44 protein-coding genes (1 of these 44 running past the window's edge) are annotated in these 42,805 nt (G+C 73.7%); 30 read left to right on the top strand and 14 right to left on the bottom strand.

What is annotated here, in order from left to right; translation table 11 throughout:
* Nucleotides 1-73 precede the first annotated feature (73 nt).
* Together HZS56_RS09625 and HZS56_RS09620 are read left to right on the top strand one after the other, a co-directional pair.
* On the top strand, nt 74-706 hold the full coding sequence (locus HZS56_RS09625; RefSeq protein ID WP_216720293.1) for a bifunctional 4-hydroxy-2-oxoglutarate aldolase/2-dehydro-3-deoxy-phosphogluconate aldolase: 633 nt from the start codon (nt 74-76) through the stop codon (nt 704-706).
* A gap of 139 nt (nt 707-845) precedes the next feature.
* Nucleotides 846-1,850 (top strand): sugar kinase, encoded by a 1,005-nt coding sequence (locus HZS56_RS09620; protein ID WP_216720292.1) that lies wholly within the window; start codon nt 846-848, stop codon nt 1,848-1,850.
* A 41-nt stretch (nt 1,851-1,891) separates the two neighbouring features.
* Here HZS56_RS09620 and HZS56_RS09615 read toward each other — a convergent pair whose 3' ends face one another.
* On the bottom strand, nt 1,892-2,317 hold the full coding sequence (locus HZS56_RS09615; protein WP_216720291.1) for a hypothetical protein: 426 nt from the start codon (nt 2,315-2,317) through the stop codon (nt 1,892-1,894).
* A gap of 303 nt (nt 2,318-2,620) precedes the next feature.
* Here HZS56_RS09615 and HZS56_RS09610 point away from each other — a divergent pair, with 303 nt between their 5' ends.
* Both HZS56_RS09610 and HZS56_RS09605 read left to right on the top strand, forming a co-directional pair.
* The gene (locus HZS56_RS09610; RefSeq protein WP_216720299.1) at nt 2,621-3,130 is read left to right on the top strand and encodes a DUF2269 domain-containing protein; all 510 of its coding nucleotides are present in this window, start codon (nt 2,621-2,623) and stop codon (nt 3,128-3,130) included.
* A 146-nt stretch (nt 3,131-3,276) separates the two neighbouring features.
* Nucleotides 3,277-4,293 (top strand): zinc-binding dehydrogenase, encoded by a 1,017-nt coding sequence (locus tag HZS56_RS09605; protein ID WP_216720290.1) that lies wholly within the window; start codon nt 3,277-3,279, stop codon nt 4,291-4,293.
* On the opposite strand, the gene HZS56_RS09600 is transcribed toward HZS56_RS09605, so the two are convergent.
* Nucleotides 4,265-5,083: a thioesterase family protein gene (locus HZS56_RS09600; RefSeq protein ID WP_216720289.1), complete on the bottom strand. Its 819-nt coding sequence runs from the start codon at nt 5,081-5,083 to the stop codon at nt 4,265-4,267. The genes HZS56_RS09605 and HZS56_RS09600 overlap by 29 nt on opposite strands.
* Nucleotides 5,084-5,314: 231 nt before the next feature.
* Between HZS56_RS09600 and HZS56_RS09595 the strand changes: the two genes are divergently transcribed.
* The 4 genes from HZS56_RS09595 (at nt 5,315) to HZS56_RS09580 (ending at nt 8,661) form a co-directional block, all read left to right on the top strand.
* Nucleotides 5,315-5,542: a hypervirulence associated TUDOR domain-containing protein gene (locus HZS56_RS09595; protein WP_216720288.1), complete on the top strand. Its 228-nt coding sequence runs from the start codon at nt 5,315-5,317 to the stop codon at nt 5,540-5,542.
* A 22-nt stretch (nt 5,543-5,564) separates the two neighbouring features.
* Nucleotides 5,565-5,906, top strand: a complete 342-nt coding sequence (locus tag HZS56_RS09590) for a DUF3140 domain-containing protein (RefSeq protein ID WP_216720287.1) — start codon at nt 5,565-5,567, stop codon at nt 5,904-5,906.
* Nucleotides 5,899-6,366, top strand: a complete 468-nt coding sequence (locus HZS56_RS09585) for a hypothetical protein (protein WP_216720286.1) — start codon at nt 5,899-5,901, stop codon at nt 6,364-6,366. The genes HZS56_RS09590 and HZS56_RS09585 overlap by 8 nt, the downstream gene beginning before the upstream one ends.
* A gap of 174 nt (nt 6,367-6,540) precedes the next feature.
* Entirely contained in the window at nt 6,541-8,661 is a 2,121-nt protein-coding gene (locus HZS56_RS09580) for an MMPL family transporter (RefSeq protein ID WP_308408036.1), read from the top strand.
* Between the two features lie 19 nt (nt 8,662-8,680).
* On the opposite strand, the gene HZS56_RS09575 is transcribed toward HZS56_RS09580, so the two are convergent.
* Nucleotides 8,681-9,121: a TIGR03618 family F420-dependent PPOX class oxidoreductase gene (locus HZS56_RS09575; RefSeq protein ID WP_216720285.1), complete on the bottom strand. Its 441-nt coding sequence runs from the start codon at nt 9,119-9,121 to the stop codon at nt 8,681-8,683.
* 151 nt (nt 9,122-9,272) lie between these two features.
* On the bottom strand, nt 9,273-9,518 hold the full coding sequence (locus tag HZS56_RS09570; protein ID WP_216720284.1) for a hypothetical protein: 246 nt from the start codon (nt 9,516-9,518) through the stop codon (nt 9,273-9,275).
* A gap of 237 nt (nt 9,519-9,755) precedes the next feature.
* On the opposite strand from HZS56_RS09570, the gene HZS56_RS09565 reads away from it, so the two are divergent.
* From HZS56_RS09565 to HZS56_RS09535, 7 genes are all read left to right on the top strand, one after another.
* Nucleotides 9,756-10,757, top strand: a complete 1,002-nt coding sequence (locus HZS56_RS09565) for a mechanosensitive ion channel family protein (protein ID WP_216720283.1) — start codon at nt 9,756-9,758, stop codon at nt 10,755-10,757.
* A gap of 183 nt (nt 10,758-10,940) precedes the next feature.
* Complete coding sequence (locus HZS56_RS09560) at nt 10,941-11,588, top strand: class I SAM-dependent methyltransferase (protein ID WP_216720282.1); 648 nt, start codon at nt 10,941-10,943, stop codon at nt 11,586-11,588.
* A gap of 134 nt (nt 11,589-11,722) precedes the next feature.
* Nucleotides 11,723-11,911, top strand: a complete 189-nt coding sequence (locus tag HZS56_RS09555; RefSeq protein WP_216720281.1) for a hypothetical protein — start codon at nt 11,723-11,725, stop codon at nt 11,909-11,911.
* A 20-nt stretch (nt 11,912-11,931) separates the two neighbouring features.
* On the top strand, nt 11,932-12,639 hold the full coding sequence (locus HZS56_RS09550; RefSeq protein ID WP_216720280.1) for a hypothetical protein: 708 nt from the start codon (nt 11,932-11,934) through the stop codon (nt 12,637-12,639).
* Entirely contained in the window at nt 12,636-13,628 is a 993-nt protein-coding gene (locus tag HZS56_RS09545) for a DUF6895 family protein (RefSeq protein WP_308408035.1), read from the top strand. Before HZS56_RS09550 ends, HZS56_RS09545 begins: the two co-directional genes overlap by 4 nt.
* Nucleotides 13,625-14,545 carry a DUF6895 family protein gene (locus HZS56_RS09540; protein WP_216720279.1) on the top strand — a complete coding sequence of 307 codons (921 nt, stop codon included), beginning with the start codon at nt 13,625-13,627 and terminating at the stop codon, nt 14,543-14,545. Before HZS56_RS09545 ends, HZS56_RS09540 begins: the two co-directional genes overlap by 4 nt.
* Before the next feature lie 17 nt (nt 14,546-14,562).
* Nucleotides 14,563-15,645 (top strand): serine hydrolase domain-containing protein, encoded by a 1,083-nt coding sequence (locus tag HZS56_RS09535; protein ID WP_216720297.1) that lies wholly within the window; start codon nt 14,563-14,565, stop codon nt 15,643-15,645.
* A gap of 142 nt (nt 15,646-15,787) precedes the next feature.
* On the opposite strand, the gene HZS56_RS09530 is transcribed toward HZS56_RS09535, so the two are convergent.
* Complete coding sequence (locus tag HZS56_RS09530) at nt 15,788-17,167, bottom strand: alpha-lytic protease prodomain-containing protein (protein ID WP_216720278.1); 1,380 nt, start codon at nt 17,165-17,167, stop codon at nt 15,788-15,790.
* 207 nt (nt 17,168-17,374) lie between these two features.
* Nucleotides 17,375-19,039: an alkaline phosphatase D family protein gene (locus HZS56_RS09525; protein ID WP_216720277.1), complete on the bottom strand. Its 1,665-nt coding sequence runs from the start codon at nt 19,037-19,039 to the stop codon at nt 17,375-17,377.
* A gap of 244 nt (nt 19,040-19,283) precedes the next feature.
* On the opposite strand from HZS56_RS09525, the gene HZS56_RS09520 reads away from it, so the two are divergent.
* Nucleotides 19,284-19,589 (top strand): hypothetical protein, encoded by a 306-nt coding sequence (locus HZS56_RS09520; RefSeq protein WP_216720276.1) that lies wholly within the window; start codon nt 19,284-19,286, stop codon nt 19,587-19,589.
* Here HZS56_RS09520 and HZS56_RS39210 read toward each other — a convergent pair.
* The gene (locus tag HZS56_RS39210) at nt 19,573-19,758 is read right to left on the bottom strand and encodes a hypothetical protein (protein WP_308408034.1); all 186 of its coding nucleotides are present in this window, start codon (nt 19,756-19,758) and stop codon (nt 19,573-19,575) included. The two genes, HZS56_RS09520 and HZS56_RS39210, sit on opposite strands and share 17 nt — an antisense overlap.
* 324 nt (nt 19,759-20,082) lie before the next feature.
* Between HZS56_RS39210 and HZS56_RS09510 the strand changes: the two genes are divergently transcribed.
* The 3 genes from HZS56_RS09510 (at nt 20,083) to HZS56_RS09500 (ending at nt 22,278) form a co-directional block, all read left to right on the top strand.
* On the top strand, nt 20,083-20,853 hold the full coding sequence (locus HZS56_RS09510; protein WP_216720275.1) for a helix-turn-helix transcriptional regulator: 771 nt from the start codon (nt 20,083-20,085) through the stop codon (nt 20,851-20,853).
* A gap of 8 nt (nt 20,854-20,861) precedes the next feature.
* Nucleotides 20,862-21,839 carry a pyridoxal-phosphate dependent enzyme gene (locus HZS56_RS09505; RefSeq protein ID WP_216720274.1) on the top strand — a complete coding sequence of 326 codons (978 nt, stop codon included), beginning with the start codon at nt 20,862-20,864 and terminating at the stop codon, nt 21,837-21,839.
* Nucleotides 21,840-21,918: 79 nt separating this feature from the next.
* Nucleotides 21,919-22,278, top strand: a complete 360-nt coding sequence (locus HZS56_RS09500) for a cupin domain-containing protein (RefSeq protein ID WP_216720273.1) — start codon at nt 21,919-21,921, stop codon at nt 22,276-22,278.
* A 61-nt stretch (nt 22,279-22,339) separates the two neighbouring features.
* Here the strand turns inward: HZS56_RS09500 and HZS56_RS09495 are convergent, their stop codons facing one another.
* From HZS56_RS09495 to rhaI, 6 genes are all read right to left on the bottom strand, one after another.
* Complete coding sequence (locus HZS56_RS09495) at nt 22,340-23,008, bottom strand: LutC/YkgG family protein (RefSeq protein ID WP_216720272.1); 669 nt, start codon at nt 23,006-23,008, stop codon at nt 22,340-22,342.
* Nucleotides 23,005-24,513 carry a lactate utilization protein B gene (locus HZS56_RS09490; protein WP_216720271.1) on the bottom strand — a complete coding sequence of 503 codons (1,509 nt, stop codon included), beginning with the start codon at nt 24,511-24,513 and terminating at the stop codon, nt 23,005-23,007. The genes HZS56_RS09495 and HZS56_RS09490 overlap by 4 nt, the downstream gene beginning before the upstream one ends.
* Complete coding sequence (locus HZS56_RS09485; RefSeq protein ID WP_216720270.1) at nt 24,510-25,268, bottom strand: (Fe-S)-binding protein; 759 nt, start codon at nt 25,266-25,268, stop codon at nt 24,510-24,512. The genes HZS56_RS09490 and HZS56_RS09485 overlap by 4 nt, the downstream gene beginning before the upstream one ends.
* A gap of 89 nt (nt 25,269-25,357) precedes the next feature.
* Complete coding sequence (locus HZS56_RS09480) at nt 25,358-26,830, bottom strand: rhamnulokinase (RefSeq protein WP_216720269.1); 1,473 nt, start codon at nt 26,828-26,830, stop codon at nt 25,358-25,360.
* The gene (locus HZS56_RS09475) at nt 26,827-28,866 is read right to left on the bottom strand and encodes a bifunctional aldolase/short-chain dehydrogenase (RefSeq protein WP_216720268.1); all 2,040 of its coding nucleotides are present in this window, start codon (nt 28,864-28,866) and stop codon (nt 26,827-26,829) included. The genes HZS56_RS09480 and HZS56_RS09475 overlap by 4 nt, the downstream gene beginning before the upstream one ends.
* A gap of 164 nt (nt 28,867-29,030) precedes the next feature.
* Nucleotides 29,031-30,191 (bottom strand): L-rhamnose isomerase, encoded by a 1,161-nt coding sequence (gene rhaI / locus HZS56_RS09470; protein WP_216720267.1) that lies wholly within the window; start codon nt 30,189-30,191, stop codon nt 29,031-29,033.
* 276 nt (nt 30,192-30,467) lie between these two features.
* On the opposite strand from rhaI, the gene HZS56_RS09465 reads away from it, so the two are divergent.
* The 9 genes from HZS56_RS09465 to HZS56_RS09425 all read left to right on the top strand — a co-directional run bounded on the left by HZS56_RS09465 (nt 30,468) and on the right by HZS56_RS09425 (nt 40,030).
* Entirely contained in the window at nt 30,468-31,985 is a 1,518-nt protein-coding gene (locus HZS56_RS09465) for a sugar ABC transporter ATP-binding protein (protein ID WP_216720266.1), read from the top strand.
* Nucleotides 31,982-33,022 (top strand): ABC transporter permease, encoded by a 1,041-nt coding sequence (locus HZS56_RS09460; protein WP_216720265.1) that lies wholly within the window; start codon nt 31,982-31,984, stop codon nt 33,020-33,022. The genes HZS56_RS09465 and HZS56_RS09460 overlap by 4 nt, the downstream gene beginning before the upstream one ends.
* The gene (locus HZS56_RS09455) at nt 33,015-34,028 is read left to right on the top strand and encodes an ABC transporter permease (protein ID WP_216720264.1); all 1,014 of its coding nucleotides are present in this window, start codon (nt 33,015-33,017) and stop codon (nt 34,026-34,028) included. The genes HZS56_RS09460 and HZS56_RS09455 overlap by 8 nt, the downstream gene beginning before the upstream one ends.
* 58 nt (nt 34,029-34,086) lie before the next feature.
* Nucleotides 34,087-35,169, top strand: a complete 1,083-nt coding sequence (gene rhaS / locus HZS56_RS09450) for a rhamnose ABC transporter substrate-binding protein (RefSeq protein WP_216720263.1) — start codon at nt 34,087-34,089, stop codon at nt 35,167-35,169.
* Between the two features lie 95 nt (nt 35,170-35,264).
* Complete coding sequence (locus HZS56_RS09445) at nt 35,265-35,585, top strand: L-rhamnose mutarotase (RefSeq protein ID WP_030185674.1); 321 nt, start codon at nt 35,265-35,267, stop codon at nt 35,583-35,585.
* A gap of 140 nt (nt 35,586-35,725) precedes the next feature.
* Nucleotides 35,726-36,751, top strand: a complete 1,026-nt coding sequence (locus HZS56_RS09440; RefSeq protein WP_216720262.1) for a LacI family DNA-binding transcriptional regulator — start codon at nt 35,726-35,728, stop codon at nt 36,749-36,751.
* 262 nt (nt 36,752-37,013) lie between these two features.
* A complete protein-coding gene (locus HZS56_RS09435) occupies nt 37,014-38,315 on the top strand; it encodes an alpha/beta fold hydrolase (protein WP_216720261.1) in 1,302 nt (433 codons plus the stop codon).
* 55 nt (nt 38,316-38,370) lie between these two features.
* Entirely contained in the window at nt 38,371-39,114 is a 744-nt protein-coding gene (locus tag HZS56_RS09430) for a PIG-L deacetylase family protein (RefSeq protein ID WP_216720260.1), read from the top strand.
* 76 nt (nt 39,115-39,190) lie between these two features.
* Nucleotides 39,191-40,030, top strand: a complete 840-nt coding sequence (locus tag HZS56_RS09425; protein ID WP_216720259.1) for a pentapeptide repeat-containing protein — start codon at nt 39,191-39,193, stop codon at nt 40,028-40,030.
* Here the strand turns inward: HZS56_RS09425 and HZS56_RS09420 are convergent.
* Entirely contained in the window at nt 39,992-41,557 is a 1,566-nt protein-coding gene (locus tag HZS56_RS09420; protein ID WP_216720258.1) for a cytochrome P450, read from the bottom strand. The two genes, HZS56_RS09425 and HZS56_RS09420, sit on opposite strands and share 39 nt — an antisense overlap.
* A 123-nt stretch (nt 41,558-41,680) precedes the next feature.
* Here HZS56_RS09420 and HZS56_RS09415 point away from each other — a divergent pair, with 123 nt between their 5' ends.
* Together HZS56_RS09415 and HZS56_RS09410 are read left to right on the top strand one after the other, a co-directional pair.
* Entirely contained in the window at nt 41,681-42,289 is a 609-nt protein-coding gene (locus HZS56_RS09415) for a TetR/AcrR family transcriptional regulator (protein WP_216720257.1), read from the top strand.
* 148 nt (nt 42,290-42,437) lie between these two features.
* Nucleotides 42,438-42,805: the 5' portion of a DUF2470 domain-containing protein gene (locus tag HZS56_RS09410; RefSeq protein ID WP_216720256.1), read on the top strand. 358 nt of this gene lie beyond the right edge of the window; the window shows 368 of its 726 coding nt (coding positions 1-368); it begins with the start codon at nt 42,438-42,440; its stop codon lies off the right edge, out of view.

Below are 42,805 nucleotides of genomic sequence, written 5' to 3'. Positions count from 1 at the left end.
GCCCCGACCCGGGAGACCGCCCCCCCGACCTGAGCAACCCGACCCGCACCGACCCGAGAAGGAGACTCACCCCGTGGATCTGCGAGCCGCCCTGGCCGCGCACCGCCTCGTCGCCATCGTGCGCGGGACCGACCCCGACGCCGCGCTGCGCACCGTACTCACCCTGGCCGACGAGGGCGTGGAACTCGTCGAGGTGTCACTGACCGGCGCCGACGCCCTCGAAGTCGTCGCCCGGGCCAGGGCCGCCCTCGGACCGGGACGGCCACTGGGCGCCGGCACGATCCTCACCGCCGACGACGCCCGGGCCGCCCACCGGGCGGGCGCCGACTTCGCCGTCACCCCGGGCCTCGGCGAGGGCGTCCGGGAGGCACGCGCACTCGGCATGCCCGTCCTGGCGGGGGTCATGACCCCCACCGACGTCATCGCGGCACGCACGCTCGGCGCCACCGCCCTCAAGATCTTCCCGGCGGCACAGGCCGGTGGGCCCGCCTACGTGAAGGCCCTGCGCGGACCGTTCCCCGACGAACCCCTCGTGCCGGTGGGCGGTGTCGACGAGGCGGCGGCCCGCGCCCACCTGGCGGCCGGCGCCACCGCGGTCGGCGTCGGCTCCCCGCTCGTCGGCGACGCCGCCGACGGCGGCGACCTCGACGCCCTGCGCACCCGTGCCCGCGCCTTCCGCGCCGCCGTAAGGGAGGCCCGGTCATGAGCCGGCCGCACGGCGGCCGGTACCCCGCCGCCCCCGCCCTCGCCTCCGTGCGCGCCTCCACCTCCGTGCCCGCCCTCGCCCCCGTGCCCGCGGTCGCAGCACGCCCCGGCCCTTCGGCCGGGCCTACGGGAGGGCGGGCATGAGCGCGGAGCGCGGGTGGCGCCCGCCGCGCGGCCCGGTGGTCTGCGTGGGGGAGACCATGGCCGCGATGTCACCGTTTCCGCCCGACGAGCTCGACTCCGCGGAGTCGTTGCGGCTGTCGGTGGCGGGCGCCGAGTCGAACGTCGCCATGTACCTCGCCGACCTGGGACTGCCCGTCTCCTGGCTCTCGGCCGTCGGCGACGACGCGCTCGGCCGTCGGGTGCTGGCGGCCGTCGGCAGGGCCGGGGTGGACGTGTCCGGCGTGCGCACCGACCCGCAACGGCCCACCGGCCTGCTGCTCAAGGACCCCGGACCCGACGGCACCCGTGTGCACTACTACCGGAAGGGCTCCGCGGCCTCGGCCCTCGGCCCCGGCGTCCTCGACGACGCACGGCTCGGCGCCGCCGCCCTGCTGCACCTGACCGGGGTGACCCCCGCCCTGTCCCCGTCCTGCGCGGCCCTGGTGGAACGGGCGCTGCACACGCCGCCGCACGAGCGCACCCACGCGGTCAGCTTCGACGTCAACCACCGTCCCGCGCTGTGGCCGCCGGACACGGCGCCCTCGGTCCTGCGGGACCTGGCCGACCGCGCCGACGTCACCTTCGTCGGCCTCGACGAGGCACAGGGCCTGTGGGGCGCCGGTCTGGCTCCCGCCGACGTCCGCCGGCTGCTGAGCGGACCGCGGGTCCTCGTCGTCAAGGACGGCGGGCGCAGCGCCACCGCCTTCACCGAGGAGAGCGTGTGCACGGTGCCCGCGCCGGCCGTCGACGTGGTGGAGCCCGTCGGCGCGGGCGACGCGTTCGCCGCCGGATTCCTCGCCGGACTGTGGCGGGGCCCCGGCCTGACCGGTGCGCTGCGCCTCGGCCACCTCACGGCGGCGTCCGCACTCGGAGTGGTGGGCGACCACGGGCCCCTGCCCGACGAGGACACGATCACGGCGCTGCTGGCCCGCACGGACGACGACTGGAACTCACTCGCCGGTGCTTCCCCAGGGCCTGTCTGAACCTGGCGCCGGCCGCCCGGCGCGGCCCGGACCGACGTCGGTCACCGGCACCGGCGCTGGATCCCGTCGACGACGAACCCGATCCCGATGCCCAGCATCCAGGTGTCCTTCGCGAGCGCGGTGCCCTCCTGCGTGGGACGCAGGCTGCCCTCCTCCCGCATACCGGGAGTGCGCAGGTACAGGCCCACGAGACCGGCCGAGAACGCCGTCAGACCCACGCCCGCGAGGGCCGTCGGAACCACCGGCAGCAGGAGCGCGGCTCCGAGTGCGATCTCACCCGCGGAGAGCAGCCGGATGAACTTCTGGGACTCGAGTTTCCCGAGGAAGGGATAGGTGTTCTTCGCCATCCCGTGCATGGCCGCGGCGGTCTGCTCGTCGGCCCCGCGCTTGGCGAGACCGGAGTTGAGGATGAAGGCCCCGGTGGCCAGTCGCGGGGCGACGTGCCTGAGTTCGACGGGCAGACGCATGGGGACTCCTAGCGGCGTTTCCTCGGATCACCGGTCGGTACCGGTCGGCACCGGTCACGCTAGGACGCACGGTGCCCGCCCGCCCGGTGGGCGGCCCCGCGCTGCTCCGACCGGGGCACGGCGTCACCCGCCGAGTACGCCCGGGCCGGTACGCGGGGTTACTCCCGCCGACGGACGTCTTCGCCGCCGTTTCCCGGCAGCGTGGTCCGGGTGAAGAAACTCAGCGGTCGACTCAGCGGTCAACTCAGTGGTGAACTCGGCGGTCGGCTCGGCCGTCAACTCAGCCGTCCCGCACGCCGGGGCCTGCTCGTCGTCCACGTCGTCGCCTCCGCCGGCTGGCTGGGGCTCACGCTCGGGCTGCTGGCGCTCGGCGTGACCGCGGCCTCCACGGCCTCCCCGGCGGCGGTGGAGGCCGCCGTCCGCTCCATGAAGCTGTTCGCCGACTGGCTGCTGCTCCCGCTCGCGCTGCTCACCCTGACGAGCGGTCTGGTGCTCGCCCTTGGCACGCACTGGGGTCTGGCCCGGCACCGCTGGGTGTTCACGAAGTTCTGGCTGACGCTGGCCACGACCGCCGCCACGGTCTTCGCGCTGCGCCCCGGCGTCAACTCCGCGGTCACGGCGGTGGCCGCGGGCGGGGCCCTGCCCGACGCCGGGGACGTACTGTTCGGGCCGGTCGTCTCGCTGTCCGCCTACGTCTTCATGACGGCGGTCTCGGTCCTCAAGCCCTGGGGGCCGACGCGCCGCGGACGCAGGGTGCGGGCCGCGCGTACGACGGGCGCCCGTCCCGGCCTGTCGCGCTCGGGCACAGGCTGAATGCGCGGCCCGGCGGCGAGGCTTCCCCCACGCACACTGCGGACGGCCAGTGCGCGCAGCCGCAGTGCGCCGCCCCACACTGCGCACGCCGGGATACGCACCGCCCGCGGCTGCGCCGGTACCGGCCGCTTCCTAGCATGAGGTCCATGACCGCCACAGTCCCCGACCTGATGCGAGCGGCGTACATCGACTCCGTCGGCCCCGCCGACCGCATCCGCCACGGCGAGCTGCCCGTACCGCCGGTCGGGCCCACGGACGTGCTGGTCCGGGTCGCGGCCGTGGCGGTCGACCCCGTCGACACCTTCGTGAGGTCCGGGGCCTACGCCACCCCGCTGCCCTTCCCCTTCGTCGTCGGCCGTGACCTGGTGGGCGAGGTCGCCGCGGCCGGGCCCGGCGCGGCGGGCTTCGCCCCGGGACAGCGGGTGTGGTGCAACAGTCTGGGCCACGCGGGCCGGCAGGGATCCTTCGCCGAGTACGCGACGGTCGCCGCCGAACGGCTCTACGCCGCACCGCCCGGTCTCGCCGACCACGACCTCGTGGCCGCCGCGCACCCGGCGGCCTCGGCCTGGCTGGCGCTGCTGCGCCACGGCCGGCTGCGGGCGGGGGAGACCGTGTACGTCGGCGGCGGCGCAGGCAACGTGGGCGGCGCCGCCGTCGCCCTCGCCTCCCGGGCCGGAGCCCGCGTCGTCACCACCGCCCGGCAGGAGGACGCCGACCGGCTGCTCGCCCTGGGCGCGGCCGAGGTGCTCGACTACAGGGCCTCCGACCTCGCGGAACAGCTGCGCCGGGCGGCCCCCGAGGGCTACGACGTGCACCTCGACACCTCCGGGCACGGCGTGCTCGCCGACGCCGTGGACCTGCTGGCCCACGGCGGGCGCCTGGTCGCGATGGTCGGACTCGGCAACGGGGCCGCCGAACTCCCGCTCGGTCTGCTCTACACCCGCGACGCGAGCATCGTGGGCTTCGCCATCAGCAACGCCACGACCGCCGACCTCGCGGCGGCGGCCGACGGCGTCGTCGGCGTGCTCCGGGACACGCCGTGGCGCCCGCGCATCGCCGGCCGGCTGCCCCTGTCGCTGACGGCCGAGGCCCACCGCAGGCTGGAGGCCGGCGGGGTACGCGGCCGCCTCGTCCTCACACCCGGGGCTGCGGACGCACCGTGAGCATCTGCTGGGCGTGACCCACGGGGCCGTCCACGTCGTGCAGCACGGTGCTGGTGATGCCCTGGCCGGTCGGCCCGAAGACGACGGTGGTGTCGAGGCCGGTCCAGCGGCCCCGCGGCGCGCGGTGCAGGTGCAGCGTCAGGTCGACGTTCGGGAACATCCACTCCCGCGGCGACTGCCGCACCGCGATGCCGTTGGCCGTGTCGACCAGCGCGACGTAGGAGGCCAGCGGGCTCGCGTCCTCCCCGGCGACCAGGTCGAGGCCGGTGGAGACCCAGGCGGTGGTGCGGCCGGGGGAGGGCGGCGCGAGCGGGCGTACGTCCAGGGAGGCGATGTATCCGCCCGGCCACTCGGTGTCCATCGGCCAGCGTCCGAGCGTGTCCGGTGCGGCGAGCCGGTCGGCGCCGCCGCCGGCGACGGCGCCCGTGTCGACGTCGGCCAGCAGCCAGGCCCTGGCCCGGGCCACCGACCGGTCCGCTATCAGCACGGTCGCCTCGACCAGCTCGATCGTGCGTCCCGGCCGGACGGTCTCCACCCGTATCTCGCACTCGTCCAGCGCCGGGCGGCCCAGGATGTCGAAGCTGACCCGGCTCAGCGACATGTCCGCACCCGCACGCCCCGCCAGGTGCCGGTCGACGGCGTGCACGATGAGGCCGCCGAGCGGACTGAAGTGCTGTTCGTCCGCGCTCCACGCCCCGCTCGCGTGCGGCGTGGGCTTGTAGCGGTGCTCGTCGATCCGCTCGTAGTAGCTGTCAGGGGTCGGGGCCGGGGTCGGTGTGCTGCTGCTCAACGGGCTGCTCCTGGGACGGCGACGGTGACGGCGATACGGACGGCGATAGGGACGGCGACGATGGCGGCGATACGGACGGCGGTGAGGACGGCGGCGGCCCGGGCGCGGCGGTGCCGGGGCCGCGACCAGGATAGTTCGGCGGTGTTTCGGCCCGCCGCCGAGTGGTGGGCGCCCGGCTGGGCACCCGGACGACGCCGGAAACCACGGGGACGCAGGTGAAGGAGTACGGCGATGGCGAAGAACCGCGACGGCGGCGAGAACCTGCGCAAGGGCGACAAGGTCACCTGGAGCAGCCACGGCTCCCGCACCGAGGGCGAGGTGGAGAAGAAGATCACCGAACGCACCGAGGCGGCCGGCCGCACCGTGGACGCCTCCCCGGACGATCCGCAGTACCAGGTCCGCAGCGACAGGTCCGGCAGGCCGGCGGTGCACAAGCCGTCCGCGCTGAAGAAGAAGTGAGCCGAAGAGGAAGCGGGGTGCCATGGACGGCGACGAGCAGAAGGAGACCCGGGACGAGTTCCGCGAGCTGGTGAACATGACACCGGCCGCACTGGAGACCTGGCTCGACAGCGACGAGTCGCGGGACGCCGGTCACCACAAGGACGGGGGCGAGTCCGTGGGTCACGCGTCCGGCCGGCGGATCGTCGGGATCCTGCGGAAGAAGAAGGCCGACCTCACGGACGACGACTACGAGCACATGCGCAAGGTCGTCGGCTACGTCCACCGGCACCTGGCCCAGCGCCCGGCGGGCGACGTCGGGGACACCCGGTGGCGGTACTCGCTGATGAACTGGGGCCACGACCCGCTGGGCCACCATGGATGACGACGGACACCGGCGCCCCGAGGGCGTCAGCGACGAGACGGTCGAGGCCCTCGGGTCCCTGTCCAAGGCGCTGGAGACGACGGAGTGCGCCCGCGGGCACCTCTTCGCCTTCCACCAGCTCACCGGCTCGGCGGACTTCGAACTCGACCGCGCCGTCGAACTGCTGCGGGCCGCCGGGCACCCGGAGTGGGCGGAGCGCGTCCGCACGGAGATCCTCGGCCGCAACGTCATCCCCGGCCACTGGACGTTCCAGATCGTCGAGGCCTACGACCGGACCTACTACCAGCCGTTCAGGGACCTGGAGCGCGCGGCCGTGGAAGGCCTGGCCGGAGGGCGCGACCACTTGTACGAGGCGGAGCTGAAGGAGGTCCGGCGGACCCGCGGCCACCCGGACCACACCTCCCGGCCCGGCCGTCCCGGCCGCACCGACACCCGCACGCCGGGCGGTCCCGCCGGCTGAAGCGCCCGAGCCGCGCGGCGTACCGGGCGCTTACCGGGCGTACGGCATGCCGACGGAGCGGCCGGAGCGGCCGGAGCGGCTGGTGTGGCTGGTGTGGCTGGTGTGGCCGGAGCGGCAGGATCGGCCGGTGCGGTCGCGCCCCGGCTCGGGCCGACCCTTCTATACGCTGATCGCGTGGCGACAGCGAACCAGGGCGAACAGCACGGGCACGAGCGCGGTAACCGGGCCCGCTGGCTGGTCCCCGTGCTCCTGCTCCTGGTGTGGCTCGGCATCGGCGGTGCGCTCGGCCCCTACGCCGGCAAGCTCGGCGACGTCGCCACCAACGACCGGGCCGCCTTCCTGCCCCGGAGCGCCGAGTCCACCCGCGTCACCGACGCCCAGCAGGCCTTCCAGCAGGACGAGACCCTGCCGGTGATCGTCGTGTGGACCTCCGACGGAGGCGGCTCCGTCACCGGTCACCGGGCCGAGGCCACCCGTTCCCTCGCCTCCCTGGCGGGCACGCCCGGCCTCGTGGGGCAGGCGTCGCCCGCACTGCCCTCCGGCGACGGCGAGGCCCTGCAGGCCGTCGTCCAGGTCGAACCCGGCCTCGGCGACGCCCTGCCCGCCACCCTGGAGCGGATCGGGGCCGCGGCCGACGAGGTCCCCGGCACCCGGGCGCAGCTGGCAGGACCCGCGGCGTCCCAGGCGGACCTCTCCGACGCCTTCTCGGGCATCGACGGACTGCTGCTGGGCGTCGCGCTGATCACCGTGCTGGTGATCCTGCTACTCGTCTACCGCAGCGTGCTGCTGCCCGTGGTCATCATCCTCGGCGCCGTCTTCGCCCTCGGTCTGGCCTGCGGGATCGTCTACGCGCTCGCCGAACGCGACGTCGTCCGCGTCGACGGCCAGGTCCAGGGCATCCTCTCCATCCTGGTCATCGGCGCCGCGACCGACTACGCGCTGCTGCTCACCGCCCGCTTCCGCGAGGAACTCGCCCGGCACCCCGACCGCTTCGGCGCCGTCCGCGCCGCACTGCACGCCTCCTGGGGTGCCGTCGTCGCCAGTGCGGCCACCGTCGCCCTCGGGCTGCTGGCGCTGCTGCTGAGCGACCTGACCAACAACCGGGCGCTCGGACCCGTCGGCGCCATCGGCATCGTCTGCGCCGTCCTGAGCACGCTCACCTTCCTGCCCGCAGTCCTGCTCCTGCTCGGCCGCGCCGCCTACTGGCCGGCCAGGCCGGTCCGCGCCGGCGATCCGGAGGCCGGGCATCCGCTGTGGCACCGCATCGCCGCACTCGTGGACCGGGCGCCGCGCCGCATCTGGGCCGTCTCGCTGGCCGCGCTCCTGGCCTGCGCCGCCTTCGCGTCGGGCCTCAGCTCCAAGGGCACCCCACTGGACGAGATCTTCGTGAACGACGCCCCGTCGGTCGCCGCCCAGCAGACCCTGGCCCGGCACTTCCCCGGCGGTTCCGGCAACCCGGTCGTGATCATCGCCGAGGCCGACCGGCTCGACCCGGTCCTCGCCGCCGCCCGCGGCACCCGGGGCGTCGACTCCGCCGCCGCGGTGACCGCGTCCGGCCGGCCCGGCGGCGGGGAACCCAAGGTGGTGGACGGGCGGGTACGGATCGACGCGACGCTCCGGGCGCCCGCGGACAGCGACGCCGCCAAGAGCGCGGTGGCCGACCTCAGGACGGCCGTCCACGACGTGCCCGGCGCGGACGCCCTCGTCGGGGGCTACACCGCCCAGCAGTACGACACCCAGCGCACCGCCGAACACGACCGCACGCTCATCGTGCCGGTCGTGCTGGCCATCATCCTGCTCGTCCTCGTCGCCCTGCTGCGCTCGCTGCTGATGCCCCTGCTGCTGGTGGCGACGGTGGCGCTGAACTTCCTGGCCACCCTGGGAGTCTCGGCGCTGGTCTTCACCCACGTCCTCGGCTTCAGCGGCACCGACGCCTCCGTGCCGCTGTACGGGTTCGTCTTCCTGGTCGCCCTCGGCGTGGACTACAACATCTTCCTCATGTCCCGGGTGCGGCAGGAGTCGCTGCACCACGGAGTCCGGGAGGGCATCCTGCGCGGTCTGACGGCGACCGGGGGCGTCATCACCTCGGCCGGTGTGGTCCTCGCCGCGACCTTCGCCGCCCTCGGGGTCATCCCGCTGGCCTTCCTGGTGCAGATCGCCTTCATCGTGGCGTTCGGCGTCCTGCTGGACACCCTGGTCGTACGGTCGCTGCTGGTCCCGGCCCTCGCACGGGACATCGGCGCCGTCGCCTGGTGGCCCGGGCGGCCGGACCGGCGGAGCCGGGCGGGGGAGTGATCCGCCCCCGGCGGCGACATCACGCGGGCGGGCGCCGGGTGCCGGGCCGTACGGTGCCGAGGAAACGCCGTACCTCGATCTCGATCACGACCCGCTCCGGGTTCGCCCGTGGCCGCCGGTAGCGGGCCGCGTACCGGGCCTCCGCGTCGCGGACCGCTTCGGCGTCCTCCCGTACCGTCGCGACGCCCTCCAGGGTGGACCAGTACCTGCCCTCCACCTGGCTCACGGCGACGACGGGGCGCCCGGCCCGCTTCACGTTGCGCACCTTCGCGGTGCCGCGGCTCGTGATGATCCGTGCCGTGCGGGTCGCGTGGTCGTACGTCACCCCGACCGGGACCAGGTGCGGGCTGCCGTCGGCCCGCGGTGTCGACAGGAAGCAGATGCGCCGCTCCCGCCAGAAGCCCACGAAACCGTCGTCCGCGTCCTGGTTCTCCGTGGTGTGCCGTGGCGCGTCGTCCATCCCGACCTCCTGATTTCGCCGCGTCCGAGCCGCATGGCGTTCTGGGGCTGCTCGGGCCTGCGCGGGTCTGCTCGGGACAGCATCGCCCGCGGGTGCGGGGGCCCGCGCGGCGGGGTGCCTGGACACACACGCCGGCGGCGTGGGAACGGCCTCAGGCCGCGTCCCTGCGGCCGGACGCGGAGGAGCGGGAGGCGGAGGGCTCGGGCGCGGTGGAGTCGGGCGCGGTGGAGTCGGGCGACGCGGCGGCGTGCGCCCTGCCGCCCGGCAGGAGGCGCAGATGTCCGCGCCGGGTGTGCCGGGGCGGCCCCGGATCACCGAACAGCCGGTCCTCCAGACACGTCATGCCGAGCAGCAGCAGACCCAGCCCGGGCAGTATCACGACGGCAACGGTAACCACGCCGCAGGTCCTCCTCAGCCGTGGACGACTCCCTGCGGGTACCCCGGCGTACGCCGGTGATGGCCGCCGATGCCCGGTGATGTGCCGGTACCGCGTGAAGAGGGCGCACCTGTCCGGCACGGGGCACGTGCGAAACGGTGTCGGCGGCACCGCGCCCGGCGTCATGTTCGGGCGGTGCCTGGGTAGGCGGCTCCGTCGTCAGACACGTCGTCCCCGAGGAACGGAGCAGCCGAGCCGATGTCGCACACCTCCCCACCCGCCGGCCCGGTCACCACGACACGGCTGGCGGCCTCCTGGTCGGACTGGGCCGGTGACCACACCGCGGCGCTGATCGGGATACCCCTGCGCATCGCGGTGATCGTCCTGATCCTGCTGGTGGTGCGCGCGGTGGCCAAACGGGCCATCACCCGGGTCGTCCAGCGGATCCTGGAACCGTCGGCGGGCGAGGCCGAACGGAGCCGGCCCCGCCGGCAGACGCGTGGCGCCGCCGTCCTGCACCGCGACCGTTCCCGGACACGGCAGCGCCGCGAGCAGCGGGCCCGCACCATCGGCTCGGTGCTCAGCAGCGCCGTGACCATCGTGCTGTTCATGGTCGGCGTGGCCATGGTGCTCGACCAGATCGGCATCGCCCTCGGCCCCCTGCTGGCCAGCGCCGGAGTGGTCGGTCTGGCCATCGGCTTCGGCGCGCAGAGCCTGGTCGCCGACTACCTGTCCGGGCTGCTCATCATGGTCGAGGACCAGTACGGCGTCGGCGACTCGGTCGACCTCGGGGAAGCCGTCGGCGAGGTCGAGCACGTCGGCCTGCGCCTCACCCACGTGCGCGACCTCAACGGCGGCCTGTGGCACATCCGCAACGGCGAGATCCTGCGGGTGCGCAACGACAGCCAGGAGTGGGCACGCGCCGTGCTGGACGTCGCCGTCGCCCACGACGCCGACCTCGACACCGTCTACCGCGTCCTCGAGGACACCGGCCGCGCCCTGCGCGAGGAGCCCGACTTCGCGGACGTACTGCTGGAGGACCCCGCGGTGTGGGGCGTGCAGGCCCTGGACGCCGACGGCGTGCTGGTCCGCCTCGCCGTCAAGACCGTGCCGCTCCAGCAGTGGGGCGTCACCCGCGAACTGCGCCGCCGGGTCAAGGAGGCACTGGACGAGGAGGGCATCGAGATCCCGTTCCCGCGGCGGACGGTGTGGGTGCGCACGGACGGCCGGGAGAACGAGCCGGACGCGCTGCCGGGCTGACGGAAACGCCGAGCCGAAGTACCCGGCCGCGCCCCGGCCGGGTACTTCGGCCGCTTCGACGCCGATATTGCCGGACCGGCAAAGATCTTTGCCGTCGCCCGCCCGGTCGGTACAGCCTGCTTGCGGGGCCGCCGAGCCGTGCGCCCCGCCGAGCGGCACCGTCCGACCACCTCAGGAGGCGTCATGACCGACCTGCCCGCCACGGCAACCGCCGCGGAGTTCTGGGAAGCCCGTTACCGCGACACCGGCCGGGTCTGGAGCGGCCGTCCCAACCCCCTCCTGGTGCGCGAGGCGAGCGACCTCGCGCCCGGGACCGCGCTCGACCTCGGCTGCGGCGAGGGCGCGGACGCCGTGTGGCTGGCCTCGCGCGGCTGGCGGGTCACCGGCGTGGACATCTCCGCCACCGCGCTGGACCGGGCCGCCGCGCACGCCGCCGAGGCCGGTGTGGGCGACCGCGTCGCCTGGGAGCGCCACGAGTTGGGGCACTCCTTCCCCGAGGGATCGTTCGACCTGGTGAGCGCCCAGTACCTGCAGTCCCCGGTCGCCCTCGACCAGCAGACGGTCCTGCGGGCCGCCGCGCGGGCCGTGGGGGAAGGCGGCACGCTGCTGCTCGTTCTGCACGCGGGCTGGCCGTCGTGGCAGACCGAGCCGCCCTTCGACGCGGTCTTCCCCACCCTGGACGGCGTCCTCGCCGAACTCGGCCTGCCGGCGGACGAGTGGACCGTCGGGGCCAAGGAGACGGTCCGCCGGCCGAGCTCCTCGCCCCAGGGCGTCGAGGGCTTCCGCGAGGACCACGTGTGGCGGCTGCGGCGCGACGACGCCTCCGTCTGACGGTCCGCGAAGCGATCTGTCCGAAAAGTTGAAGAAGTTATCTTCTGGGAATTTTGAGAAGAAAGGCATGTTTTGGGACTTCTCGGACACCCTTGGATGTGAAGGCCACTTGGCTACCAGAGGGAGATGGTGACATGCCTTCCAAGGACAAGGTGCTCGAGGAAGTCATCCACACCGAGAACATCGACATCGACGCGGTACTCGACCCCGCCGAGCCCGACGGAGTCTTCCGCGACAGCCGCGAGTGCGCCGCGCTCGCCCTGCAGGCCGGAGGTACCCAGCTCCTGCTCTCGCCGCCGACCCCGCGCCCGAAGAAGGGTTGACGGACCGACGGGAGAGTGACATGGAGCAGTCGAGCACGTCGGCCCTCCTGCAGGGCACGGTGCTGGACCTCGCTTCCGACGTGGTCTCCGCTCTTCGGAGCGGAGACCACGTGCGAGCGGGGAGCACCCTGACGGGAGGCGGCGCCGGCGAAGGCGTCGCCCGTGCGGCGGTACGCGTCCTGGGCGCCGACGCGCTGTTGCCCAGCGTCCTGCTGCGCGTTCCTCCCGACCCCGGCCAACTCGCCGTGTTCAAGGACGCCGTGGCGGCCCATCCGCCGCGCGACGACGCGGCCCCGGCCGTGGTGTGGAGCCACTGGGCGATGGCCCGCACCCTGCGCCGGGTCGAACACCCCCTGACCGGACCGGACGCCGCCGAGCCGGCTGCCGAACCCGGCGCCGCCTGGCTGGACGAGGCCGGCTGGCAGACCCTGACCCACCAGCTCGCCGTGCTCGCACCGCTCGCGCTGCCGGGCGAGGAGTGCGCGGTGACCCGCGCGGCACGGCGCCGGCCGGTCGACGTCGCCCGCGGCTTCGTACGGGCGGTGCGCCGCCGCGACTGGCAGCAGGCGGCCGGCGCTGGACGCTGGCTCACCCTGCTGGACGGGGTGCCCGACACCCTCGGCCTGGCGGCCGGTCTCGACTTCGTCCGCCTCATGGGCGGCTCCGACCCGCGGGTGGCCCTGCAGCTGGAGGCGGCGCGGCTGATGCCGGCCGCGGTCCTCCTGTGAGCGTCGCCGGCGTCGGGGAGGCCGCCCTCGACTGGGTGTGGGCGCACCGCGACGGCTTCGCGCTCGGCGACGACGCGCTCGCGGCCGACGGCCAGGTCAACCGCACCTGGAAGCCGCTCGGCGAACTGACCCGGGTCTGCGCCTCGGTGTCCCTGTGCACCCCGCCGACCGACGCGCTGCACGCCCGGGCGTCCGACCTGCTGGACTTCGCCTGGCAGCAGACCCACCGGGGTGAACTCTTCGGGCTGATGCAGTCCCTGGAGCCGTTCGCCACCTATCCGCTGGAGGTGTACGCCGCCTTCGCGTCGGCCGGGTTCCGCCACCCCGGCTACGAGGCGTCCGCCGCCGTGGTGGCCCGCACCCGGGGCTGGCGGCTGACGGAGCAGTACCCCACCCGGCGGCTCGGCGTACTGGAGGCCGAGCGGCACAGCGGCATCCAGCCGCACGCCCCCGTCCCGCAGGCGCTGGAGGGCACCTGGCTGGGCGGTCTGCCCGAGCCGTGGACCTTCGAACGCTCGGCCGGCTACGCCCTGACCCACGTCGTCTTCCACCTCACCGACTGGGGACGCGCGCCCCGGGGCGTACCGTCCGGCCTCGCGGACTACCTGCTGCACTGGCTGCCGCCGTGGCTGGACACCTGCCTGGACGCCCGGATGTGGGACCTGAGCTGCGAACTGCTGGCGGTGGCGGCGAGCCTGCCCCGACCGCCCGAGCCGTCGGTGCTCGACGACGCCTGGCGGCGCCTCGCGACAGCGCAGGACTCCTCCGGTGCCGTTCCCGAGGAGGGATCCGCCCAGGACGCGGCCGGACCGGACGCGGGGCCCGACCCCTACGCCTTCACCGACTGCTACCACTCCACGCTGATGGCCGTGTTCGCCGCGTCCCTCACGACCGCCCGGCCGCGGCACGCCGACCGGGCCGAGCACGCCGAGCACACCGAGCACGCCGACGACGCCGCACAGCACGCCGGACAAGGAGCGCCGGGATGACGGACACCCGCCTGATCCACCGTGTCGGAGCCGGCGCACTGGAGTGGCTGTGGGCCCACCGCGACGGCTTCGGCCTGGAGCCGGACGTGGACCCCGAGACCGGCTTCCTGGAACGCTTCAAGCCCATCGGCGAACTCGCCTCCATCTGCGCGGTGCTCTTCCGCGAGGGCGTCGCCGGCTCCCGGCAGGCCCAGCTCGCCCGCCAACTGCTCGACCACACCTGGCGCGAGACCCTGGACGGCGGCAGCATGCTGGCGCGCGGCCAGCGCATCGAACCCTTCTCGCCCGTCCCCTTCGAGGTGTATCTGCCGTTCAAGGAGCTGGGCTACAGCCAGCCCGAGGTGGAACGCGCCACGCTCCTCAACCACCGGCTGGACAGCTGGGCGCGGTTCCCGGTGACACCGACCCGGCGCCTTGGCCTGTCCGCCTTCCAGCGCCGCTTCGGCCTGACCGCCCGGCCGCCCGAGGCCGACCTGGTGGGCACCACCTGGCTGGCCGGCACCCCCGAGCCGTGGACGGTCGAGGGCCACACGGCGTACGACATCACGCACAACGTCTTCCACCTCACCGACTGGGGCCGGAACCCGGGCGGACTGCCGCCGGACACCGCGGACTACCTCGCCACCTGGCTGCCGGTCTGGATCGACGACTGGCTGGATCTCGAACGCTGGGACCTGCTCGGCGAACTCCTCGTCGTGGACGCCTGTCTGCCGCGGCCCACCCTGGACGAGGCCGCCTGGCGGGGTTTCGCCGCCGCGCAGCAGCCGGACGGCGCGATGCCCGCCGTCCGCACCATGCCCGAGGCCGATCCCGACACCCTGTTCGACCTGGTCCACCACCCGACCCTGGTCGCCGCCTTCGCATCCCTGCTGGCCACGTCCCGCGCCCTCACCGCGCTGGCGCACACCGCGTCATGACCGCCCGTCCCACGCCCATGGCGGCCCGTCCCACGCCCTGGCCCGGCGCCCCGGCCGACGGCGAGAGCGCCCCGGCGAGGCCCGTACCGGCGGCCGACGAGGGGGCACTGCGCGCGCGGCTGGCCGAGGCGGTGGAGGCCTGTGACGCCCCCGACGTCGTCCTCGCCGTCACCCGCGACGGCCGCCGCACCCTGCACAGCGGCGGCACCGCCAAGCCGCCCGACGTCCCCCGCGAGGATCTGCGTTACGAGATCGGCTCGGCGTCCAAGACGTTCGCCGCGCTGCTGCTGGCGCGGCTGATCCGGCGCGGTGTGCTCACCGGCGCCGAACCGGCCGCCGCCTGCCTGGACCCCGGCCGCCCCCCGGACCGGCACCCGGTGACGCTCGCCCACCTCATCACGCACACGTCGGGACTGCCCGCACTCCCGGCCGACTTCCTGCGCCTGGGCCTGCCCGCGTGGCGCACCAACCCCTACGCCCGCTACCCGGCCGAGCGGCTGACCGAGACCTTCCTGAACCACCGGCCCCGCCACCGCCCCGGAACCCGCTGGCACTACTCCAACTACGGAGTCTCCGTGCTCGGGAACGCGGTCGCCGCGGCCACCCGCACCTCCTGGGAGGACCTGGTCGACGGGCAGGTGCTGCGCGCGCTCGGTCTCAGCGGCACGGCACTGCGCGCGGAGGGCCCCGGGACCGACGCCGCCGGACACCGCAAGGACGGCCGCACACCGGTACCGGCCTTCGACGCGGGCGGCTTCCGGGCGGCCGGGGCCGTCCGGTCCACGCCGAACGACCTGCTCACCTTCCTCGAGGCCCACCTGGACCCGGCCCGCTCACCGGCCGCCGGAGCGCTGCGGGCGGTACGGGTGCCGGTGCTCCGGCGCGGTGCGGGCCACCGGCACGTGCACACGGTGGGCTGGTTCCGGCACCCGACGGAGGGCGGGCCGATGTACTTCCACAGCGGCGCCACCCTGGGCCAGCAGGCCTTCCTCGGCTTCAGGCCAGACACCGGCACGGCCCTGGCCGCGGTGTGCACCCGGCGCTTCCGCGCCCGGGACCCGTTCATCGCCACCGCCTACGCGCTCCTCGCCGGGGAGTAGCGCGGCCGGCACGGGGCTGCCGGGCGGCGGCCCCGAGCCGGGAGACCGGGCCCGAGGGCGGACGACGAGGTGTCGCACCCGTTGCCCCGGGCCCGTTGCCCCGGCCGCGTTGTCTCAGCCCCCTTGCCTCAGTCTCGTGGTCTCAGACCCGCTGCCACAGGGCAGGCGTGCTCGCCGGGGAACCGGCGCCCTGCGCCTGGTGGCCCTGCAGGCACCGGTACCGCGCGCCGTCGTAGGAGACCGTGGCGCCCACCTCGTAGACCCGGCCCGCGGTCCACGCGTCCGCCGCCGCGTTGTCCTGCGGCGCGGGGGTCTGCGCCGCGGCGGAGGTGGTCTTCAGGGTGAGGCCGAAGTCGCTGAGCAGCGGATTGACCGGCTGGTAGAAGGTGGTCCCGCCGTTCGTGCAGTCGCCGGAGCCGCCGGACGTGGTGCCCTGTGCCTCGGTTCCGGAGACGAAGGGGCCGCCGGAGTCGCCGCCCTCGGCGCACGCCGTCGTACGGGTCACGCCGTCGACCGTGCCGTCCGGGTAGGTGACACTCGTGTCGTGCTGCTCGACCGTTCCGCAGCGCCACCCCGTCGTCGATCCGGAACGGCAGACCGAGGCGCCCACGAGCGCCTCCACCGACCCGGTGACCTGGATCTTCTCGCCGCCCTCGGCCTTCACGTCCGGGGTGGCCGTCCAGTCGGAGTTGACGCCCACCCAGGCCATGTCCTTGCCGGGGAAGGTCGAGGCCTGGAAGGTCCCCTGAGGGGCCTCGTTGTACCCGGTGGTGGTGGCGCCCGGGTTGCCGCAGTGCCCGGCCGTGGCGAAGCCCTGCTGGTCGTCCTTGGTGACCGAGAAGCCGATGGAGCAGCGCGCCTCGTCGTTGATGTAGAAGGCGTCGCCGCCCACCAGGTCCTCCAGCACCCGCGGCTGGTCGGGGGAGATCCGCACGCTCACGTCCTGGCCGGAGAGACCGGCCGCCTCGACGAAGCGGGCCGCGGCGGACTCGCCGGTGGCCTGGACCGTCACGCGGTTGTTCGGCACGTCGACGTACCAGACGGGGCTCTGCCGGGTGGCGGTGCGCACCGCCGCGGCGTCCAGCTTCTCCTTGACCGCGCGCAGCTCGGCCAGGCCCCTGTCCACGACGGCCGCCTTGGCGCCCTGCGCCTCGATGGCGGCGGTGTCCGCGGCGTCGGTGGTGGCGACGGTCAGCTCGGCCGAGGTCGCCCCGCTCACCCAGGCACCGGCGAAGCGGTCGCCGAGGGTGTTGTGCAGCATGCCCGCGCGGGTGCCCGCCTCGGCCTCGTTCGCCAGCCGTACGGCCGCCTGACCGGGCGCCAGGTTCAGGTCGCGCTCCATCGCCCGGAGCATCCGCGCCGGCGCCGCCGCACCGGAGCCGGGCGTCTGGGCGGTGACGGGGCGGGGCGCGGGTGCGGGCGGCGGCGCGGCCGACGCGGCTGCGGGGAGTGCGGTCAGGACCAGGGCGCCGAGCGCGGCGAGGGCTGCGCTGCGGCTGCGCGCGGCGTGTCTGCCGACCATGCGATGTGCCTCCTTGGAGAGCTGTGCGGGACAGCGGTGTTCGGTGGGCGACCGCGGATCGCGGTGCGCCTGCGAGGAAGTGACAGGCCTTGCCGCAACGGTCCCGGGCGATGCCCCGCCCCGGCCTGTTTCGCGCGATGGGGGACGCGGTGGGTGCCATGTGCAGTACGCGGGCGTGTCCCTGCGGGCGGGAAGGGCCGGCCGGGGTCAGGCGGGCTTCAGCCCCGGTGCGCCCGCCTCGGTGACGAAGGACGCGACCGTGCTGATGGCGGCGCCGGGCGTGCTGATGGCGTCAACGGTGCGGAAGTCGAGGTGGGCCGCCGTGCGGCCGAGCTCGGCCCGGACGTAACCGCGCTTGCCGTTGTAGAACTTCATGTGCGGGTTGGCCTCCAGGTACAGGTCCCAGTTGGCGGGCTTCTCCACGCCGTCCCGGCCGCTGGCCACCGACGTGCAGGTGACCTCGGTGCCGACGGTCGCGGACGCCGGGTCGTCGAAGTCCTCCTTGACGTCGAGCGCGTAGCCCACGTGCACGTCGCCGGTGAGGATCAGCCAGTTGTCGACCCCGGCGGCCTTCGCCCCGGCGACGACGCGGTCGCGCGAGGCGCGGTAGCCGTCCCAGGCGTCCATCGACAGCGGGGCGTCGGCGGCGGTGCCGAACTTGCGCTGGGAGAAGCAGACCTGCTGGGGCATCACGTTCCACAGCGCGGTCGAGCCCTTCCAGCCGTCGAGCAGCCACTGCTCCTGCGCGGCTCCGGTCATGGTGCGCGCCGGGTCGTCGGACTCGGGCCCGGGGGCGTGCGGCCGGTCGTCGTAGGCCTGGTCGGAGCGGTACTGGCGGGTGTCGAGGATGTCGAACTGGGCGAGCGAGCCCCAGTGCAGCCGGCGGTACAGCCGCGCGTCCGGTCCCTGCGGCAACTGCGCCGCGCGCAGCGGCTGGTTCTCCCAGTACGCCCGGTAGGCGGCGGCCCGGCGCAGCAGGAACTCCTCGGGCGGGATGCCGTTCTCGGCGTTGGCGCCCGCGTAGTTGTTCTCGGTCTCGTGGTCGTCCCAGGTGACGACGAAGGGATGGGCGGCGTGCGCGGCCCGCAGGTCCGCGTCGCTCTTGTACAGGGCGTACCGCATCCGGTAGTCCGCGAGCGTCATCGTCTCCCGGTTGAACACGTCGGGCAGCGTGATGTCGGTGTAGCGGCGCTCCCCGCCCTCCGCGTTCACCGCGTACTCGTACAGGTAGTCGCCGAGGTGCAAGACCACGTCGACGTCGTCCTGGGCGACGTGCTTCAGCACCGTGTAGTAGCCGTCCTGGTAGGCCTGGCAGGCGACCGCGGCGAGCCTCAGGGCCGACGCCGCACTGCCGGCGGGCGGCGCGGTGCGGGTACGGCCCGTGGGGCTGAGCCAGGCACCGGCGCGGAAGCGGTAGTAGTAGACCGTGCCGGGGGTGAGGCCCTGGACGTCGACGTGCACGCTGTGGGCGTACTCGGCGTGGGCGTCGGCGGTGCCCCGGAACAGCACTCCGGCGAAGTGCTCGTCGAGGGCGACCTCCCACTCGACCGCGACCCGTTCCGTGCCCATCCCGCCGTCCTCGAGGAACGGTTCGGGCGCCAGGCGGGTCCACAGCAGCACCGACTCCGGCAGCGGGTCGCCCGAGGCGACACCGAGCGTGAAGGGGTCCTTGCTGATCCGGGCGGCGTCGCGCAGAGGTGCGGCGACCGCGCCGCGGGCCGGCAGGTTGGTGGTGAAGGCGAGTGCCGCGGCGGCCGCGGTCACGGTGAGGAAGCGCCGGCGGCCGAGGTGGCGGGCGGCGGCGCCGAGCACCGCGTCGTGCGGGGAGAAGGCGTGCTCGGCCAGTGCGCTGGGACGGCCCGTGGGCGCCATCTGCTGTCCTCTCGTACGGGGCGGGACGGTCCGTGCCGGGCCCCGTCGCGCGCGGACGCCGGCCCGCGAGGCGCGGACCCCGCATGCTAAGCAGACAAAACGCCCAAAACGGGCAGGACTTGCGGAGTGATCACACAGGAGGCGGTACGCGCGTGTGACGGCGCCCAGCCGGGGCACCCGGAACGGACGGACGCCGGACGCAGGGAGCCGGGCGCAGGGGGAGCGGAAGGCGGGCGAGGAGCCGATGGCCAGGACGCGGCGCTACGACGTGGCGGCTTCCGGCCGCTGGTGGGACGAGGACGACGGCCGCTGGCTTCCGGCGGGCGAGGTGCACGCGTGGGAGCAGGGCCGGAACGAGACCGTGTGCGGGCTCTCCCTCCACCGCTCGCGGCTGTCCCGGTTCGCTGCCGTCCCCTGGAGCGACGTGCTGCCCGAGTCGGGCGGTGCGGCCGACGCCGTCCGCCGGGTCTGCCCCCGCTGCGCCGCCGTGGCCGGCCGCCGGGGTGCGGACGCGCGACCTGCCTGGCGGCGCGTCAACCCGCGCCCGTAGCCCGCGCGTACGGTCCGCAACCGGCCGCGGCATCCCGCCGTTCCGCCCCACTCGCCGCCGGCCGCGATGCCCTGGACGCCCCCCGCAGCAGCACCAGCAGGATCGGTGCGGCGACGCCGATGCTCGCGTGGGTGGGCAGCAGGCCGGCGAGGGTGGTGGCGGTGCCCATCAGCAGCAGCGTGGGTCACCAGTACGTTCTTGCGTCCCACCCGGACCCCGGGTGACCGAAGACCGGGCCGCCGAGCGGCGCCGGGCGGCTGAGCGGGCGGACGTCCGCCGGAGCTCGTGATCCCCCGGCGACCCCGGGCGGCGCCGGTCGCGGGCGCCTCCGCCCGGGCGGCTGCCGGACCCGCTGCCGGCCGCCGCCCCGCGACTGCGGCGAGTGCCGTGGGCCGTCAGTCGGCCGCCGGTCGGGGCGGCGCAGACTGGACAGTGCGTCCAGGGGCTGGACGTGTAGTCTGAAGTCTCCTGGACGGACGACCGGGGAGCCCGGATGAGCGACGAAGCGGCGCCGGACGCCGAACGCGACGCGGTCCTCACCGCGCTGCGCCCCGTCGTCGACGGCATCGCCGCCACCTTCGGACCGGTCTGCGAGGTGGTCCTGCACGACTACCGGCGCCCGGAGCGGTCGGTCGTGGCCGTCGCGGGCTCGGTGACCGGGCGGACGGCGGGCGGGAGCGGCAGCGGGGCGGCGGACGAGTCCGTCATGCGTGTCCCGGCCCGCACCGGCACGGAGCACGGCGACACGAGCCGTGACGACACGAGCGGTGACGACACGAGCCACAGCGACACGGGCCGTGACGACACGGCGCACGACGCGCTGAACCACGTCACACGCACGGACGACGGCACCCTCGTCAAGTCCTCCACCATGGTGCTGCGCGACTCCACCGGCACCGTCTTCGGTGCCCTGTGCGTCCACCTGGACGTCACCGCCGTCGACCGGGCCCACGCCCTGCTCGGCGCCCTCGCCGGCACCGCGGGCCTGCCCGCCGACCCGCCGGCCGCCACCTTCGCCGACGACATCGACGCGGTCGTCGACGCCATCGTGGACACCCACCCGCTGCGCCGGGACGCCGGCTGGGCAGCGCTGGACCGGGACCAGCGCCTGGAACTCTTCCGCGACCTGGACGGACGCGGCGTGTTCGCCGTACGCCGCTCGGTCGAGCACGTCGCCAACCGGCTGGGCATCTCCCGCGCCTCGGCCTACCACTACCTCTCCCGGGCCCGCGCCGCGACCGGCCCGGCCGCCGACACCCCCTGAGGATCCCCGTGACGACCGCCACCCCGCCCCTCACCCTCGACGACGTCCGCGCCGCGGCCGCCCGCATCGAGGGCGTCGCGCACCGTACCCCCGTACTGCGCTCGCGCACCCTGGACGCCCTCGTCGGCGCCGAGGTCCACCTCAAGTGCGAGAACCAGCAGCGCGTCGGCGCCTTCAAGTTCCGCGGCGCCTACCACGCCGCCTCCCGGCTCACCCCCGCCCAACTCGCCCGGGGCATCGCCGCCTACTCCTCCGGCAACCACGCCCAGGCGGTCGCCCTCGCCGCCCGCGAGCTGGGCAGCACCGCCGTGATCGTCATGCCCGAGGACGCCCCGCCCGCCAAACGCGCGGCCACCGCCGGCTACGGCGCCGAGATCGTCACGTACGACCGCTACCGCGAGGACCGTGCGGCCATCGCCGAGGCCCTGGCCGCCGATCGGGGCCTGGCCCTGATCCCGCCCTACGACCACCCGCACGTCGTCGCCGGACAGGGCACCGCCGCCCTCGAACTCGTCGAGGAGACGGGACCGCTGGACGCGCTGGTCGCCCCGGTCGGCGGCGGCGGACTGATCGCCGGGTGTGCCACCGCCGTCAAGGGCCTGCACCCCGCGACCCGGGTCGTCGGCGTCGAACCGGAGGCCGGTGACGACACCAGACGCTCCCTGGAGGCGGGCCGGCGCGTCACCGTCCCGGTCCCGCGCACCATCGCGGACGGCCAGGCGGTGGCCACGCCCGGCGAGCTGACCTTCGCCCTCAACCGTCGGCTCCTGGACGGGATCGTGCTGGTCGGTGACGACGAGATCAGGGACGCGATGCGGTTCGCCTTCGAACGGCTGAAGACCGTCCTCGAACCGAGCGGCGCCACCGGTCTCGCCGCCCTCCTGAACGGCCGGATCGACCCCCTGCCCCGCCGGATCGGCGTCGTCCTGTCCGGCGGCAACGTCGACACCGCCCGCTTCGCCGACCTCTGCGGCACACACCGCTGACCGCGCCCGTCCCCCGGTTGGCGCCCCCGGCTTGACAGGCGGAGGATGGAAGGGTGGGGCCAGGGAAAGGAGGAGCGTCATGCTGGAGGCAAAGACGCTCGACAAGCCGGACGAGCGGCGCGATTTCCCCCGCGGGCACATCGAGGCCGTGCACCTGGAAGGACTCGACTTCGCCGTCGCGACCTTCGAGCCCGGCTGGCGCTGGTCGGAGTCCGTGGCACCGATCGCCGGCACCGACAGCTGCATGATCCACCACAACTGCTACGTGGTGGAGGGACGCATGCACGTCCGCATGGACGACGGAACCGAGAGCGAGATGGGCCCCGGGGACGTCTTCGTCTGCTCGCCCGGCCACGACGCCTGGGTCGTCGGCGACGGACCGTGCGTCGTGTACGACTTCGCGGGCAGCATGGCGAAGGAGTACGCCAAGGCCGACTGAACCCCGCGCCCGGCAACCGGCGGCACCGGCAACCGGCAGCCGTAGGACCGCCGGGCGCCCGTTACGGAGCCGTCCGGGCGTCCGGCGCCCCGTCGACCAGCACCACCTCAAGGGTGCGCGGCCCGTGCACACCCTCGACCCGGTCCAGTTCGATGTCACTGGTCGCAGAAGGGCCGGAGATCCACGTCAGGGGACGCGTGGGATCGAGACGTCCGAGGGCCTGCGGTACGCCGCCGACGACCTGGTCCGGAACCCGTACGACGCAGATGTGGTGGTCGGGGATCAGGGTGATGCGGCGGCGGCCCTGGTCGGGCGAACCGTCCAAAACAATGGTGCCCGTCTCGGCGACCGCTACCGCGCAGCCGGTGACCACGCTGTCGACCCGGTCCAGTTCCGGCGCGGTGCTCGCCGCGTCGTCCTGGACGAGACGCGCCCCGGTCCCGGTCAGCCAGCCCGCCGGCAGTCCGGGCGGGACCACCACGCTGCCCGAACCGTGCGCCGTCAGCAGACGTGCGATCAGGCCGGGCAGCTCGCCCTCCGCGCACCGGTGCACGAGCGCCCGGTAGTCCGCCAGGTTCTCGGCGAGCAGCTCCACCGTCGCCGCGACGCCCCGCCGGCCGTGCTCGCGCGTGTAGTCCCGCGCGACGGCCCGCTCGTACGGCGCCTCGTCGGCCGGAACGTCCGCCAGCGCACGCCGTACCCGTCCCAGGATGCGTTCCCTGCTGCTCACTTCGCCTCGTCCCTTCCGCCGTGCGTACGCTGCCACCAGTCGCGGAACGGTTCCGCGGGCACCGCAGGCAGGTCCCGGCTGCCGGTCCAGGCCCGGCCGGGTCCCGGCAGGGTCCGCGGATGCAGACGGCGGGTGCGCGAGGCCAGCCGCTGGCCGGCGCGCAGCGCGCCCGGGCGCGTGAACGCCCACTGCGCCGCCCGCATCGCCGCCCGCTCGGCGGCGTGCCCCTTGGCCGGCTTCAGCACGACCCGGTTCCCGTGCCGGACCGTGGGCCCGCCCTGCACCACCCGCTCCCGCAGGTGCACCAGCACCTCGGGGATGTCGATGGCGACCGGGCAGACCTCGTAGCAGGCGCCGCACAGCGACGACGCGTACGGCAGCGAGGCGTCGATCTCGCTGCCCGTGCCCCGCAGCTGAGGGCTGAGGATCGCCCCGATCGGGCCCGGGTACACCGAGCCGTAGGCGTGACCGCCGGCCCGCTCGTACACCGGGCAGACGTTCAGGCACGCGGAGCAGCGGATGCAGCGCAGCGCCTGGCGGCCGACCTCGTCGGCGAGCGTGTCGGTGCGGCCGTTGTCCAGCAGCACCAGGTGGAAGGTGCGCGGGCCGTCCCCCTCGCCGGCCCGGCCGTTCCTGGTGCCCGTCCACATGGACGTGTACGGGTTCATGCGCTCCGCCGTGGAGGAGCGGGGGAGGGTCTGCAGGAAGACCTCCAGGTCCTGCCACTTCGGCACGATCTTCTCGATGCCGACGACCGAGATCAGCGTCTCGGGCAGGGTCAGGCACATCCGCCCGTTGCCCTCCGACTCCACGACCACGAGCGTGCCGGTCTCCGCCACCACGAAGTTCGCGCCGGAGATGCCCACCCTGGCCCGCAGGAACTTCTCCCGCAGGTGCAGCCGGGTCGCCTCCGCCAGCTCGGCCGGCGTGTCCGTCAGGCCCTCGGGCGCCGGGCGGCCCCACTCGCCCATCTCGGAGCGGAAGATGTCCCGGATCTCACCCCGGTTGCGGTGGATGGCCGGCACCAGGATGTGCGACGGCCGGTCCCTGCCCAACTGCACGATCAGCTCGGCGAGGTCGGTCTCGTAGGCGTGGATGCCCTGGGCCTCCAGCGCCTCGTTCAGCGCGATCTCCTGCGTCGCCATCGACTTGACCTTGACGACCTCGTGCTCGTCCGTGTCACCGCCGCCCGCCTCCCGGACCAGCCGGGAGACGATCTCGTTGGCCTCGTCCGCGTCGGCGGCCCAGTGCACGGTCCCGCCGGCCGCCGTGACCGACTCCTCCACCTGCACCAGATACCGGTCGAGGTGGCGCAGCGTGTGGTCCTTGATCTGCTTCCCGGCCTCGCGCAGCGCCGCCCAGTCGTCCAGCTCCGCGACCGCGCGGGCGCGCTTGTCGCGGATGGTGTGCGTGGCGTGGCGCAGATTGCCGCGCAGCGTCGAGTTGCCCACGGCCTCCCGCGCCGCCTGCGGAAAGGCCGGCATTCCCAGATACGTCCCGCTCATACCGCCGCCGTCTCCTCCTCCGTGCTCGCCAGGATCTCCGCGATGTGCACCGGCCGCATGCCCGTGCGCAGCCGCCCCATGGTGCCGCCGATGTGCATCAGACAGGAGTTGTCGGCCGCGCACAGCACGTCCGCGCCCGTCGACTCGGCGTTGCGCACCTTGTCCGCGCCCATCGCCGCCGACACGTCGGAGTTCTTCACGGCGAAGGTGCCGCCGAACCCGCAGCACTCCTCGGCGCCCGGCAACTCCACCAGTTCCAGCCCCTTCACCGCCTCCAGCAGCCGCCGCGGCCGCTCTCCCAGGCCGAGGCTGCGCAGGCCGTGGCAGGTCGGGTGGTACGTCACCGTGTGCGGGTAGTACGCCCCCACGTCGGTCACCCCGAGCACGTCGACGAGGAACTCCGTCAGCTCGTACGTCTTCGGCACCACCGGCGCCAGCGTGGCCGCGAGGGTGTCGCCGCGTCCCTCGGCCCGCGCCCGCTCACCCATCCGCGGATACAGCTCCCGCACCATCGCGCCGCACGAGCCCGACGGCGTCACGACCGCGTCGTACGGGGCGAACACGTCGGCGAAGTGCCGGGCCAGCGGCTCCGCCTCGTGCCGGTACCCGGTGTTGTAGTGGGCCTGACCGCAACAGGTCTGGGCCGTCGGGAAGTCGACGTCGACGCCGAGTCTGCCGAGCAGCCGCACCACGGCACGGCCGGTTTCCGGATAGAGCGTGTCGTTGACGCAGGTCAGGAACAGAGCGACACGCATCGCGGCTCCTTGTGTTCGATCATTGTTCGATCATCGGACGAATGATGGGTGCAGGGTAGTCGGCGGGGCCGACCGGGGGGAGGCCCGGCTCACCGGTCGGCGAGTCGGGCCTCGGCGGCCTGCCAGGCCTCCGTGCCGCCGCGTGGTTCGTACCGGGTCAGTGACTGCGTACGCGCCAGCAGCCCGCGCATCCCGGCCAGGTCGCCGACCAGCCCGTGGGCCCGGGCCTGCACGAGCACGTTGCCGAGCGCGGCGGCCTCCGCGGGGCCCGCGACCACCGGCAGCCCGCAGGCGTCGGCGGTCAGCCGGCACAGCAGTGCGTTGCGGGCGCCGCCGCCGACGACGTGCACGACGTCGACGGGGTGCCCCGCGAGCCGCTGGGCGTCCCGGACGGCCCTGCGGTGGGCCAGCGCCAGCGAGTCGAGGATGCAGCGGGTGACCTCGGGGGGCGTCGCGGGCACCGGCTGGCCCGAGGCGCGGCACGCCTCGGCGATCCGCTCCGGCATCCGGCCCGGCGCCAGGAACGCCGGGTCGCCCGCGTCCACCACCGACCGCAGCGCCGGCACGTCGGCCGCCTGTGCCAGCAGCGGGCCCAGGTCCGGGTCGCCCCAGGCCCGTACGCACTCCTGGAGCAGCCACAGCCCCATGATGTTGCGCAGGTAGCGGACCGTGCCGTCCAGGCCCAGCTCGTTGGTGAAGTTGGCCGCGCGGCTCTCCTCGGTCAGCACCGGCGCGGTCAGCTCCAGACCGGCCAGCGACCAGGTGCCGGTGCAGATGTACGCGAACCGCTCGTCCGAGGCCGGTACGGCGGCCACCGCGGAGGCCGTGTCGTGCGAACCGACCGCCGTCACCGCTACCGGCCCGGTCAGTCCCGTCTCCCGGAGCACCTCGGGCCGCAGCAGCCCCGCCGGGTCGCCGGGCCGCCGCAGCGGCGGGAACAGGCCGAGGTCGATCCCCAGCCGGTCCGCGACCTCGTGCGACCAGTCGCGGGTGCGGGGGTCGATCAGCTGGGTGGTGGACGCGTTGGTCAGCTCCGTGCCCTGCTCGCCGGTCAGCCAGTGGGTCAGCAGGTCGGGCACCAGCAACAGCCGCCGGGCCGCGGCGAGCTGGGCGGTGCCCCGGGCGGCGACGAGCTGGTACAGGGTGTTGAAGGGCGCGTACTGCAACCCGGTCGCCGCATACAGCTCCGCGGCGGGCAGCGCGTCCCACACCCGCTCCGCGACGCCCTCGGTGCGGGCGTCGCGGTAGTGCACGGGGTTGCCCAGCAGGGCACCGTCCGCGTCGAGCAGGCCGTAGTCCACGGCCCAGCTGTCGACGCCGACCGAGTCCACCCGGCCCGCCGCCCGCAGCCCGTCCAGCACACCCGCGTACAGCGACAGGATGTCCCAGCGCAGCCCCTCGGGCGTACGGACCGGCCGGTTGCGGAAGCGGTGCGCCTCGGTCAGCTCCAGGCTGCCGGGGCCGACACGGCCGACCATGACGCGCCCGCTGGACGCGCCGAGGTCGACCGCGGCGTACGCCCCGGTGCCGCCGCCCGTGGCACCGCCCCTCGCTCCGCTCATCGCAGGAACGCCGCGGCGACGCCGGCGTCGACCGGGACGTGCAGGCCGGTGGTGTGGGTCAGGTCGCCGCCGGTCAGCGCGAACACCGCGTTCGCCACGTGCTCGGGCAGCACCTCGCGCTTGAGCAGCGTGCGCTGGGCGTAGAACTCGCCCAGCTTCTCCTCCGGCACCCCGTACACGGCGGCGCGCTCGGCGCCCCAGCCGCCCGCGAAGATCCCGGAACCGCGCACCACGCCGTCGGGGTTGACGCCGTTCACCCGGATGCCGTGCTCGCCCAGCTCGGCGGCGAGGAGGCGCACCTGGTGGGCCTGGTCCGCCTTGGTGGCGGAGTAGGCGATGTTGTTCGGCCCCGCGAACACGGCGTTCTTCGACGCGATGTACACGATGTCGCCGCCCAGCTCCTGCGCGGTCATCACCCGGGCCGCCTCGCGCGAGACGAGGAAGGACCCGCGGGCCATGATGTCGTGCTGGAGGTCCCAGTCCCGGGCGCTCGTCTCCAGCAGCGGCTTGGAGATCGAGATACCGGCGTTGTTGACCACCAGGTCGACCCCGCCGAAGGCGAGCACGGCGGCCTGGAAGGCGTCGGCGATCTGCTCCTCGGAGGTGACGTCGACGGTCACGGCGACCGCCTTGTCCGGCCCGCCCAGCTCCTCGGCGACCCCCGCGGCGTTCTCGGCGTCCAGGTCGGCCACGACCACGCAGGCGCCCTCGTCGACCAGCCGCCGCGCGATCGCCTTCCCGATCCCGCTGCCCGCGCCGGTGACGAGCGCGACGCGCGTCGCCAGCGGCTTGGGCTTCGGCATCCGCCGGAGCTTGGCCTCCTCCAGCGCCCAGTACTCGATGCGGAACTTCTCGGACTCCTCGATCGGCGCGTACGACGACACCGCCTCGGCACCGCGCATCACGTTGATCGCGTTGACGTAGAACTCGCCGGCCACCCGGGCGGTCTGCTTGTCCTTGCCGAAGCTGAACATGCCCACGCCCGGCACCAGCACGATCGCCGGGTCCGCGCCGCGCATGGCGGGGGAGTCGGGCCCGGCGTGCCGCTCGTAGTAGGCGGCGTACTCCTCGCGGTAGGCCGCGTGCAGCTCCCGCAGCCGCGCCACCGCCTCCTCCAGCGGAGCGGTCGGCGCCACGTCCAGGACCAGCGGACGCACCTTCGTGCGCAGGAAGTGGTCCGGGCAGGAGGTGCCGAGCGCCGCGAGCCGCGGGTGCCCCTCCCGCGCGAGGAAGTCCAGCACCACGTCCGTGTCGGTGAAGTGCCCGACCTGCGGCCGGTCCTGCGAGGCCAGACCGCGTACGTACGGCGCCAGCGCGGCCGCCCGCTCCCGCCGCCCGGCCTCCGGCAGCGCCGCGTAGCCGTCGAGCACCGCGCCGAACGGCTCGGCCTTCCCGCGCTCGGCGAGGAAGGCCTCGGCCGTGCGGATGATGTGCAGCGAGTTGCGCTCGCACTCCTCGGAGGTGTCGCCCCAGGCGGTGATGCCGTGCCCGCCGAGGATGCAGCCGATCGCCTGCGGGTTGGCCTCCTTGACGGCCGCGATGTCCAGCCCGAGCTGGAAACCGGGCCGCCGCCACGGCACCCACACCACGGTGTCGCCGAAGCACTCGGCGGTCAGCTTCTCGCCGTCCGCCGCGCAGGCCAGCGCGATCCCGGAGTCCGGGTGCAGGTGGTCGACGTGCGCGGCCCCGACGAGCCCGTGCATCGCCGTGTCGATCGACGGCGCCGCGCCGCCCTTGCCGTGCAGGCAGTAGTCGAAGGCGGCGACCATCTCGTCCTCGCGCTCGACGCCCGGGTAGACGTCCTTGAGCGCCCGCATCCGGTCGAGGCGCAGCACGGCGAGCCCCGGCTCGGTGAGCGTCCCGAGGTCCCCGCCGGACCCCTTGACCCACATCAGCTCCACGTCACCCCCGGTGACGGGATCGGTCTCGGTGCCCTTGGCGGACGTGTTGCCACCGGCGTAGTTGGTGTTGCGGGGGTCGGCGCCGAGCCGACGGGAACGGGCGAGGAGGGCGGAGGCTTCGGGATGGGGTGCCATGACGGTGCCTTTTCAATCGAGGGATTACAACCGAGGGATTTCAGTCGTGGGACGGGGACGCGCCCCGCAGGGGAGCGGGGCGGTACCGACGTGCGGCTGCGCCGCGCGGGCGCGACCGGCCACGGCCGGCCGCGGCCCGCGAACAGAACAGACCCGGCGGACGCCTACGCGCCCCACCCGGCCTGCTGCCCGCCGACGCGCTCGGCGACGACCTTCTCGGCCCACCCGCAGGAGCGGTACGCCTTGAGGGGCTCGGGGTCCAGTCCCGACTCCTGGCGCACCTCGCGCAGCAGCGGCCGCACATCCGTGTTGTACGCGTCCATCAGCACCGCGTTCGCCTCGAGGACGTCCCCGGCGGCCTGCGCCCCGGCCAGCGCCTCGCGGTCGACCAGCAGGGCCTTCGCCGTGGCCTCCTGCACGTTCATCACCGACCGGATGATGGCCGGGATCTTCGCCTCGATGTTGTGGCACTGGTCGAGCATGAACGCCACGTCGGAGGTGAACCCGCCCCCGCGCACCACCTCGTACATGATGCGGAACAGCTGGAACGGGTCGGCCGCGCCGACCATCAGGTCGTCGTCGGCGTAGAAGCGCGAGTTGAAGTCGAACCCGCCGAGCTTCCCCTCCCGCAGCAGCGTCGCCACGATGAACTCGATGTTCGTGCCCGGCGCGTGGTGGCCCGTGTCGACCACGACCTGGGCCTTCTCGCCCAGCTTCAGGCAGTGGGCGTACGCCGTCCCCCAGTCCGGCACGTCGGTGGCGTAGAACGCCGGCTCGAAGAACTTGTACTCCAGGAGCATCCGCTGCCCCTGGCCGAGCCGCTCGTACACCTCGGCGAGACCCTCGGCCAGCCGGTCCTGGCGGGCGCGGATGTCGTCCTGGCCGGGGTAGTTGGTGCCGTCGGCGAACCACAGTTTCAGGTCGCGCGACCCGGTTGCGTCCATGATGTCGACGCACTCCAGCAGGTGGTCGACGGCCTTCCTGCGCACCGTCGCGTCCGGGTGGCAGACGCTGCCCAGCCTGTAGTCGTCGTCCTGGAAGGTGTTCGAGTTGATCGCGCCGATCCGGACACCCCGGTCCTCGGCGTGCTTCGCCAGCGCGCCGTAGTTCCCGACCCTGTCCCACGGGATGTGCAGGGCCACGGTCGGGGCCGCGCCGGTGAACTCGTGGACCTTGGCCGCGTCGTCCAGCTTCTCGAAGGGGTCGCGCGGCACACCGGCTTGGGCGAACACCTTGAACCGGGTGCCGGAGTTGCCGTACGCCCACGACGGCGTCTCGACGGCCTGGGTCTTGAGCGCGGCCTTCACCGCGGCGAGCTCGGTCACTTCGGCGCTCCTGTGGTCGGGTCGTCGCCCCTGGTGAGCACGACCATGTATGAAACGATTCAGTAGCCGAAGTTATGAGTCGCCCGAAAGGGTGTCAACCCTTCCGGGCGCCCCGGTCGTCCGTGACTTGGTCGTGACCTTTGGGTATCGACTGGTTTTCGTCCCCAAACCCATTGACGTGACATATCCTCGCTGCCTAACGTCCCCGGCAACCGAGTTGAAACCTTTCACGACGCCGTGAGGGCCGTCCCGCCCGGCGTCGTCGAGGAGCCCCCAATGACCCACCCGTCCGACACGGGTACGGCCCCGGTTCTGGCGCTCAAGGATGTCTCCAAGTCCTTCGGCGCGGTCCGTGCGCTGCGGGACGTCTCCCTGGAGCTGTTCCCCGGCGAGGTCCACGCCCTCGCCGGGGAAAACGGAGCCGGGAAGTCCACCCTGATCAAGACGCTCGCCGGAGTACACCGGCCGGACGCCGGCCAGGTGCTGCTCGACGGTGCGCCGGTCGCCTTCAGCGGTCCCGGCGACGCCCGCGACGCGGGCATCGCCGTGATCTACCAGGAGCCCACCCTCTTCCCCGACCTGTCGATCGCCGAGAACATCTTCATGGGCCGCCAGCCGCGGCGCGCCCTCGGCCGCATCGACCACCGGGCGACCCACGCCGCCACCGCGGAACTCATGCGGCGCCTCGGCGTGGAGCTCGACCCCGACCGGCCCGCGCGCGGCCTGTCCATCGCGGACCAGCAGATCGTGGAGATCGCCAAGGCGCTCTCCTTCGACGCCCGGGTCCTGATCATGGACGAGCCGACCGCGGCCCTCACCGGCAGCGAGGTGGCCCGGCTCTTCGGCGTGGTGCGCACCCTGCGCGAGCAGGGCGCCGCCGTCCTGTTCATCTCCCACCGGCTGGAAGAGATCTTCCAGATCTGCCGGCGGGTCACCACCCTCCGCGACGGCGCCTGGATCGCCAGCGAGCCGCTGGAGGGCATGACCGAGGACGACCTGGTGCGCCGCATGGTCGGCCGCGACCTCGACGAGCTGTACCCCAAACAGGAGGTCGCGCCCGGCGAGAAGGCCCTCAGCGTCCGCCGGCTGACCCGCGAGGGTGTCTTCACCGACGTCTCCTTCGAGGTGCGGCGCGGCGAGATCGTCGCCCTGTCCGGGCTGGTCGGCGCCGGACGCACCGAGGTCGCCCGCGCCGTGTTCGGCATCGACCGCTGGGACGCCGGAGAGGTCGAGGTCGACGGCAAGGCGCTCGTCAACGGCGCCCCCTCCACCGCGATGGCCGCGGGCCTCGCCCTCGTCCCGGAGGACCGCCGCGCCCAGGGCCTGGTAATGGGCATGTCCATCGAACGCAACATCGGCCTCACCGGCCTGCGGTCGACCGTGCGGGCCGGACTGGTGGACCGGGGCGCCGAGCGCAGCCGTTCCCTCGACTGGGCCGTCAAGCTCCAGGTGAAGTACGCGCGCATCGCCGACACCGTCGCCACCCTGTCCGGCGGCAACCAGCAGAAGGTGGTCCTCGCCAAGTGGCTGGCCACCGGCCCCAAGGTGCTGATCGTCGACGAGCCCACCCGGGGCATCGACGTCGGCACCAAGGCCGAGGTGCACCGGCTGCTGAGCCAGCTGGCCGCCGACGGCGTGGCCGTCCTGATGATCTCCTCCGACCTGCCCGAGGTCCTCGGCATGGCCGACCGCGTCCTGGTGATGCACGAGGGACGTCTGACCGCCGAGATATCCCGCACCGACGCCACCGAGGAGACCGTGATGGCCGCAGCCACGGGGAGGGCCGCCGCATGACGGTCACCGCACCCGACCAGGCCCCCGTGGCCGACGTGCCGAAGGCCGGGGCCACCCGGCTCGTGGACCGCATCTTCAAGATGCGCGAACTGGCCATCCTGCTCGTCTTCCTGGTGATGATCGCCATCACCCAGGCCGGCAACAGCGAGTTCCTGTCCGAACAGGGCATCAAGGACCTGCTGCTCAACGCGACCATCCTGGTCCTCGTCGCCACCGGCCAGTCCCTGGTCGTCATCACCCGCAACGTCGACCTCTCCGTCGGCTCCACCCTCGGCATCAGCGCCTTCGCCGCCGGTGTCTACCTCCAGGGCGGCGGGAACTCCGCCGTGGCCGTCCTGCTCGCGGTGCTGATGGGTGTCGGCTTCGGCCTCCTCAACGGCCTGCTGGTCAGCCTCGGCCAGGTGCCCGCGCTGGTCGTCACCCTCGGCACGCTCTACATCATCCGCGGCATCGACTCCATCTGGGTCGGCTCCCGGCAGATCACCGCGGCCGACCTGCCCGGCGGCTTCGTCGACTTCGGCTCCGGCGGCATCTCCGCGGTGCCGTGGCTGGCCCTGATCGCCCTCGCGGTGCTCGTCGCCACGGCGTACTACCTCAAGCACTTCGGCAGCGGGCGCGAGCTGTACGCGCTCGGCTCCAACCCCGAGGCCGCCCGGCTGGCCGGCATCCCCGTGCGCAAGCGCATCCTCGCCGCCTACACCTTCTGCGGCGCCCTCGCCGGACTCGCCGGCGCCCTGTACCTGGCCCGGTTCGGAAACGTCGACTCCGGCACCGGCAACGGCTACGAACTGACCGTCGTCAGTGCCGTCGTGGTCGGCGGCGTCGTCTTCACCGGCGGTTCCGGCAGCGTCTACGGCGCGGCCCTCGGCGCGCTCCTGCTGACCTCCATCAACAGCGTGCTGCCCGCCCTCGGCGTCAGCTCCGTGTGGGTGCTGGCCATCAACGGCATCCTGCTCATCCTCGCCATCGCCGTCGACCGGATCGTCGCCCTGCGCGTGGCCAACGCCCTGAAGAAGAGGAACGCCCGCCATGGCTGACAGCTCCCTGACGCGCGCCATCCGCTGGGACACGGTCGTCGGCGCGCTCCTCGTCGTCGTCCTGCTGCTCTCCTTCGGCTTCGTCGACGGGTTCGGCAACGCCCTGAACCTGTCCTTCCTGATCGGCAACACCCTGCCGATCGCGCTCATCGCCCTGCCGATGACGCTGCTGGTCGTCTCCGGCGAGATCGACCTGTCGGTCGCCTCCACCGCCGGGCTGTCCGGCGCGGTGATGGGCGCGCTGTGGAACCAGGGCATGACCATCGAGGTGATCATCCCGATCTGCCTGGCGCTCGGCGTCGTGTGCGGCCTGATCAACGGTCTGCTGGTCACCCGCCTCGGACTGCCCTCCCTCGCCGTGACCATCGGCACCATGGCCGCCTACCGCGGCATCGCGCAGATCGTGCTCGGCTCCGACGCGGTGACCGACTTCCCCGCGCAGTACCTGGACTTCGCGGCCGGACGCATCGACGGCACCTTCGTCCCGTACGCCTTCCTGCCGTTCCTGGTGCTGCTGGCGATCGCGGTGGTCGCCCTGCACGCCATGCCGTTCGGCAGGGCGCTGTTCGCGATCGGGGCCAGCGAGGAGGCCGCGCGGTTCGCCGGCATCCGGGTCAAGCGGCAGAAGCTGATCCTTTTCACCGTGACCGGGCTGATGTCCTCCCTCACGGGCATCTTCTGGGCCCTGCACTACGCCAGTGCCCGCTACGACAACGCCATGGGCCTCGAACTCTCCGTCGTCGCCGCCGTACTCCTCGGCGGAATCGACTTCGACGGCGGCAGGGGCACCCTCGGCGGTGCGATCGCGGGTGTGTTCCTGCTCGGCGCGCTGCAGAACGTGATGAGCCTCGTCAACGTCTCCGCGCAGTCGCAGATCGTCGTCACCGGCGTCCTGCTCGTCGTGTCCGTGCTCGGCCCCCGGGTCGCACGGCAGATCTCCGTCGCACGGGCCGGACGCAGGGCGGCTTCGGCGCCCCTGCCCAAGGCGCCCGCGCCGGCCCCGTAGCCCCCCATGTCCATGCCCCCACGCACCAGCTCTGCCCACCCTCGATAAGGAACCCACCATGCGCAAGTCGACCATCCGCCGCACCTGCGCGGCCCTCGCCGCCGTCACCTCTCTCGCCCTGGCGGCCACCGCCTGCGGCGGCACGACCAAGGAGGACGTCAAGAACGAGGGCGGCTCGGCCGCCGCCGGGGGCAAGGCCGATCCGAACGCCGAGACGAAGAAGGGCCTGACCGTCGGCTTCCTGCCCAAGCAGGTCAACAACCCGTACTTCACCGTCGCCGACAAGGGCGGCGAGAAGGCCCTGAAGGAGCTGGGCTCCAGCTACAAGGAGGTCGGCACCTCCAGCGGCACCGACACCGCCGGCCAGGTCTCCTACGTCAACACGCTCACCCAGCAGCAGGTCGACGCCATCGCCGTCTCCGCGCAGGACCCGGGCGCGCTGTGCACCGCGCTCAAGCAGGCCATGAAGAACGACATCAAGGTCGTCACCTACGACTCCGACACCAACCCCGACTGCCGCAACGCCTTCATCTCCCAGGCCTCCGCCGACGACATCGGCCGCACCCAGGTGCAGCAGATGGCCGAGCAGATCGGCAACAAGGGCGAGATCGCGATCCTGTCCGCCGCGCAGACCGCGACGAACCAGAACGCCTGGATCGAGATCATGAAGGACGAGCTGAAGGACCCGAAGTACAAGGACATCAAGCTGGTCAAGGTCGCCTACGGCGACGACGACGCCCAGAAGTCCTTCCAGCAGACCCAGGGCCTGCTCCAGGAGCACCCGAACCTCAAGGGCATCATCTCCCCGACCACCGTCGGCATCAAGGCCGCCGCCCAGTACCTGTCCGGCTCGAAGTACAAGGGCAAGGTCAAGCTGAACGGCCTCGGCACGCCCAACGACATGCGCAAGTACGTCAAGAACGGCACCGTCGAGGCGTTCGAGCTGTGGGACCCGGCCAAGCTCGGCGAGCTGGCCGCCCGCACGGCCGTCGCCCTGTCCTCCGGGCAGATCACCGGCAAGGAGGGTGAGACCTTCAAGGCCGGCGGTCTGGGCGAGTACACCATCGGCAAGGACGGCGTGATCGACCTGGGCAAGCCGACCGTCTTCAACGCCGGCAACATCGACGAGTTCGACTTCTAGTCGCACCGTTCCGGTCACGCCGTTCCGGTCCGACCGTCCTGGTCCCACTGTCCTAGTCACACCGTCCACGTCAGACCGTACGGGAGCGGTACTTCATGCAGCGCGTCTGTTTCCTGCTCAAGGTCCGCCAGGACCGCATCGCGGAGTACCGCGAACGACACGCCGCCGTGTGGCCGGAGATGTGCGAGGCACTCTCGGCCACCGGCTGGCACAACTACTCGCTCTTCCTGCGTGACGACGGCCTGCTCGTCGGCTACCTGGAGACCGAGGACTTCGCCGCCGCCCAGGCCGGGATGGAGGCCACCGAGGTCAACGCCCGGTGGCAGGCGGAGATGGGGCCCCTCTTCGAGTCCCTCGACGGGGCCCGCCCCGACGAGGCGATGAAGCCCCTCACCGAGGTGTTCCACCTCGCGTGACGCGTCCTGCGGGGGCGTGCACGGGTAGTGTGGGAAGGTCCTGCGGTCGCCCCCTGTCCCAGAGGGCGACCGTACGGATCCCGCCGGGGTCGACCTGATCCGTACAAAACCGCCAGCCCGACCTCGGAGGTCTGTGCCCGATGGCCCATTCCGTGGGTATCAAGGACGTGGCCCGCGCCGCCGGAGTTTCCGTGGGCACGGTCTCCAACGTCATCAACCGGCCCGACACCGTCGCGGCGGAGACCCGTGCGCGCGTGCTGTCGGCGATCGACCGGCTGGGCTACGTCCGCAGCGAGTCCGCCCGTCAGCTGCGCGCGGGCCGCAGCCGGATCATGGGACTGCTCGTCCTGGACATGGGCAACCCCTTCTTCGTCGACGTCGCCCGCGGTGCCGAGCGGGCCGCGCGCGACGCCGGGCTCGGCGTGATGGTGTGCAACAGCGCCCAGAACCCGGGGGAGGAGGCCGAGTACCTCTCGCTCTTCGCCGAGCAGCGGGTCCGCGGCGTCCTGCTCACCCCCGCCGACGTCACCGGCCGCAACATCGAGGGCTTCCGGCGCCACAACATCCCCTTCGTCCTGGTCGACCGGGTCGCCGACGGCGCCACCGAGTGCTCGGTCTCCGTCGACGACGTCGCGGGGGGCGCGCTGGCCGTGCGCCACCTCGTCGACGCCGGCCACCGCTCCATCGCGTACGTCAGCGGCCCGCCCGGCCTCAACCAGGTGCGCGACCGCCGCACCGGTGCCCTCGCCGCCCTCGCCGAGGCCGGGCTCGGTCCCGAGGCACTGCGGGAACTGCCCACCGAGCGCCTCGACGTCTCCGCGGGCCGGGACGCCGGCGCCCGCCTCCTCGGCCTCGCCGACCGGCCGACCGCCGTCTTCTGCGCCAACGACCTGCTCGCGCTCGGCGTCCTCCAGGCCGTGTACGCCGCGGGGGTGGCGGTCCCGGACGACCTCGCGATCGTCGGCTACGACGACATAGAGTTCGCCGCCGCCGCGGCCGTCCCGCTCACCTCCGTGCGCCAGCCCGCCGTGACCATGGGCGCCATGGCCGCCGAGCTGCTCCTGGAGGAGACGGAGCTGGAAGGCACCGACCGGACCCACCCGCACCGGCGGGTCGTGCTCCAGCCGGAGCTGGTGGTGCGGCGCTCCAGCCTCGCCGTCCGCTGACCGGCGCCCTGGGCGACAGGAGCGTCCGGCACGGTCGCTCCGTACGGGTCGTACCGGGCGACGCCAGGTCGGCACCGCAGGCATTCAGCAGGATTTCATGATCCCGGGGACGGTGGCCGCAGGACCGTGTGCTGAACTGGGACACGGCCGGAAGAACCGGCCGGGGCCCGTCCGGCGTACCCACCCGTCCGCCCGGCGTACCCGTCCGTGAGTTCCGCCGCAGTCCCGTCCCAGTCCAGTCCAGTCGTCCCGGGGAGCCCCGTTGAGCGTCAGCTACCGTCAGCCAGGCGTCGTCCTCACCGACCGCCGTTTCACCGTGCCACTCGACCACGCCGACCCTTCCGGCGAGACCATCGAGCTGTATGCGCGCGAGGCCGTCGCGAGCGACAAGGCGGACCGGGACCTCCCGTGGCTGCTCTACCTCCAGGGCGGCCCCGGCCATGCGGCGAGCCGCTTCATCGGCCGCCCCGCCTGGTTCGGCCGCGCGCTCAAGGAGTACCGCGTGCTGCTCCTGGACCAGCGCGGCACCGGCGCCTCCACGCCCGCCAACCGCCAGACGCTCCCGCTGCGCGGCGGCCCCGCCGAGCAGGCCGACTACCTCGCCCACTTCCGCGCCGACGCCATCGTGCGCGACTGCGAGGCCGTCCGCCCGCAGGTCACCGGCGGCGCCCCCTGGACCGTCCTCGGCCAGAGCTTCGGCGGCTTCTGCACCGTCTCCTACCTCTCGCTGGCCCCCGAGGGACTGAGCACCGCCCTGATCACCGGCGGCCTGCCCTCCCTGGACGCCCACGCCGACGACGTCTACCGGGCCGCCTACCCGCGCATCGAGCGCAAGGTCGCCGCGCACTACGCCCGCTACCCCCAGGACGTCGAGCGCGCCCGCCGCATCGCCGACCACCTGCTCACCCACGACGTGGTCCTGCCGAACGGCTACCGCCTCACCGTGGAGGCCTTCCAGTCCCTCGGCATCCTCCTCGGCGGCAGCGAGGGCAGTCACCGCCTGCACTTCCTCCTGGAGGACGCCTTCGTCCGCACCCCGGGCGGGCCCGAGCTGTCCGACTCCTTCCAGGAGCAGGTCCAGGCCCAGCTCTCCTTCGCGGACCAACCGCTCTACGCCCTGGTCCACGAGGCCATCTACGGCCAGGACGCACGCCCCACCGACTGGTCGGCCGAGCGCGTGCGCGCCGAGTTCCCGCGCTTCGACGCCGCCAAGGCCCTGGCCGGGGACGAACCGCTGTTCTTCACCGGCGAGTCCGTCCATCCCTGGATGTTCGACTGCGACCCGGCACTGCGCCCGCTGCGCGAGACCGCCGAACTGCTCGCCGCCCGCACCGACTGGACCCCGCTGTACGACCCGGCCCGCCTCGCCGCCAACGAGGTGCCGGCCGCCGCGGCCGTCTACCACGACGACATGTACGTCGACACCGCCCACGCGCTGGGCACCGCCCGTACCGTCCGCGGCCTGCGCACCTGGGTCACCGACGAGTTCGAGCACGACGGGCTGCGGGCCGGCGGCCCCCGGGTCCTGGACCGGCTGCTCGCCCTCGCCCGCGACGAGGCGTGAGCGACCGGGCCGGACATCGGGGTGGGAGGTCCGCGCCGCACGTTACTGTGCGGGCATGACGGAGTTGTCGGACACACAGCTGGAGCCCATGCCGCGCGACTGGCGCAGGGCCCTCGCCGTCGTCGCCCACCCGGACGACCTGGAGTACGGCTGCTCGGCGGCGATCGCCGCATGGACCGACGAGGGCCGCGAGATCGCCTACGTGCTCGCGACGCGGGGCGAGGCGGGCATCGACACCCTGCCGCCCGCCGAGTGCGCACCGCTGCGCGAGCGTGAGCAGCGGGCGAGTGCCGCCGTCGTCGGGGTGAGCGAGGTCGAGTTCCTCGACCACCGGGACGGTGTCGTCGAGTACGGCACCGCGCTGCGCCGCGACATCGCGGCCGCCGTCCGCCGGCACCGGCCCGAGCTGGTGATCACCCTCAACCACCGCGACACCTGGGGCGGCGTGGCCTGGAACACCCCTGACCACGTCGCCGTGGGCCGCGCCACGCTCGACGCGGCGGCGGACGCCGGCAACCGATGGATCTTCCCGGAGCTGACCGAACGGGGCCTGGACCCCTGGGACGGGGTGCGGTGGGTCGCGGTCGCCGGTTCCTCCTCGCCCACACACGCCGTGGACGCCACGCCGGGTCTCGAACGCGCGGTGCGCTCGCTGCTCGAACACCGGACCTACATCGAGGTGCTGACCGACGAGGACCCGGAGACGTATGTGCGGGGATTCCTCACCGGCTTCACCGCGGCGGCGGGGGAGCGGTTCGGCGGGAGGCCGGCGGTGACCTTCGAACTCTTCCCGCGGTAGCCGCCGCCCTGTGTCGGGGAGGGCGGCGCGGAAACCGTCGGCACGGGGCGCGCGGGCGGCCCGTATCCTCGACGACATGCGAGAACACACGGCGGACCGGGCGGACCTGGCAGAACTGCGCGCCGACTGCGAGAGCTGCTTCGGACTGTGCTGCGTGGCCCTGCCGTTCGCCCGCTCGGCGGACTTCGCGCTCGACAAGGACGCCGGCAGGCCCTGCCCGAACCTGCGCACCGACCACCGCTGCGGCATCCACACGACGCTGCGGGAGCGCGGCTTCCCGGGCTGCACGGTCTACGACTGCTTCGGCGCCGGACAGCGGGTCTCGCAGGTCACCTTCGGCGGCCGGGACTGGCGCACCGGTCCGCCGGAGCGGTCCCGCCGCATGTTCGACGTGTTCCCGGTCGTGCGCCAACTGCACGAACTGCTCTGGTACCTGACCGAGGCACTGGCCCTGCCCGCGGCCCGCCCGGTCGACACCGAGCTGCGCCGGGCCCTCGCCGACACCGGGCACCTCGCCGAGGGGACCCCCGAGGAGCTGGGCGCCCTCGACGTGGCCGCGCACCGGCAGCGGGTCAACGCACTCCTGCTGCGCGTCAGCGAGCTGGCCCGGGCCGGTGCCCGCGGGCGGAAGAAGAACCGCCGCCACGCCGACCTGCTGGGAGCCCGTCTCCGGGGCGCCGACCTCGCCGGTGCCGACCTGCGCGGGGCCTGTCTGATCGCCGCCGACCTGACCGGCGCGGATCTCAGGGGCGCCGACCTGATCGGCGCGGACCTGCGCGACGCCGACCTCACGGACGCGGACCTGACGGGCGCCTTCTTCCTGACCCAGCCGCAGGTCGAGGCGGCCCGCGGCGGCCCCGGCACCCGGCTTCCGGACTCAGTCGCCCGCCCGGTGCACTGGACAACGGGACGCTGAGCCGGCCCCGTCGGCCTGCCCGGTGCTCCCGGCCGCCGTAGCCGTGCCGGGCGAGCGGTCCGGCGCGGACGGGGTCCGCCGGACCAGCCGCAGCCGCAGCCCCTCGGGCATCAGCGTCAGCCGCTCGGTCACCCGCAGCCGGTAGCCGGGGTCGGGCCGCAGCTCGTAGCGGCGCAGCAGCAGCCCGAGGACCAGCGTGGCCTCGTGCAGCGCGAACTGCCGCCCGATGCACGCCCGCGCGCCCGTCCCGAACGGCTTGAAGGTGTGCGCCGGCCGCGACCGTACGGCCTTCGCCTCGAAGCGGTCCGGGTCGAACTGCTCGGCGTGCGGCCCCCACACCTCCGGATCGCGGTGCAGCATGCCCGTGAGGACCAGCGCCCAGGCCCCGCGACGCATCGGGTAGGTGCCGCCGAGCACCGTGTCCTCGCGGGCCTCCCGCGCGAAGGCGGGAGCGGTGGGCCACAGCCGCAACGACTCGTCCAGGACCCGGCGCACGTGGCGCAGCCTGGCCACCTGGTCGTAGCCGGGAGCCTCGGCCGTGCCCCACACACGGTCCACCTCGGCGCGGGCCCGGTCCGCGACCTCGGGGTGCTGCGCGAGGTAGTGCAGGGCGAAGGAGAGCGCACCCGAGGTGGTCTCGTGACCGGCGACCAGGAAGGTGATGACCTGGCGGCGGACGTTCTCGGGCGACAGCCGCTCGCCCGTCGTGGGGTGGGCCGTCTCCAGCATCCGGTCGAGCAGGTCCCCGGCGCCGCCCGGACTCCCGGCCGCCCGGCGCTCGCGGACCAGGTCGTCGACGGTGCGGTTGAGGTAGGCGATGTCGGCGGCGTTGCGGCGGCTCGCGCCGCGCAGGAGCCAGGGGGCCAGCGGGGCGGGCACCGTGTTCAGGCGCTGGGCGTGGCCGAGCGTGCCGACCATCGCGGTGACGAAGGGATGGGGCCGGGAACGTTCGAAGGAACCGAAGTCGTGCCCGAAGCCGGTGCGCGCGATGGTCTCCAGCGTCAGCCGGGTCATGTCGCCGGGCACGTCCACCGACCGGCCGGACGCCTCCGCCCGGTCCCAGTGGCCGGTGAGCCGCGCGGCCACCTGCAGCATCATCACGTGGTACCCGGCCATGGCCTCGCGGCTGAACCCGGGGGCCAGCACATCGTGCGCGAGCTGCCAGTTGGGCTCGTGGTTGTACGCCGTGAACAGCCCGTCGCCCGCGACCGGCCGGAGGTTTGCCACCCCGAGGCCCACGTGCTTCGCGAACCGGGCCTCGTCCGCCAGGTCCGCGGCGAGCGAGGCGCCCCACACGAACACGAACTCCTTGCCGAAGGCGCGCCGCCGGAAGATCGGCCCCAGCCGCCGCGCGTGGCGCAGCGAGTCCTGCATCGGGGTGCTCCTGCTCGCCCCCACCACGTCGCCGAGCAGCGGGAGCCGGTACGGAGGGTGGGGTATGCGGTGCAGTTCGGGCCAGCCCAGCTCGGCGCTGCGGAAGCCCTTCGGCAGTCCGTCCCCGGCCGTTTCCCGCGCTGTCCGGGCCATGCGCGATCTCCCTCAGACGCAACGGCGTGCCGCCGGTGCCGGGGCAAGCCTGTTGTACATGGATTCAATAACGCGGGTCCAGTCTCGTCCCGTTGTTGAACCTGCGTCAAGTAAGGTGCGGTCATGGCCGCGACCCAGGGCGGGAGCACCCGCCGCAGGCTCAGCACCGGTGAACGCCGGGAACAGCTGCTCTCGGTGGGGGCGCGACTGTTCTCGGAGAGCCCGTACGACGAGGTGCGGATCGAGCAGGTCGCCGAGATCGCCGGGGTCTCGCGCGGGCTGCTGTACCACTACTTCCCGAACAAGCGGGACTTCTTCGCGGCGGTCGTCGAGCGCGAGAGCGAGCGCATGCTGCGGATGACGGCGGCCGTCCCCGGCGTCCCGGTCCGCGAGCAGCTCGCCGCCGGCCTCGACGCGTACCTCGAGTACGTCCGGGCCCATGCCCACGGCTACCGTGCCTTCCACCGCGCCGACGCGGCCGGCGACCAGGCGGTGCGCGGGGTCTACCGGCGGGCGCTCGCCGCGCAGGAACGGCAGATCCTCGCCGCCCTGGCCGCCGACCCGGAGTTCGGCCCGGCCTTCGGGGAGCGCACGGACGTGCGGCTGGCGGTGCGCGGGTGGCTGGCGTTCACCACCGCGGTCTGCCTGGAGTGGCTGCGGGATCCGGAGCCGGCCCGCGAGCAGGTGCGGGACCTGTGTGCACGGGCGCTGCTGGGGGCGATCGAGGCCTGAACGCCCCCGGAGTGGCCCGCAGCTCCGGGGCGCGGGGACCGGGCGCGCGGAAAAGTCACGCAAAGATCACGCGATGTGGTTGGCGCGCACCCCGATCTCCGATAGGTTAGGTGAGCCTTACCTAATGATTGAACGACGGAGGTTGAGGATGGGTGACCGCAACGCCTGGACGGCCGCGCCCGCGGCGGCGGAGCAGGCCCGCTCCGTGCTCGCCGCCGCATGGTCGTGCGCGGTGACGGCCGAGGGCGGCCGGGAGGAGTTCGTCGGCGCGCACACCGTGGCCGACGACGGCCGGATCCTCCTGCACGTGCCCGAGGACAGCGCGCTGGTGGCGGCGGCGATCTGCGCGCCGCGCGGAGAGCCGTCCGCCGTGCTGGAGTTCGCCGACGTGGCGCCCGTCCCGGTGCGCGGCCGGATCAGGGCCAGGCTCTGGCTCGCCGGCTGGTTCGCGCTGGAGGACGGACACCTCGCCTTCCGGCCCACCCGCGTGGTCCTGCGGCAGCCCTCCGGGGCCGT

The organism is Streptomyces mayonensis (assembly GCF_018982965.1).
GTDB classification, from domain to species: Bacteria; Actinomycetota; Actinomycetes; order Streptomycetales; family Streptomycetaceae; genus Streptomyces; species Streptomyces mayonensis.
The sequence above is the reverse complement of the archived record's forward strand: the minus strand, read 5'-3'. Positions and strand labels throughout refer to the sequence as shown.

Coding starts and splice junctions, on each gene's coding strand:
- HZS56_RS09480 (WP_216720269.1), bottom strand. CDS start 26,830: ATGAGCGGAGCGAGGGGCGGTGCCACGGGCGGCGGCACCGGGGCGTAC.
- HZS56_RS09590 (WP_216720287.1), top strand. CDS start 5,565: ATGGACGGCGACGAGCAGAAGGAGACCCGGGACGAGTTCCGCGAGCTG.
- HZS56_RS09540 (WP_216720279.1), top strand. CDS start 13,625: ATGACGGACACCCGCCTGATCCACCGTGTCGGAGCCGGCGCACTGGAG.
- HZS56_RS09475 (WP_216720268.1), bottom strand. CDS start 28,866: ATGGCACCCCATCCCGAAGCCTCCGCCCTCCTCGCCCGTTCCCGTCGG.
- HZS56_RS09415 (WP_216720257.1), top strand. CDS start 41,681: ATGGCCGCGACCCAGGGCGGGAGCACCCGCCGCAGGCTCAGCACCGGT.
- HZS56_RS09445 (WP_030185674.1), top strand. CDS start 35,265: ATGCAGCGCGTCTGTTTCCTGCTCAAGGTCCGCCAGGACCGCATCGCG.
- HZS56_RS09510 (WP_216720275.1), top strand. CDS start 20,083: ATGAGCGACGAAGCGGCGCCGGACGCCGAACGCGACGCGGTCCTCACC.
- HZS56_RS09550 (WP_216720280.1), top strand. CDS start 11,932: ATGGAGCAGTCGAGCACGTCGGCCCTCCTGCAGGGCACGGTGCTGGAC.
- HZS56_RS09530 (WP_216720278.1), bottom strand. CDS start 17,167: ATGGTCGGCAGACACGCCGCGCGCAGCCGCAGCGCAGCCCTCGCCGCG.
- HZS56_RS09440 (WP_216720262.1), top strand. CDS start 35,726: ATGGCCCATTCCGTGGGTATCAAGGACGTGGCCCGCGCCGCCGGAGTT.
- HZS56_RS09560 (WP_216720282.1), top strand. CDS start 10,941: ATGACCGACCTGCCCGCCACGGCAACCGCCGCGGAGTTCTGGGAAGCC.
- HZS56_RS09565 (WP_216720283.1), top strand. CDS start 9,756: ATGTCGCACACCTCCCCACCCGCCGGCCCGGTCACCACGACACGGCTG.
- HZS56_RS39210 (WP_308408034.1), bottom strand. CDS start 19,758: ATGGGCACCGCCACCACCCTCGCCGGCCTGCTGCCCACCCACGCGAGC.
- HZS56_RS09485 (WP_216720270.1), bottom strand. CDS start 25,268: ATGCGTGTCGCTCTGTTCCTGACCTGCGTCAACGACACGCTCTATCCG.
- HZS56_RS09430 (WP_216720260.1), top strand. CDS start 38,371: ATGACGGAGTTGTCGGACACACAGCTGGAGCCCATGCCGCGCGACTGG.
- HZS56_RS09490 (WP_216720271.1), bottom strand. CDS start 24,513: ATGAGCGGGACGTATCTGGGAATGCCGGCCTTTCCGCAGGCGGCGCGG.
- HZS56_RS09425 (WP_216720259.1), top strand. CDS start 39,191: ATGCGAGAACACACGGCGGACCGGGCGGACCTGGCAGAACTGCGCGCC.
- HZS56_RS09605 (WP_216720290.1), top strand. CDS start 3,277: ATGACCGCCACAGTCCCCGACCTGATGCGAGCGGCGTACATCGACTCC.
- HZS56_RS09595 (WP_216720288.1), top strand. CDS start 5,315: ATGGCGAAGAACCGCGACGGCGGCGAGAACCTGCGCAAGGGCGACAAG.
- HZS56_RS09525 (WP_216720277.1), bottom strand. CDS start 19,039: ATGGCGCCCACGGGCCGTCCCAGCGCACTGGCCGAGCACGCCTTCTCC.
- HZS56_RS09520 (WP_216720276.1), top strand. CDS start 19,284: ATGGCCAGGACGCGGCGCTACGACGTGGCGGCTTCCGGCCGCTGGTGG.
- HZS56_RS09500 (WP_216720273.1), top strand. CDS start 21,919: ATGCTGGAGGCAAAGACGCTCGACAAGCCGGACGAGCGGCGCGATTTC.
- HZS56_RS09575 (WP_216720285.1), bottom strand. CDS start 9,121: ATGGACGACGCGCCACGGCACACCACGGAGAACCAGGACGCGGACGAC.
- HZS56_RS09420 (WP_216720258.1), bottom strand. CDS start 41,557: ATGGCCCGGACAGCGCGGGAAACGGCCGGGGACGGACTGCCGAAGGGC.
- rhaS (WP_216720263.1), top strand. CDS start 34,087: ATGCGCAAGTCGACCATCCGCCGCACCTGCGCGGCCCTCGCCGCCGTC.
- HZS56_RS09465 (WP_216720266.1), top strand. CDS start 30,468: ATGACCCACCCGTCCGACACGGGTACGGCCCCGGTTCTGGCGCTCAAG.
- HZS56_RS09460 (WP_216720265.1), top strand. CDS start 31,982: ATGACGGTCACCGCACCCGACCAGGCCCCCGTGGCCGACGTGCCGAAG.
- HZS56_RS09555 (WP_216720281.1), top strand. CDS start 11,723: ATGCCTTCCAAGGACAAGGTGCTCGAGGAAGTCATCCACACCGAGAAC.
- HZS56_RS09455 (WP_216720264.1), top strand. CDS start 33,015: ATGGCTGACAGCTCCCTGACGCGCGCCATCCGCTGGGACACGGTCGTC.
- HZS56_RS09615 (WP_216720291.1), bottom strand. CDS start 2,317: ATGCGTCTGCCCGTCGAACTCAGGCACGTCGCCCCGCGACTGGCCACC.
- HZS56_RS09620 (WP_216720292.1), top strand. CDS start 846: ATGAGCGCGGAGCGCGGGTGGCGCCCGCCGCGCGGCCCGGTGGTCTGC.
- HZS56_RS09535 (WP_216720297.1), top strand. CDS start 14,563: ATGGCGGCCCGTCCCACGCCCTGGCCCGGCGCCCCGGCCGACGGCGAG.
- HZS56_RS09585 (WP_216720286.1), top strand. CDS start 5,899: ATGGATGACGACGGACACCGGCGCCCCGAGGGCGTCAGCGACGAGACG.